Genomic DNA, 57,671 nt, shown 5'->3' on the forward strand with positions numbered 1-57,671 from the left:
GCCCTTGGCCTCCTTCCTGCCCTCCCTCGGCGTGGCCGAGCCGGTCTTGAGCGGGGTCTCGTCCGCGCATACGACCATGCACAAGGTGATCAGCGTGCGGATCGTGCGGTCGGTGGTGGCCAGGAGTTCGGCGGCCCGCTTGAGCAGGCCGTGCACGAAACCGGTCGAGGGCTCCGCCCCGGTCAGCGAGGCCAGGATCTGCCGGCAGCGTTCCACCGGTACGAAGTGCTGCACCATCAGATACACCGCGCACGCCTTCAGTTGCGGCCCGTACTCCACTTGTCCCGCACCCGCACCCCCGGGCCGCCTCGCCACATGCGTCGTACCGCACGTGCAGGCAACCGCGTGCTGTTCGTACTGGGTCAAGGTCACGGTGACCAGCGGGATCTCGTGCTGCTGAAAGCGATCCACCACCCCCAGGTCCACTGCGCCGGCCAGATCCGCACCACACCCACAGGCCCCTTCGGGGAACCGGCCGACCACCGCATCGACCTCGGCGACGTCCCGCACCCGCAATGCGCTGCCCGGCGCGCCCTTCTGCTTGCCCTTCGCCCGGCCCGCGGCCCGGCGTTCCTTGCGCGAGGGCGCCTTTCCGCCGATCCCGCCGTCCTTGGAGGAGGGGAAGTTGGAGTTGTCACTGTTGCGGGACAGGAGATGCTCCACCATCGCAAGCTTCGCCGAGACCTCTTCGAACCGGTCCATCACATCCGCGAGTTGCGTCGACAGCGCCGTGATCTGGACATCCTGCCTGGCTATCGTCGCAGCCTGCCGGGCGATGACCGCGTCCTGCTCGATGATCCGGTCAGCCTGACGCCGCGTGAGATCGACCAGCTCATCGCGCGACATCGAATCGGGCTCGGACACACCAAGATCCAACCACACGCGACCGGCACGACCCCCCGACCACCCGTGTCACGCAGCGAGAGTGACCGTCACGCCCCGATTACCTGGTGAATGCTTACGCGGTGACGCCTCGCGGGCGTGAAAATCGGTACAGGGGCTGTCCGCCGACGCCGCTTGATGTTTGGGCTGTGAGCCCGCATAGGAGTCTGGTGAGGGAGCCGTCCGAGGGGCCGCACACTGTCGCCTTGAGCACGCCGATCAGCTTCTCCGCCACCCCTCAGGCTCCTCGGGCAGCCCCTGCCTGCACCGGCACGACAGGGGGCACCTCATGGAGGAATTGAGAGAAGACCACGACGACGGAACGGTCGCCAGGGTCGCGGCGATCGATATCGCCAAGGCATCCGGGATGGTCTGCCTGCGCGTCCCGCACGACATCATTGACGGCCGGCGGATCCAGCAGGTCTGGAACGTCGCCTCAACGACCAACGCGATCCTGGAACTCGGCGACAAGCTGGTCTGCCAAGGTGTCGAGCGGGTGGTGATGGAGGCCACGGGCTCGTACTGGCGTCCGTTCTTCTACCTCCTGGAGGCCCGCGGCCTGGACTGCTGGCTCGTGAACGCGCGGGATGTGAAGAACGTCCCCGGGCGCCCGAAGACCGACAAGCTGGATGCGGTCTGGCTGGCCAAGCTCGCCGAACGCGGCATGGTGAGGGCCTCGTTCGTCCCGCCCAAGCCCGTGAGGCAACTGCGGGACTTCACGCGCACCCGCACCGTGTTCGTCCAGGAACGCACCCGCCATAAGCACCGCGTCGACAAGGCTCTGCAGGACGCGCAGATCAAATTGTCCGGCGCTGTCTCGGACCTGTTCGGCATGTCCGGGCGGGCCATGCTCGACGCGATGGTCGCCGGTGAACGCAACCCCCGCGCCCTCGCCAACCTGGCCAAGGGCAGCCTGGTCAAGAAGAAGCCGGCCCTCATCGAGGCCCTGACCGGCCAGTTCGAGGATCATCACGCCCGGCTGTTGCACGTGCTGCTGGCCACCGTCGACCATCTCACCGCACAGGTCCAGGAACTCGACCGGCTCATCGCCCGCACGCTGGAGGAGGTCACCACCCGGTGCGACGGGCCGGGAGCGGGACCGTCCACCCGCGGCGTGAATGCCCGTGTCCTGGCCGAGAAGCTGGACGCGGCCCCGGGATCGGGCCGGCCACCGCGCAGATCATCATCGCCGAGATCGGCGCGGACATGAGCCGCTTCCCCACCCCTGAACACCTGGTGTCCTGGGCTAAGTTGTGCCCCCGCACGATCCAGTCCGGTGCGAAGAACACCACAGGGCCGGCCGGGCAGGGCAATCCCTGGCTCAAGGGGGCGCTTGGCGAGGCCGCCAACGCCGCCGCCCGCACCGACACCTTCCTCGGCGCCCGATACCGGCGCATCGTCAAACGCCGCGGCCACGCCAAGGCCCTGGTCGCCGTCGCCCGCTCGCTACTCGTCATCACCTGGCATCTGATTAACGACCCGGACGCCTCCTACCAGGAACTCGGCTCCGACTGGCATCAACGCCATCTCAATCCCGCACGCAAGACCCGCGACCTCGTCCGTCAGCTCCAGGCCCTCGGCCACCAGGTCACCCTCGAACCCGTATCCGTCTGACCGAACTCGCCCCGACATCCGGTCCGCAAGCGGCCCGGATGTTGCCGCCTGCCCTCCCAAACCTCGATTTTCCGATCAGCATCCCCTTCCGTGTACCGACCGAAGCGAGAACCCATGGCCGACAGCGACACGCCGCAGCCCACCGTCCTGCTCTGCAAGTGGAAGGAGGAGCTGGTCCGCACCTTCCTTGGACTTGGCTGCCGGCTGTACCTCGTACTGGACGACTTCGACCTCAAGAACAACAACCCGCCCGCCGATCTGCTCGACGCTGCTGAGGGGGTGTACCGGGTCCCGGAGTTCGACTCGCTGGACGCCGTGGCGACGGTGGCGGCGGACCTGAAGCTGCGCGGCGAGCGGATCGACCACATCGTCAGCCACGCGGAGTACAGCCAGTTCGGCGCGGGCTACCTGGACATCCTGCTGCGCAGGGGCGGGGCACACCCCTTCGGCCACGTCGCCCTGCGCGACAAGCGCCTGATGAAGGCGGCAGTACGGAAAGCGGGCATCCCCGCCGCAGCCTTCGTACCGCTCACCTCGGCCGGAGACCTGCGCGGCGCGGCCGAGGCGGCCCGCACCTTGCAGTTCCCCGCCGTACTGAAGCCGGCCACCGGGCTGGGCACCCTGAGCACGACCAAGGTTGCCCGGCCCGAGGACCTCCTTCCCGCCCTGCAACGCATCGACTACTCACCTAAGCTGAAGTCCCGTCAGCTCTCGGTCGAGGAATTCGTCGAGGGCCGCGAATACCACGTGGACGCGTTCTGGGTACGGGGAAATCCGGTATATCTCGCCGTCGGCGAGTACTGCCACAATCAGCTCAGCCTCGTGAGCGACACCGGCAAGGGCGGGCGCCTCCTGGACGGCAGCCGCATCGTCCTGCGCGACGAGGATCCCGCGCTGTACGAAGACATAGCGGAGCTTCACCACCGGGTCAACAAGGCGCTGTCCGTGACGGACGGGAACACCCACCTCGAAGTATTCCGGAAAGCGGACGGAAGCCTGGTCTTCTCGGAAATGGCCGGCCGTATCGGCGGCGGATGGCTGCCCCTGCTCCTCACCCAGTACCTCGGCCGCAGCGTATGGGAGGTGATAGCCCGTGGCACCCTGGGCGAGACCGGCGTCACACCCGCTCCCGCTCACACCTACCTGGGCGGATTCGCTCTGGCACCTGACGCCGGAGGGACCATTGCGGAGGTCCCCGGCGAAGCCGAGGCACTGGCGTGCCCGGGCGTGCTGAGCTGGAAGGCGTTCTGCAAGCCCGGCGACACCGTGCCCGACCACACGATCGACCGCCGGTCCGCCTTCATCGTCGTGGGTGCCGATTCGCTGTCCGACTACGAGAAGTACGTCGAGGAGGCGCACCGGCGCCTGACGATCAAGCTCGCCTGAACCCTGCCCCGCACTCGGCCGCAGACGCGACCTCGCTTTCACGCCATCCACGAATGCACGGAAAGGTACCCACTTGAAGGATCCACGCGGCATCCTGGTTCTCGGAAGCCCCCGCAGCGGCACCACCATGGTCGGCAATTACCTGAGCAGCTCGGACAACGTGTGCGACATGGGGGAGTACGGCGGGTTCCACTTTGTCCGCATCTGCGCGCCGCCCGAATTCGAAGGGGCACCCAGCCGCTACCTGGACGACTACCTCCAGGGACTGCGCACCCACGCCCGCACCTTCGCCGAGTCCACGGCCACCGCCCACGGCCACGCCTACTACCTGGACCACTGCCCGTGGAACCTGCTCGTCGGCGGCGACCTGGAGGACGACGCGGCCGGCGCACTGTTCGTCCTCATGCTCCGCCACCCCGTCGGCGTCGTGCAGAGCTTGGCCCGCTCCTACGCCAAGGGCTACACCTGGGCCGGTGCGGATGTCACCGCACGTGCCTCGCTGTGGTGCCAGTTCTACGAGAAAGCCCTCGAACTGCCGGAGGACCGTACCGTCGCCGTCAGCTACGACGCCCTGTGCGCCGCACCGCAGACGGCGCTGCGGGAGATGGAACGCCAGGTCACGGACAACGGGTTCTCCCTCGGCCCGCTCGACCCCTCCGTGCTGGCAGTCAGCCACGCCACCAAGGCATCCGACCACCGGCCCACCCTCGCGCACACCGACGAGCAGGGGAACGTGCGGTTCACCCCAATCGCTCCGGAGCCCGACGACGACCTGCGCGCGGCAACGGCTCCCGTAACAGAGACGCTTCAGCACAAGCTCGCTGCCCGTTTCGGATGCGACTGGCTCCGGTAGCCGCATGGCTGAGCCACGGACCGCCACCGGGAGCGGAGGCATGGTGACATCCCTTCCCCGCCTTTCGCGTCTGTCGAAGGCGGCCGGGGCGCGGGCGGGGGCATCCTTCTGGCGGCGGACCCCGCCGGGGCTGCACCCCGCTCTCGTCGTCCAGACCGTGAGCTATTCGGTCGGCCAGGGCCTGTACCTGGCCTGCGGCATCATCTACTTCACCCTGTACGGGGGGCTCGGCCCGGCCCAGGTGTCATTCGGGTTCTCCTGCGCCGGGCTGGCGTCCCTGTGCCTGTGGATGCCCTTCGGGGTGCTGTCCGACCGCCTCGGCGGGCGGGAGACGTGGATGCTCGGGGCCTTCGGCCAGGCGGTGCTCTTCGCCGCCCTGCCGTTCGTGCACGGCTTCGGGCCCTTCGTCGCGGTCATCACAGCGATCGGCCTCGCAAGCACCCTCGGCAGCTCTGGCCGGGTCCGCTACCTCGGCGACATCGCCTCCGCCCTGAACCGGGTGAAGGTCAACGCCTATCTGCGCTCCCTGTCGAATATCGGCTCCACCCTCGGTCTCGCCACGGGAGGCGTGATCGTCGGGCTGAAGTCCGAGCACCTGGTTGCCGGCGCCCTGTGGGCCAACGCCCTCACCTTCGCCGCCGACGTCGTCCTGCTCGCGGTGTACGGGCAGCGGGGCACACCGCGGGCGGAAAGGGCAGAACGCCCCAAGGGGCGGCGCGCCCTGAGCGACCGTCCTTTCGTGGTGCTCTCCTTGGTGACCGGCGTGTTCGCCGCGAGCGACATCGTGCTCACCCTGGTACTGCCACTGTGGATCCTGCAGCGGACGGACGCCCCACGGTTCGTGATCTCGGCCATGATGGCTGTCAACACCGGCATGGTGATCCTCCTCCAGGTCCGGGCCAGCGCGGGCGCGGACGACGTGCCCGGGGCCGCCCGCTCCCAGCGCCGGGCCGGGGTGTGCCTGGCGGCGGCGTGCGCGGTCTTCCTCGCCAGCGGGTACGCCCGGGGCGCTGGCACGGTGGCCCTCGTCGGGTGCGGCGTCGTCCTGCTCACGCTGGGGGAGTTGCTGTCCACCGCTTCCGGGTGGGGCCTGTCGTACGGCCTCAGCCCGGAGGCGCGCCGCGGCGAGTACCTTGCCCTGTTCCGGTGGGGCGACCAGCTGATGAACATCGCCGGCCCGCTGTGCCTGACCGCGCTGGCCCTCCACCGGGGAGGCTGGCTCGTTGCCGCTGCCGTGTTCGCGCTCGCCGGGCTGACGACGCCCCCGCTCGCCGACGCCGTCGTACGGTCCCGGACGGCGGACACACCGGCTGCGGCGGACCCAGCGGTCTCCGAAAAGTCCTGACTGAGGTACGAGGAGGTGTCCGCAGCTCAGGGTGTGCCGTCGTGGCGGCGGGAGAGAAGGCGGAGGCCGCTGTCGAGTTGTGGACCGTGAAGGCGACAGTGCCCGGCAGATAGCGGTCCTCCGACCACGCCAGCGGTGTGCCAGCCGGGTCGGTGGAACAGCGGCGCTCGCGCAGCAGCGGGCCGGCAGCCGAGCAGCCGCGCGTCATCAGGGTCGGCCGTCGTCACGTGATGGTGTGGTCGGCGTCGGCGAACACCACGCCGTGCTCCCTCAGCGGCTCGGTGTGCGAGACGGCGTACGGCGATGCGGGCCACCATGTCGCCGACCCACAGCGGCTACAGGGCGCTCGACCATCACCGGCCGACCGACAGGGTACGCAGCAGCTCTAGGTGACTGGTGTTAATCGTGTGAGCTGGCGTCGCTTCTTCGAGCTGTGCCAGGCTGCCGGGTGTTGGCCGCCGGGTGTGGGGAGAGGTTGAGCGATGGCAGTGGGCCGGACTCCGATGCAGCCGGGGTTGCTCTCCTCCACGGCGGGTTTTTGCGAGGGTCGGCTGGCGCCGAACTCGATCTACGCGGTGCTGCACCGCGAGTGCCGGGTGTTGTTCCCGGACGAGATGTTCGCTGATCTGTTCGCCGAGGACGGCCGCAGGTCGGTGCCGCCGATGATCGTGGCGGTGGTGATGGTCCTGCAGCGTCTGGAGGGCCTGTCCGACCGGGAGGCGGTCGAGCGGTTCGCGTTCGATGTGCGCTGGAAGTACGCGGCGGGCGGGCTGGACTTCGACCATCCGGGGTTCGTGCACACCGTGTTGGTGGACATGCGGGCGCGGCTGGCCGCTTCCGCGCGCCCGAACCGGATCTTCGAGCGGACGGTCGAGGTGGCCGCGCAGGCCGGGCTGGTGGGCCGCAGGCGGGTGCTGGACTCTGCGCCGGTCTATGACGCGGTGGCCACGCAGGACACCATCACTTTGATCCGTTCGGCGGTCCGCGGACTGCTGCGGGCGGCCCATCACGTGCTGCGAGCCGAGCTGCGGGCGCAGCTGACCAGCGGCGATGCCTACACCGACACGGCCAAGCCGGTTATCGACTGGACGGACGGCGGTGAGAGGGGGGCGCTGATCGATTCGCGGGCCCGGGACGGGTACGCGCTTTTGGCCGTGCTGGACGGCCGGGGTCTGGAGCCGGAGGTGGACCGGGCCGCGCGCCTGCTGGCCACCGTGCTCGGCCAGGACCTGGACCGGGATGGTGACGGGGTGTTCCGGATTGCCCGGAAGGTGGCCGCGGACCGGGTGATCTCCACCGTCGATCCCGAGGCCCGGCACGGGCACAAGACCGTGAACCGGTCCTTCGACGGCTACAAGGGCCATGTGGCCGAGGACCCCGACAGTGAGGTCATCACCGCGACCGCGGTCACGGCGGGCAACGCCGGCGACGCCGAGCCCGCTGCCGGGCTGCTGGCCGACGTCCTGAACGCGTCTGCCCCGGGCGAAGGGGCCGCGGGTGGGCGGGCCGAGGTCTACGGCGACGCCGCCTACGGGACCGGACCGTTGCCGGCCGGGCTGGACGGGGCCGGCGTCGAGGTGATGGTCAAGGTGCAGGCGGCCAACGCGCCCGGCGGACGGTTCTCCAAGGACGCCTTCACCGTCGGCCTGGGGGCGGGGCAGGTCACCTGCCCGAACCAGGTGACCGTCCCGATCCGCCCGAAGTCCGACGGCCGTGGGGCGGCCTGCTTCAAGGCCGCCTGCGCCGCCTGCCCGCTCGCGGCCCAGTGCACGACCGCCAGGGACGGACGCGTGATCACCATCGGCCCGCACGAGGAGCACCTGGCCCGCGGCCGGGCACGCAGTGCCGACCCGGCCTGGCTGGCCATCTACCGGGCCACCCGGCCCAAGGTCGAACGCAAGATCGCCCACCTCATGCGGCGGCGACACGGCGGACGCCGGGCCCGGGTTCGGGGGCGGGCCAAGATCGCCGCCGACTTCTCCCTGCTGGCCGCCGCCGCCAACATCGCGCGGCTCGGCGTGCTCGGAATCATGTCCACAGCCACTGGAAACTGGGCCATCACCACCGGCTGACCGGCCGGCAAGGCCCAGAGCACACGAACGACCACACCCGGACGCACCAAGCCCCTCAACAGCCCCCAGTGCCAGGCCAGGCCCGCCCGGAGCACCGCCCCGGCGACACGGCCTCTGGCGCCCCAGCGGTGACACCGCAGGCCCAGGAAGCCCGCTTAACACCAGTCACCTAGTGTCATGAGTCGGGAATTCGGTTCAGATATGCGGCGAGGCGTTCGAGGATCTCGTCCGCGGTCTTCGTCCACACGAATGGTTTCGGGTCTTCGTTCCAGGTCTTGATCCAGGTGCGGATGTCCTTCTCCAGGGCCTGGACGTTCTTGTGGACGCCTCGCCGTATCTGCTTGTCGGTGAGCAGGCCGAACCACCGCTCGCCCTGGTTGAGCCAGGAGCTGCTGGTGGGGGTGAAGTGCACGTGGAGGCGTGGGCGCGCAGCCAGCCACCGCTGAATGGCAGGCGTCTTGTGCGTCGAGGCGTTGTCGCAGATCAGATGCACGTCCAGTGCGTCGGGCACCTCCTGGTCGATCCGCACGAGGAACTTCTTGAACTCCACGGCACGATGCCGGCGATGGATCTGGCCGATCACCTCGCCGGTAGCGGTGTTCAGCGCGGCGAACAGGGTGGTGACACCGCCGCGCACATAGTCATGAGTGCGGCGCTCGGGCATCCCCGGCATCATCGGCAGCACCGGCGCCGACCGGTCCAGCGCCTGTATCTGCGTCTTCTCATCGACACACAGCACCAGCGCATGCTCGGGCGGAGCGAGATACAGCCCGACCACGTCACGGACTTTCTCGATGAACTGTGGATCCTTCGAAAGCTTGAAGGTGTCCACCAGGCGCGGTTTGAGGCCGAAGGTCCGCCAGATCCGTGAGACTGCCGACTGCGACAGGCCCACCTCCTTGGCCATCGACCGCGTCGACCAGTGCGTGGCGTCCTTCGGTGTGGCCTCCAGTGTCCTGACGACCACGTCCTCGACCTGGTCGTCGGTGATCTTCCGGGGCCCGCCCGGACGCGGTTCGTCGGCCAAGCCCTCCAGTCGGTCCCGCACGAAACGGGCTCGCCACCGGCTCACCGTGTGCGCCTCGATGCCCAGTCGGTCCGCAACGTCCTTGTTCGTAGCACCCGTTGCGCTTTCCAACACGATCCGGCACCGCAGGGCCAGCGCCTGAGAGGAAGTCCGGCGCCTGGCCCAGCGGGCCAACGTCTCACGCTCGTCATCGCTCAGCACCAGCTCGGCCTTCGGTCGTCCCGTCCTCGCCATCCGACCAGCGTGCCGAACCGGCGCCGACTTACGCAGCGAATTCCCGACTCATGACACTAGTAGAAACCGACGACCACCCGTGACGACACACGACCGGAACGTCACCACCACCCGAAGGACGAACCAGGACGAATCCTCAACCCCGACCGATCAGCCCAGACCGGCGCGCACGTGAATGATCGAGGCTGGGCCGAAGAGAACAATGGTGCTGGTGCCGCGGGTGTGAACCCGGTTGACTCAACGAAAAGAGCAACGACCTCCGGCCGCAAGCACGCTCGGGACCTGCACGGTGACCGTGACCGCGACCGACACGAAGGGAGTCAGCGGCTCGGCCACGTTCGTGTGGACAGTCGTGCAGTAAGCACCACGCCCCGCGTGCGCCGCGCAGCCCACGGCTGCGCGGCGTTCACGTTCGCCTTCGCCTGCCCGTGGCCTGCTCCGCACCCCGTCGCCGCGGCGCCGCCCGCACGGTCCGCCGCGAGGACGGCTGCCTCGGGTCCCAACACCGCCGCCGCGGCGCTGCAGCTCAGGCAGGGCGAGGCGCGGGACCGCCGGCGCCTCATCACCGTCACTCCGGACCATCGCCCCGGTTGTTGCCCACGGACCAAAGGTAATTGACTCGCGTGACGCCTATGCTGGACCCCATGGCGAACTCTGAGTCGGGGCCGTCGCCCGAGGTCGCCAGGGTCGCTGCCGACCACGACCTCGGGCCGTTGCGTGACAGCTACGCCGTCAAGCGGGTCACCTTCTTCACCAGTCGGTACCGCGGCGACCGGATCCACTGCTTCGAGTCGGGCTTCGTACGCCATGACGTCGGTTCCGCTCCGGTGGGATTCCGCTGGGACCGGATCGCGCGCGCCTACCAGAACCTCACCCATCACTACACGGACCTTCGCCGCTACATCAAGACGTCCTTCTCCTTCCGTATGGTCCGCGACGACGGCACCTCGACGGAGTTTGTCGGGTCCTACCGTGATCCGGCGCTGTGGAAGGGCGCGGATCCCCGGGACGAGGGCCTGCGCCTGGCCGCCTTCGGCCGGCAGGCCTGCGAACAGGTCTCGCGTGCGCTGCTTCCCGGCGCGGTCGCGGCACTGGCCCGTGGCGTGGACCTGGACTTCGCGGGCATGGTGATCAACACGGTCGGCGTGCGACGTGACGACAGCCTGGTCCCCTGGTCCTCCATAGCGGAGGTACGAGTGGACGACGGGCAGGTCACGATAAAGAAGGCCGGCACCCGGCGATCACTGGCCAGCAAGTCCGTCAGCGGCATTCCCAATTTCCCGCTGTTCCTCACGCTCGTCGACCAACTGCGCCATGGGGGGCTGCCCACGGTGTGAGCCGGCTGCCCACGGCGTGAGCGGCCTCGCGTCGGGTTCGTCAGTGTCTGCGCGCGCCGCGGTGGCACTGCGGGGGTGAGGTGCCCGCGGCTGGCGAGCGCCGGTGAGACACGCTGCTAACGCCCGTGGTGGGCGAAGGCCGCCCAGATGCGCGGGGAGTCGAAGGGCCGGCTGGGGGTGTCCACGGCGATGTCCCGGAGGGCGGCGGGGACCGTCCGCTGTGGGTCGAGCATCCACAGCTGCGCTGCCCGCAACGCGTCCGCGGGGGAACCGGCGGCGGCGGGGTTCTCTGCGTGGCCGTGGCCGGTGAGGTAGTGGTGAAACATGTACATCAGGACCGAGGTGCGGCGGTCGTCCACCACCGACCAGCGCGAGCCCACCACCGAGGCGGCTCCGGTGCTGAGCAGCGCGGTGGACAAGGTCAGCGCCTCGTCGTGGGCGGACAGCGCCAGGTCGCTGACACAGTTGGCCAGGACGACGAGGCCGCCGGGGGCGTACGGATCACGTGCCGCGGTGAGCAGTTCTGCGATGGCGAGCCGGTGCCCGCGGCTGAGGTCGAGCCGCGACTGGGCGGTTGTAGCGGCGGGCGTCGCGTGGCAGTTGATGTGGCAGACGGCGACGCCGGGGGCGTTGAATGCCGACCGTCCCGGCAGCAGCGGCAGCACCGCCTCGGCGGTGGCGGGCACCGGTGCCGGTCCGGTCCACGGGCCGTCGCGCTCGGCGAGCCACCCCAGGGAACCGGCCACCGTGGCGCGCGGGTAGAACGCCGACCGGATCAGCCGTGCCTCCTCGTGCATGACCGACGAGCCGTCCGGGTCGACGACGAACGCCTGACGGCCGTCCCACGGCAGCCGTTGCCGCCCGGCGGCCTCCATGAACTGCCGGGCCGTGGCGCACTGGGACAGCACGGCCAGCCGCCCCGCATAGTCGGGTCCCGCCGGACCGGCCACCCGGGCGGCCTGCCACGGTACGACGCCGAGCAGCCCGACCGGCGCAAGCACCAGACGCGGCAGCCTGCCGGGCCGCCGCTCCCGCGCCCAGCGCAGCACCTTGGTCATCGCGACCTCACCGGCCCACGAACAGACGGTTTCCAGCGCCGTGCCCCAGCGTTCCTGCGCCTCCTGCGCCCGTTGCTCGGCCCGGTCCCGGATGCCCTGCTGGAGCGGGGGGTCGCGTGGCCCGGGGGGAGCCGGTACGCCCAGGGCCGCTGCCTGGAACGTGCCGAGCGCGTCGGCATACTCGGCCAGTGGCCGACCGGCCGCCGCGTTGAGCGCGCGCAGCGGCAGTGACTCGACCGCGCCGGTGGCGGTGACGATCAGGGCGTGCCCGGGTCCGTCCTCGCCGGGCACCAGATACACGAGCGCGTCCGCGCCGACCCTCCGCAGCGCCCGGCCGACCTCGGCCTGGGTCGGCGCCGAAAGCACCCGTGCCTCGGCCGGACCGCCTTGCAGCGCCTCCAGCACCCGGCGGCGCAACCCGTCCGGCGCGGCGGCCTCCGGCCCGGCCCCTGGCGCGGAAGCGGTCCCGGACCCGGCCTCCCCGGTGGCCGACCCCTGAGCGAACGCCGCGAGCATGGCCTCCCATTCAGCCGCGAGATCCGCCTGCCCGGCCTCGTGCAGGAGCGCCGGTACGGTCGCGGCGACGGTGGCCGCGTTGAGGACCAGGCCCCGGCCGAGTTCGAGGGCATCGAGCGCGGCGGCCGTCTCCCCGTCCTCCATGCACCAGCGGACCAGCCGCAGCATGTCGGGGCCCGCGGCCTGGGCGGCGGCCAGCGCCCGCGCGGTGCCGGTCTGGAGCAGTACGGCTCGCCCGTGTGCGGCCAGCACCGACTTGGCGGTCTCACGCGACCAGCGGCGCTGAGTGCTGTCCCCCCGCCCGTGGGCGCGGTGCGCCTGCGCCTGCGCACGGCCGAGGACGATCGAGAAAGCGTCCCCGGGAGGGGAGTCCAGCGTCATCCTGGCCTCCCGTAGGACATCCACGGCACGTGTCAGATCCTCCCGCCGTCCGGCCCGCGCGAACCTGGCCAGCAGCAGTCGGCCGAGCCCGTACAGGCACCGCGAGCGGCCGCCGTGGAAGCCCCGTTCGGCGTCGGGAAGGGCGCCGGACAGCAGTTGGATGCCCAGGTCCAGGCGTTCCGGCGCCCCTGCTTGGTGGGCGGACAGGAGGACGGCGGCGCGCAGCAGCAGCCCGGGCCGGTGTGCGCTCAGCGGCGAGCACTCGGCGGCGGCCCCGACCACGTCCCCGAGCGCGGCGTCCAGCGCGGTCCGGTCACCGGCCGCCAGCGCGAGGTCGAGGCCCACCAGGCCTACTTCGCTGCGCGCGGCGGGCCTTCGGGGGTGGCCCTCCGGCAACCGGCGGAGTACCTCGCGCAGCCGGTCGCCGATCCGGCGGGTCTCCGCGGCACGGGCACCCGCGCCGCCGTACTGATGCGCCCGAGTCGCCATCAGCGCGGCGGTGGCCGCCGCTGCCGCGACCCCGGCCTGGAAGTCCCCGGCGGCCAGCGGCGGTACGTCCAACAGCACAGCGCCCAGCCGCGGCTGCCCGGCTGCCTCCGCGCGACGGCGCAGCAGCGCCACGAGCCCGGGGTGCTCGCTGCGGTCGGCGACGCGGCTCAGCAGGAAGGCGTAGGTGTCGCGCGCCGCGTCCAGGTCCATGCGGTCGCCGAGGAGGGTGTGCCGGTCCAGCAGCATCCCGGCACGCAGCGCGGTGAGCGCGGTGCCGAGGGGTTCCACGGAGCCCGCCGTGTTGATCGCCTCGTTCGCCGCGGCTATGGCCCGCGTCAGGTCCTCCGTCTCCCGCTCGTGGATCCAACGGTCGTACCGGGCGAGGGCGGTCACCCCGACGGCGACGGCCCGCCCGCTGCGATCAACGGCTTCGTCGGCAGCGGCCCGGGCTTCCTCAGCAATCTCCAGCACCCTGCCGACCGGTTCGCTGAACGGGTATGGAGAGCCGTCACCCGGCAGCACGGCGGCGATTCGCAGGATCTCCGAAGTCTCCGAGTCGCCGGGGTCGGCGATACCGGTGAGGTCAGGGATGCAGGCGAAATCCGTGGCGCTGGTCGTCCCCGTTCTGCCGGTACCGGCCGGCCGCCGCGTCGGCAGGGGGTGGTGGCTCGTGGGATCGGGCGGGGGCGCGGTGGTCGACGGCATACGGGGTGCACCACTGTCCGTACTGCCCGAGGCCCGGCCCGCCGCGGTGCCGAACAGCGCCTTCAGCATTCCGGCCGCCCCGGCGCCCCGCCGCCGCAACCCGGCCACGAGGTGATACAGCTCGCTCCCCGCAGGCACCATCGAGGAAGCCTCGTCGACGAGCCGGGCGACCTGGGCCCGCTCTTCCGGGCCGGCCGCGCCCCGGTCGACCAGTTCGGTGCCGAACCCGGCGGCGAACAGGCTCAGCAAGACTCGCAGAATCGGTTCGTCGACCCCGGCGCGCAGCAGTTTGTCCAGCCGGCCCCACCAAGCGCGGCAGTACCCCTCGGTGAGAGGCTCCCCGCGGATGAACTCGACCATCACCTGGAGGAGAACGTACGCGGGGTCGGGGCCCTTTCCGCGGGCGAGCGCGGCCTCCAGAAGCTGCTCCAGCAGGTGAAGACCGTCCTCGATGCTCGGGTGCCGGCTGACATCGGGCATCGTCAGGGCGGCGAGCCGCCTGGAACCGGTGGGCGGGGTGAACGGGGAGCCGTCCCAGACGGAAAACGCAAGGGCGTGGATGACGAAGAACTCGTACTCCTCCATCGACTGGTCGGAGCCGGCAGGCACCCGCCCGAGGACCACCCGGGTCCAGCGCACCGCCTCCCGCAGGACGGCCGGATCACCGTGCGGGAGGACGAGCATGTGGTCGATCAGCAGGCACACGCTGAGCGCCTGTGCGCCCGCCATGTACAACTCGTCCTGGTAGTGATGGAATCCGACACCCATGCGCAGCAGTTCGATGGCCCGTGCCGAGTCCTCGCGGGCGCCGGGTGCCAGCCTCGCCAGGGCGAGTCCGGGGTCGGGGACCATGGCCGACATCAGGTGTTCCCACTGCCGGTACAGGTGCGGTCCGGCCCTGCGCTGCACACGCTGGGCCAGGGCTACACCGATCTTCAGGCAGATCAGTCCGCGCACCTCGTCGTCGGCAGGAATGGTCTCGACGAGTTCCTTGCCGTACAGCACGAGGCGGTCGAGGCGGTCGTCCTCGTCGCCGGTGCGCAGCCAGGCGCTGAGCAGTTCGACCAGGACGTTGAGGCAGTTGACCCGTTCCTCGTGGCGGTCGGACGCCGACTCGCCGGGCGGGGTCGGTCCGCGCAGCTCCGCCTCGATCCGCTCGAAGTGGTCTGCCGCCTCCTGGAGGTCCGTCTGCGGGTCGGGGGTTCCCTTCCGGGCCCCGTGAGCATGCACCGCCGCCGCCTCCGTTCCCGCGCCGCCCGCCTCGGCGCGGTCGATGAGCAGCAGGGCGAGATCCATGCGCGCACCACGAGCGTCGCCGGGCGATGTCCCGGGGTGCGCTATCTGCCGCCGGTAGATGTCTTCGAGGGCCGACTCGTACTCCCTACGCCCGTCGTGACCGCACCTGTCGCGCGCCAGCATCGCGCACAGCTCCAGCGCCATGGCACCGTCCTCACCCGGGTCGTCGGCCAGCGCCAGCACGGGCGCGATCAGCCGGCCGAGGTCCTCCGGCGGCGGTGACGCGGGGTCACAGCGCTCGTCGTGGTCGAAGAAGAGCAGCATCGCCAGGTTGAAGGTCACGGACGGTTCGGGACCCTCCTCGGTCGCGCCGCCCATCCGGTACGCCTTGTGGAGGTGGCGCAGCGCGGCGGCGCGGTCCGCCAGCCGCTCCGGCGAATCGGCATCGGGGGCCCTGGAGCGCCCGGCCAGCGCCAGCCCCAGGGTCGCGTGCAGGAGGTGCGGATCGGCCAGCTCGGCTGCGTACGGGCCGGACAGCGCCTCGGCGAGCAGCGTCACGACCCGGTCCCGGTCCTGCGTCCGGGCCTCGGCGGGCGCCGCCGCCGTCCACCGCTCCCACAGGACAACGGCCAGCTCGCAGCGGGACTGCGCCACGTTGTGACCGGTCCACTCCTGCGGGTCGTCGGTCGCGGTGGCCGGATCGGTGCTGCCCGCGGGCAGGCTCCAGTGCGGCGCGGCTGCCAGCGCGATCCCGAAGAACCGTATCGCGGCGTCCAACGTACCCTCGCCGCAGACCAGTTGGATCGCGCGGGCGGACAGCAGCGCCGCCCAGCGGTGGAAGGCGCTGCCGGGCACCGTGGCGATCAGTACGCCGTCCAGCAGAACCAGTGCCTCGGCGGCGTCGGTGACGATCGCCGACCCGGCCGCGTCGCCGTCCGCCGACCGGAGGATGAGTCGCTGGGCCAGTTCCAGTGCGGCGATGACCTGCTCCGGCGAGCCGGCGGCCGAGTGCGCGGCGAGCCGGCGTAACGGCTCGAAGTCGTCGCCCGGATCGTTCACGGACACGGTCACCGGGCGGCACCGGCCGCTGTGGCTCGCCGCAACACGGTTCTGCGAATCGCGACGGGCATTCGGCACCTCCGGAAACGTGGCGGGCCCGATCGGAGAGCGAGATTAACCCACCACGGGGCTTTTGACGAGTGCTCCCGCCGACTGAACTTCTCTCGCGTGCGAGGCGTGTCCGTGACGCGGAAGCCGGACCGGGCCCAGCGTGCGTGGATTTCACTGAAGCTGAGTTCTTCTCGACCGAGGCCGGTACGATCTGGCGTCAGGTCCCGAATTCGCCGAGGCCGGGGAGGAGCACATGGACGCGAACGATCTGTCGGTCCTGGCCGCTCTCGTAAGGAATTTCGATGCGATCCGGCGTCTTTTGGGTGAGGCCGACCGCATGGAACTGGACCGGCTGCTGGCGATGTTCGCCAGTGCCTCCGGCGAGCAGGAGGCCGACGCCGTCGGCGAGGCTGTCGCCCTGCACCTGAGCGGCAAGTTGTCGAGCGCCGACCGGGACAGGCTCCGGCTGAGCCCGGCCACGGCGGAGCTCGATCGCAGCGCGCTGCGGGAGTTGGCGGCACGCTTCGGCTACCAGGGACCGGTCGCGGGCGTGCCGGCGGCGGGGCGGCCGGTCCCCGCGCAGCCGCCACGACCAGCCGCCGGGGCCACACCCTGGGAGCGGATCCGCGCACGGCTGCTGTCCGAGGCGTCGCTTTCGCAGGAGCAGGTGGAACTGCTCCTCGGCCAGGATCCGTGGCACCGGTATCTCATCCGGCTGACCGACAGGGCGGGCGAAGTGCGGCTGCCCACTTTCCAGTTCGGCGATGACGGGATACCGCTGCCGGTCGTGCTCTCCATCAACGAGGAGCTGCGGGCGGACTTGGATCCATGGGGCGTCGCGGACTGGTGGCTCGGGCGGAACCACTGGCTGGACACACCGCCCGCGTACGCGCTGGGCCGGGTACCGGACGACGAACTGATCGCCGTGGCACGAGCGGTGGGCGAGGGGTACTGATGGGAAGAGGCCAGCGGCTGCCGGAGAAGACCTTCCGGACGCCGGAGTCGGTGGAGTGGCAGCCGGGCACCCGTCTCTTCCGGGTCCACCAGCGAAAGTACTCCGCGACGGCGTTCAACCCGACCCTGTGCGACCCGCACTTCGGCGGCTCGCGGTTCGACGCCACCGAGAACGATCCCTACGCGTACCTCTACGCAGCGCCGCGGGTGGAGACCGCTTTGGCCGAGACGGTGCTGCGCGACCTGCCGTTCGACGTCGAGGGCAATCCGCGGGTACTGCCGTACAAGGCGCTGGCGGGCCGGTGCGTGACGGAACTCGAACTCCTCACCGCGGTCAGGCTGTTGTCGCTGATGGACGAGCCCGCGCGGGTCGCCGTCCGGCAGGATGCTTGGCTGGTGCACGCCGAGGCACCGGAGTACCCCTTCACACGCCGGTGGGGCCACTGGATACGGTCGCAGGCCGAATGGGCCCAGGGCCTGGTCTGGCCGTCCAAGCGGGACGGGCCGTGGCCCGCGCTGGTCCTGTTCGCCGACCGCCTCGGATGCTCCTGGCCTGGGCAGGACGAGGGGGAATCGCGGGAAGGCGGGCAGCCCGAGCCCGCACCGCGGTCCGCCGTCCTGCGCCGACTGCCCAAACCGTCGATCGACCTCGACGACCAGGCCGGTCTGCACTGGCTGGAGCAGACGCTGTACCGCTACGACGTGCACGTGGGTGCGCCGCCCAGCTGAGCCACCCGCATACGGACCGCGCCGCAACCGCCGGATCCGGATGCCGGCCGGGTGAGAGCCGGGTACGCGTCGGGCAAGTCCCGGGTACGGGAGAATTCCGGGCTCCCGACGACTTTTCGCCAATGGCATCATCGGATTCGGCACACCTGGCGCAGAGGGGGGAGTCCATCGGCACGCCGCCGGAGCGCCGGATCCGCAGCATGCATTCGACTTCGCCTTCCGGCACATTCTTCCGGACGCTTTTTCCGACCCATACGGCAGCACTGCGCGCTCTCGCCACAGGCGACACTGACGGTTCATTCACACACCCGCATCACCCGCGGCGCACAATTCCCTCAGTTTCCGTTCCGCGTATCCCAGCACAAGCCCCGGAGGTACCCATGTCAGCATTCACAGAGGGCGAAAAGTTCGCGATCTTCCCGGTGATCCTGGTCGTCGACGTGTCGCTGTCGATGAGCGGGCAGCCGCTGGCCGAGATCAACAAGGCGCTGCCGGCGATGCAGCAGGCGATCATCGACGACCCGACAACCGGCGAAGTGGCGCGGGTGGCGGTGGTCACGTTCTCCGACTCGGCCACCTGCGTGCTGCCGCTGTGCGACATTGCGCAGGCCCAACTGCCGTTCCTCACGGTCCAGGGCGGCACCAACTTCACCGAGGGACTGCGGATGGCCCGCGAGACGATCATCAGCGGCATCCAGGCGTACCCCAGGGGCACCAGCTACCACCAGCCAGTCGTCTTTTTCATCAGCGACGGCGAGCACAACGCCTACCAGCACTGGGGCGACGAGTTCGCCAGGCTGACCGACAAGCAGGACAAGTACGGGGCGCAGGTAGTGAGTTTCGGCTTCGGCGATGCGAACCGGGACGTCATAGCGCAGGTGTCCACCGGCAACGCGTTCTTCTCCCGGGACGTCGACCCGGCCGTGGCGGTCCGGGAGATCCTGCACACAATCCTGCGGAGCATCCGGATGACGTCCGGCACCATCCAGTCGGGCGCCTCGGCCGGCCTGGTGGTGCCGACTGACGCGGACCACTTCACGCGACTGCCCGTCAGGCAGTCCTGATGTCGCCGTTCGGCTTGTCGTGGACGCGGACGCGCACGCCGGGTACCGCCGCGACGGAGTCCGCCGATGCCGCGCCGGCCGCCGCCGGACCGCCGGATCCCGGCACTGCCCCGCGCGACGGCGGTTCACCGGTTCCGGGATCGCCGTCGCCTGCCGAGGCCAGACCGGCCCTGCCACCGGACGTCGGCAGCGTATTCGCCGAACTGCCCACCGCCGCCCCGCGCGTGGGCCACGTCCCGGGACAGGTCGTGCCACGGCTGGCACCGCTGGCCACCGGGCTGCCGAGTGTGCGGGTGGACGCCGGCCTGCTGGGCGGGCGTTGGCTGGCAGGGGCGAGCACGACCGGCCTCGGGCACCTCAAGGAGGGGACGACCGGTCAGGACGTCTACCGCTATGCCCTCGCGGACGACGGGTCCGCCCTGGTGCTCGCGGTCTGCGACGGCCTCGGCTCGCGGCCCACCACATCCCAGATCGGCTCGGCGTTTTTGGCCGCCTACGCCTGCGAGGCACTGGCCGCCGTCAGCGCCGAGCAGTTGGCCGCCGGGGCGGAGGCCGCGCTGCGCGAGGCGCTGGTGGGCGCCAACTTCCGCGCATTGCAGTACCGCAACGATGCCGAGCCCGACCTGAGCGACCGCGACCTGGCCTGCACCGTACTGCTGTGCCTGCTGCCGCTCACCGGCCCCGGCACCGCCGACGACCCGGCCGCCCACTTCCTGCGGGTCGGCGACGGCAACGCCTTCACGCTCAGCGGCGACGCATACGCCGAGGTGTTCGAGCGCGGCGACGGTCCGGCCAACGTCGTCCTCGCCTCGCTGCCTCATCCGGCGCCGGAGTCCCTGATCGAGTACACCGAGTTCCCGCTGACCGGAGTGGACGCGGTCGTTCTGGCCACCGACGGGCTGGCCACCGACGTCTTCGACTCCTCGGCCGTCCGCCGTTGGCTTGCGTCCAACTGGGAGCGGCCCTGTGGCCCGGCCCGGATGCTGGACGCGCTGCGTTACCGCCGTCAGGGCTCGCACGACGACCGTACGGCGCTGGTCGCCTGGTCCACCGGGCAGTCCGCGGCAGCGGCCGGCGCGGCAGCCGGCAGGGTCCGTGGCCCGGTACCGTCCGCCCCGGACGTGACCCCCGCGGAGTCGGGGACGCAGGCCGTGGCCGACCCGGATCCGGGAGCCGGCGGATGAAACAACTGACCGGTACGACGGGACTGCGCTATGCGGTCTCGGACGACTTGCTCGGCTCGGGCGGTGAGGCGAAGCTGTACCGCTGCACCGACGCGCGCGGCAATGCCCGCGTCTACAAGAAGTACGAGAAGCCGGGCGGACGGGAGACAGCCGCCCGGCTGGGCAAACTCCAGCGGATCGGTCTGGACATCGTGCAGTCCGCTGAGCGGTCCCGGACGTTCGCCGACTCCCCCAGTTCGTCGATCAACTGGCCGATCGACCTGGTGCAGGACACACGGGGGCGGGTCGACGGGGTGATCCTGCCGCTGATCCCCGCCCAATTCATGCAGCCGTCGCGCCCGGCCAGGACGCTGGACTTCCTCACCCTGGCGCGGTCCGTCCCACCGCCCCCGGATGCCAAGGTGCGTGTCGGCGTACTGATCCGGCTGTGCAACATCATCGGTTACCTGCAGTCGCAGCACCTGGTGCACGGCGACGTGTCCGCGAAGAACATCGTGTGGAGCGCCGACCCGCCGCAGGTGTACCTGATCGACTGCGACGGTCTCCAGCCCTTCCACCCGGCCCCCACGAAGGGCGTGGTCACCATCGGCTGGGAGGATCCGCGCACGGTCCGCAAGGAGATCCCGGCGCACGACCAGTACAGCGACCGCTACGCGCTGGCCCTCGCCCTGTACCGAGGGCTGTTCCTCAACCCGGGAAGGCTGGCGTACCGGAATGACGGTAGCTGGCCGAAGCCGGCGGCCTTCCCGCCCGGCCTCGACCCAGGGCTGCGCCGGCTCTTCGGACGGGCACTGGACGACCCGCGCGCCACCGACACCAGACCCACTGCCAACGAGTGGGTCGCGGCTTTGACCAGTGCGTTCATCAGCGGCAGCGGCTACCGGCAGCGAGCGCTCGCCGTGCTGGACGCGCACGCGCAGGAGCACCGCGACGCGTACGCGAGGTCGGCGCGGCAAACAGTAACTCTCACCGGGGGACCGGCCGCGGCCATCGCGCCGAATCCCGTCCCTTCACCGGGCGCCGCGGCGCCCACCCGCGGGCGCGTCCGCACCCCGCAGACCCTGGTCGTGCCGCAGGGCACGCGGCCGGCGCCGACGACAGCGCCGCGCGCGCCCCAGAAGTTCCACCCGCTGCCGCAGCCCCCTCCGAAGCGCAAGCGCAACGTGGCGGCCTGGGTGCTGGTGCCGCTGGTCCTGCTGGCCGCCGGAGGCACGGGCACCGTGTGGTTTGAGCACCACCAGCGGCAGACCTCCACGCGGCAAGAGGCGCCCCCGTCGGCACCGCCGTCGGTGACAGCCTGCCCCACGACGGTGACCTCCCACCTGCCTGCCGACCGGCGGCAGGGAGCGATCCTCCTGCACCACTACCTCACCCGGCTGCACGACATCACCTTGTGCACGACCAGCGACGGCGCCATCTACTACCACGGCGAGGTACGCGACAAGCCGCAGCTCGGCAGCATCACGGTGCTCGCCGAGCGCACCGCCACCGGCTACGTCGCGCGGAACCAGGGCTACACGTACACGATCCACGGTTCGCAGGTCACCGTGGGCCTGCCCGACCGCAAGAGCGCCAGCTACGCGCTCGTCCCGGCGGGTTGAGCGCGTACGGTGTCGAGCCGGCCCGTGCGGTCAGCGGGCCGGAGCGGCGATCCCCGGGCCGGGTTCCAGTCCAGGACCCGGGCCCGGCTCCAGCCCCGGGACCAGCCCCAGGTCGGAACGCAGGCTGGTGCGCAGCTCGGTGAGGCGTGTCCAGCACCGCCGGATCTCCGCCTCGGCGGCCTCGACGGCCGTGCCGTCCGGATCCGGTGTGAGCCGCATCAGTGAGCCGTAGAGCGCCCCGAGTGTCCGGTTGGCTGTCCGCAGGGCTTCAAGGACGGGTGCGGGCACGGTCATCTGCGCCTGCGCGTAGGTGTTCCGGTACGCGGCCCGCACGGTGTGCAGCACATTGGCCGCTTCGCCCGGGTCGGCGCCGCGCCGCAGCACGTGGCAGTAGTCGGACAGCGCGGTCAGATACTGCCGGGCCGCAGCATTCAGCTCCGCGTACTGTGCGGTACGCACCTCGCGTAGGCGGTGGCGCTCGCGTTCCGCCGACCGCAGGTCGCTGTGGTCCCGGTCCGCACGGTGCGTCCGCTCGGCCTGGCGGTACGTCAGCAGCGCCGACGCCAGGGTCCCGATGATTCCGACCGAGCCCACCACCAGGGCCGCCGTACCCTCTCCCATGGCCTTGTCCCCTCGTCACGGGGGCCGTGCGTCCCCCTTGAGTCTTTTGCCCGGGACGGCGGTACGGCACCGGGTACCGTCCGGGCCGGTCGGGGACGGCATCCGGGCAGCGACCGGGTGCAGGTGCGGACAGCGATGCTGTGCGAAGCGGGAGCCGGCGCGGTCAGCGGCCCGGCGACGGCCCGTACCCGGCCAGGACATCAACGACCAGGCCGGCGTTCTCCCAGCGGCGCGTGACCAGGTGGACATCCCAGGACGGGTTTTCGGCAAGCGCCGGGCCCAACGCGGCGAGCATTCTGCGGAGGCTGTCCTCCGGCGCCAGCCCGCCACGGCCGGCCCCGAGCAACGGCAGGCACAGCGAGCGCAACGGCGGTTCGAACGCGTTCTGTTCGGCCGCCGCACACGTGAAGACCCGGGTCACGGCAGTCTCCACCGCTCCGGGCGGGACCTCGTATCCTTCGCCGGCGCGCGGGGTGACGACCGCCGCGTGGTAGATCCGGCGGACCGAGCGGGCGGCGAGGGCGCCGGACGTGGTGGCCACCACCGTGCCGGGAGCGACCGGCAGGCCCGGTGAGGCGAATCTGACCAGCCAGTTGTGGAGTTCCGCCGCCACCAGGTCCTCAAGGATCCCGCCCGCCGCGTCCCGCCGGGCCCCCGCCCGGCGCAGACTGCCGGAGGTCGTGGGACGGAAGGTGCGGGACATCTCCAGGTAGGTGTTCTCCGATGCCACCAACACGTCGATGCCGCTGAGCAGTTCGATGGAGGTGGTGTGCACGGTGAGCGGGACGGTGCCGTGCGCGAAGCCGACCCGCACGGTCTGCGGTGACAAAGGCGGGCGGCTCGACGGCTGCTGCGTGGCCGTGGCCCGGTGGGCCCGGCACAGGCTGAGAACGGCCTCCGCCGTCTGCTCGACGACCAGCTTTTCCTGATGTTTGCGAAAGTGCTCGGTGCCGACGCCGAAGCACCTGGCGGCCTCCCGCCGCCGGTCCTGCGCGTACCAGTCCTTGGTGCCGTGCCCCACACCGAAGGTGAACTCGGCCGCGCGGCGCAGCGCTTCCCCGCTCAGTTCACCGACTGCCGCGCCCAGCAGCTTCTCCACCGCTTCCGGAGGCACCTCGTGGTCCGAGGCGAATCCGCAGGCGACCGCCGCCGAGCGGAGCGCCGGCAACTGCAGCCTGCGCAGCCGTAACAGACCGTTGACCCGTACCGAGTTCAGCTCCGAGACGAGATCCGGGAGCGCGGCGGCGCCGGACTCGGCACCGGGAACGAGGCTCATCACCCCAGCATGCCACTGCGGCGTGGCGGCATCCCGGCCTTCAGGGCACTGTCGAGGCGGAACTCGCGGACTCCGGGTGGTGCGCCTCCGGTTTGCCCTGCTGCGATCCAGGCGGGCGGTCGGGCATCGTTCGCGTGGCCTTCCGGTGCTGGGGGCGGTCTCGGGACCGGCTCTTGGCGGCCTCACACGTGGTACGCCCGCGCGCCGTGAACACCGCCACCGTTGTGAGGCCAGTGGTGTCGACGAGGGTCCGGCGGACGCCCGCGTGGTGAGGAGCAGGCCGTTACGGACCGCGTCTTCCCGCCGCTCGGAACGGTGCCCGCCCCGTCGACGGGGGTGGTGCAGATGGGCTGTCGGTGCGTCAACTGTCAATGGTGAGACCTTTGTTGACCGAGTGACGCATGGATGTCATGATGCAGCGGGTCGAGCGAGAAAAGATATGATCTTTATTGATCGGTTCCCAGCAGAGTCGCCGTCGAAGCAGCGCAACAGGCGCACGGTTGAACGGCCTCTGCGTCGCCGTGGAGCACGTCCACCGACCAGGTTCCGCGGCCACGCCTGCTCGTCCCTGCCGCGTGCATCGCCGAACGGAGGTCGACGCTGTTGTCCGTCGACGAGATGACCAAGCTGCCGGGTGTGGAGCGGATTCGCACCCAGGACCCGAACAACCACCTGCACTGTCGAAAGACCCAGCTCCTGGCGTACGTCGGCGGCCTGACACCGTGGTCCGACCTGCTGATGTACGGGGCGCTGGGCTCCACCTCGGCCATCCACCGCCACTGCTACCTGGGCGGCCGGGACCGCTGGGCGTTCGAGACCCCGTACGTGACCGACGACGACCTGCGCCTGCTGGGGTTCGAGGTGCTGCCGGCCGGAGCCGCGGACGACCTGGCCCGGTTGGAGTCGGGCCTCCCCCGGTTGGAGTCGGGCCTCACCCAGTACCTGGCCGCCGGACAGCCCGTGCTCTTCTACGCGCCCCGGCACCATTTCCCGTACTGGATGGACTTCATGCGCCGCGTCGGCACGCTCCCCGAGGAGTACGGGCTGCTGCACTCGTTCCTCGTCTGCGGGGCGAGCAGCACTCAGGTACTGCTGGTCGACAACGTCGCCGACGACCACGAGTACTTCGCACTGACACGGCAGCTGTAGTTCTTGATCGGTGAGGTATCGCTGCTGGTCAGGTCGTCGCAGCGGCGGTGATGTTGTTCCATCTTTGGTGGGCCTGGGCGGCTTGGTGTTGGTGGTGGCGGCGCCAGGCGGACCAGTGCAGGAGGTGGTCGCGGTCGCGTCGGGGGTGGGGCAGGGCAGTGATCCGTAGCAGGCGGAGCAGTTCGCGGCCGCTGGCTGGGGCGAGTTCGCCGCCGGTGGTGGCCATGGTGGCAGTGCGGGCGCGGGCGATCGCGAGGACGGCTGCGGCGAGCATGCTGATCAGGGTCCAGCGCATCCAGGAGTTCCAGCAGGTGGTCTGGCCCTGGTCGAGGCCGCAGACGCCCTTTGTCAGCTGGAAGTCTTCCTCAGTCCGCCACCCGTAAAGCACCCGAAGGCGGTTCGAGTTCCTGTGGGTTGGCGATACTCCAGGTAGAGGCCCTGCTGCGGCTGGGCGAGTTGGTGACGCGGCTGCGGGGCCGTGTGGATATGGCGGGGGGTGACGACCGGTGTCCGGGCCTGACGGACCTCCCCCTTGAGCTTGGTGTGGACGGCGCTTCCCGCGGACAGGCGGGCGTTGGCCGTGCGGATGCTGGCGGCGTGGGCGAGCCGGGCGGCGAGTTCCGAACGCCGGGAGAGGAGCGGGAAGAGTGAGCGGCTCCTTCCTTCTTCCGTGGGGCCAGTCGCAGGACAAGATCCGGGCTGAGCACCGGGACCGCACCGCCCTGGTCTACGTGCGGCAGTCCAGTCGGCAGCAGGTGATCGAGCACTCGGAGTCGACGCGCCTGCAGTACCGGTTGGTGGAGCGGGCGGTCGCGCTGGGATGGGCCCGCTCGCGGGTCGAGCTGATCGACGACGACCTCGGGCAGTCCGCGGCCACGGCCGACACGCGGCCAGGCTTCGCGAAGCTGGTCACCGAGGTGACCATGGGCCGGGTCGGCCTGGTGCTGGGAATCGAGATGTCCCGGCTTGCCCGCACCGGCCGCGACTGGCACCAGCTGATCGAGCTGTGCTCGCTCTCTGGCGCCCTGCTGGCCGACCTCGACGGCGTCTACGACCCGTCCTACTACAACGACAGACTGCTGCTCGGCCTGAAGGGCACCATGCCGGAGGCCGAGCTCTACCTCATCCGCCAGCGTATGGAGGGCGGGAAGCGTGCGAAGGCAGAACGAGGTGAGCTCGCCCTGCGCCCGCCGATCGGCTACTGGCGCCGGCCCTCAGGCGAGACCGTCCTGGAACCCGACGAGCAGGCCCGCACCGTGGTCCGGCTGATCTTCGACACCTTCGCCCGCGTCGGCACCATCAACGGCGTCCTGCGCCACCTCGTCGCGCACGGCGTCCAGATGCCGGTCCGTTCCGCGTCCGGCCTCGACAAGGGCGACCTGACCTGGCGCCGCCCCACCCGCGAGACTCTGCAGATCATGCTGCACAACCCGGTCTATGCCGGGTACTACGCCTATGGGCGCAGGCAGACCGAGACGCGCCGCAAGAAGCCGGGACGGCCCTCGACCGGGCGGGTGGTGACTGCGATGGACCAGTGGCACGTACTGCTGCCCGACCGGCTGCCCGCCTACATCACCGCCGAGCAGTACCACGCGAACCTGGCCCGGCTGGACGCCAACCGGCAGACCTCGACGCATTCCGGGACGCCGCGGGGCGGAGCGGCCCTGCTCGCCGGGCTGCTGCGCTGCGGCAAGTGCGGCCACCGCATGGCCTCGCACTACCACCACCACGCGGCCCATCCGGTCACGCACAACTACTCGTGCGCCTTCTTCCCCGTCAACTACGGAACCGGCGAACGCTGCCAGACCGTCGCCGGGCCCGTCCTGGACCGCCACATCACGGCCCAGCTCATGGAAGCCGTCGCCCCCGCTGCTTTGGAGGTCTCCCTCAAAGCCGCCGAGCAGGCCGAGGCCGAGCGCGCCGTCCTCGACACCCTGTGGCGCCAGCGCCTGGAGCGGACCCGCATCACCGCTGACCGCGCCCGACGCCAGTACCAGCTCGCGGAACCCGAGAACCGCCTCGTCGTACGCCAGCTGGAGAAGGACTGGGAGGAGGCACTTGCCGATCAGGCCCGACTGGAGGACGAGTACGCCCGCTTCACCGAGGCACGTCCCGCCCGGCTCGACGACACCGAACGGCACGTCATCCGGCGCCTGGCCGCAGATCTGCCCGGCTTGTGGTCGGACCCGCGTGTCACCCAGGCCGAGCGCAAGGAACTCCTGCGCATCCTGGTCGAGGCCGTCACCGTGTCCGTCGTCGGCGACAGCGAACTGGTCGACGTCACCATCACCTGGGCCGGCGGTCATCAGACCCACAGCCAAGCCGTCCGCCCCGTCCAGCGCTACGACCAGCTCTCATACTTCCCCCGGATGCTCGAACGCCTCGATGAACTCGCCCGCCAGGGCCTGAACGTCGGACAGATCGCCCGCCAACTCAACGCCGAAGCCTTCCGCCCACCCAAGCGGACCAGCCGCTTCACCACCGAACTGGTCGGAAAGCTCCTTGCCCGGCACGCGATCCGCACTCCCGGCCGCCGCCGCAGCCCAGCCCCCGAGCCTGGCCCGGACCAGTGGACCGTCCGAACCCTCGCAGACGAACTCGCCATGCCCACCGACACCGTCTTCACCTGGATCTACCGCGGCTGGCTCACCGCCGCGAAGCCCCCTGGCGCCCGCTCTTGGATCATCAGCGCCGACGCCGACGAACTGCGCAGACTCCGCGAACTGCGCTCGCTCCCCCGCGGCCACCACGCACGCCAGCGATGGCAGGCACCCGTCCGCCCCCAACAACCCGACAAGGAGGCCCCATGAAGAAACCACCGGACATGGGGTGCACTCCGAGTGGCGCACCTCCACCCGCCACCGGCAGCACACCACGCCCACAAGATCGGCCAGGGTGACCGGCGTGGCCGAGTGGCAGCGGTAGTAGGAGAGTTCGCGGGTGTAGCGGTGGCGGCGGACCAGGACGAGGGAGTGTCCGGGCTCGTTGCCGTCGGGGGTGTCGTCGGGGTGGATGTCGAGCATGGCCCAGTCGTAGTGGCGGTCGCCCTTGAGGCCGTGGCCGGTGCGCATCCGCATCCAGTTCGTCTTCGGGACGCGGGTGGCCAGGTCGGTAACGGTCAGGCGGCCGATCCGGGTGTCCACGCGGTGGTCGGCGCGGACCGCGAGGGCGTAGTCGAAGCCGAGGCCGCGGGCGGCCTGTCGCAGTTCGCGGCTGCCGTAGACCTCGTCGCCGGCCAGCCACCGGGCCGGTATGCCCAGATCGCGGGCGCGCTGGAGCATGACGGCGGCGAGCTGGGGCTTGGTGGCGAAGATGATCTCGTCGGGCACGTGGGTGAGCAGGCGGCGTTCTTCGTCGGCGGCCCATTGCCTGCCGAAGTACAGGATCCGGTCGATGGGGGCGTGTCCGTGCGGGGAGGCGTAGGTGAGGTGGACGGCGACCTGGCACAGGCCGATCCCGCCGAGTGCCCCGGAGTACTGGTGGGCGGCGCCGACGCAGTCGGTGGAGGACTTCTCGTCGCCGGTCTCGTCCACGATCAACACCGCTTGGGGATCCGCGAGCTCACTCGCGGTCCAGGTCGCGATGCGGTCCCGGGCCAGGTCGTGGTCGATGACGGCGCGGGACAGAAAGTGCTGCAGCCGGTGCGGACCGCGATGCCCGAGCGCCTCGGCCAGGGTCCAGCAGTTGCGGGTGTCCAGCTCCATCAGCATCGCCTCGCACATTTCCCGGGCCAGGCCGCGCGGCCCCGGTCGCTCAAAACAGTCCGCGATCTTGGAGGTCACCGCCCCCAGCGCCGTCACCCATGCCTGCTCGGCTATCGTGGCCTCCACGGCCACCTGGTTCTGACGAGTCTTCACAAACCGCCATGATCACGGTGGCCGTACCCATGCCCGCGGGCACCCCCGGCGTCGGCTGACCAGCAGCGATACCGCAGGGATCAAGAACTACAGCTGCCGGTGTGCCACGAACGCAGAGAGGATGCCCGTGATGTAGGAGATCGAGCACCTTGATGCGGTGCTGTGTGAGAGATGAGGGAAGGCCCCTCGGAGTCGCTCTGCGGGGGGAGGCTCCAAACCACCGCATGCTGCGTTGGCTGAAGACCGTCGTGGTGAGCGATGCGGAAAAGGCGCCCAGGAGGCGTCAGGTGGGGACCGCGAAGACGACCGTTGTTGAAGTGTCGAAATGTAGTCAGAAGGCGTCGAAACCCGGGCGATTCGGCAGTGTTCGGGGACAAGCCTGGCGGGAGCCCGCCGACTGGCCAGGCGGCGTCCGGCATGAAGACGGCGTGAGCGTGGTCTGCCGCTCTCGCACGGAATGTGGGAAGGCGCATCTGGCGTGGTCGCGTGCAGCAGCGCGGCCGACCGGGAGTGCCCGAGCCGGGAATACCCCGTAGGGACTTCGAGTACCGGGCCGGATGCGCTGGCGGACCGGCGCGTAGTAGCGGTGATGCCCCTGCAATGGGGGCGGAGCGAAGGGGCCGGGTCGTTCGTGGCTGTTGTTCGTTTGGTCAACCAGAGCTCTGGGAGGAGCCCGATGGACCAGCTGAAAGTATCTGGCAAGCCGTTCGACATCTCCAAGCAGGAGGTGTGGGACGCCTGGTTGAAGGTGAAGGGCAATCAGGGAGGGCCGGGGGTGGACGGGCAGTCGATCGAGGAGTTCGAGAAGGATCTGCGGGGAAACCTGTACAAGGTCTGGAACCGGATGTCCTCGGGGACCTACTTCCCGCCTCCGGTCAAGGCGGTGGAGATCCCGAAAGCGCATGGTGCTGCTGGTGTCCGTGTGCTCGGAGTGCCCACTGTCGCCGATCGGGTGGCGCAGACGGTGGTAGCCGCGCATCTGGAGAGACGGGTGGAGCCGGTGTTCCATCCTGACTCCTACGGCTACCGCCCGAACCGCTCGGCGCTGGACGCGGTCGAGGTCTGCCGACGACGTTGCTGGGAGTACAACTGGGTGATCGATCTCGACATCCGGAAGTTCTTCGACAGCGTGCGGTGGGACTTGGTCGTCAAGGCCGTCGAGGCGCACACCGATGCCCGCTGGGTCGTGCTGTATGTGAAGCGGTGGCTGGCCGCTCCGCTGCACCTGCCTGACGGGACCTTGCAGGCGAGAGACCGGGGAACCCCACAGGGATCATCGGTCTCACCCGTCCTGGCGAACCTGTTCATGCATTATGCGTTCGATACGTGGCTGACCCGGGAGTTCCCCGCGGTCGCCTTCGAACGCTACGCGGACGACGCAGTGATCCACTGCGTCACCGAGGGGCAGGCCAGGCGTGTCCTGGCGGCCCTGCACGAGCGGATGGCCCAGGTCGGACTGGAGCTGCACGCGGACAAGACGAAGGTGGTGTACTGCAAGGACAGCAACCGGCGCGGGGACTTCACGCAGGTGGCGTTCACGTTCCTGGGGTTCACCTTCCGTCCGCGCAAGGCGCGCCGGAAGGACGGGGTGCAGTTCACCGGGTTCCAGCCGGCGGTCAGCAAGGAGGCCCTGAAGAAGATGGGCGCGACAGTGCGGTCCTGGCGGCTGCACCTGCGCGTCTCCAGCTCGGAAGCGGACCTCGCACGGTGGATCAACCCGATCGTGCGGGGGTGGATGGCCTATTACGGGTCCTTCTACCGCCAAGGGCTGGCGCCCTTGCTCCACCGCATCAACACCTACCTACTGCGGTGGATCATGAACAAGTACAAGAGACTGCGGAGCTGGAAGAAGGCCGTCCGCGCGATGCGCGACGCGATTGCTCGGCAGCCTCGGTACTTCGCGCACTGGACCTGGGTGAAACCGGCTGTCACGTGACGAGAACGACAAGAGCCGTATGACGGGAGACTGTCACGTACGGATCTGTGGGAGCCCGAGGGTGAGATCCCCTCGGGCTACCCGACTGACTGACCGTGGACTGGGACGTGCTGCGTGAGGGCTATGCCCGCGAGCCCGACCGCTGGTTCCTGGGCTGTGTGACGGTCCGCCAGGTGTCCGAGCCCGACCGGGACGGCTTCGAGGCCGCGTACCGCGAGTTCGCCGACGGCTTCCGCGACGGATTCGAGCTGTACGACGTCATCGCCGACAATCTCGTCCTGGAGCGCAGGTCGGCCGCCGCCTACCGTGCGCCCGGCATCAACAGCCTGGCGCTGCTGGCCGGTTCGCGGACGCTGTTCCGCCGGTTCCTCGAGCACACCGGGCACGGCGAGCCGGTGCGCACCGCGTACGACCGCATCGCGCGACTGGCCACCGGCCTGTCGGACCGGGCCACCGCCTTCCAGGCCGGGCTGCCCGGACCCCCGGCGGACCGCATCCGCCGGGGCCTGGCCCACCTGCGGCAGCTCGAACAGCAGGCCGCGCGCCTCCTCGTCGACGAGGTGGCCACCCTCCCCACGATCCTGCCGGCGCCGGCCGACGGCCGGTAGCAGCCGACCACCGGGACCACACACGTGCGAATCATGTATCTGTTCAGCGGCATGGCGGGGATACAGGGGCCGCCGCTGGCCGCACTGCGAGCGCTGTACGCGCGGCCGCAGAACGCCCCCTATTTCACCGCCGCGGCCGACGCGGTGGCCCGCGCGCTGGACCACGTGGGCGCGGACGCGTACCGCCGTGAACTGCCCGGCGGCATCCCGCTGGCCGCCTGGCTGCGAGGGACGGAACCGGACGCCGGCGCCCTGGACCACTCCATTGTGGACGGTCTGTGCGCACTCATCTACCAACTGTGCCTGCTGCAACCGCCGATCGGCGGCGCCGGCGCCGACCGGCCCGCACCGGTGGCTGCCATCGGCCACAGCCTGGGCCTGACCGGCGCGATGGTCGCCGGGATGCGCACGACCAGCCGCCGTGAGCACACGGCGCTGTCCCACGACCTGATCGCGATGACCGCCCTCACGCTGATCCACTGCCATCAACCGGCCCCGCCGTCCCCGGGCCCGGCCACACCGATGGCGGCTGTGACGGGCATGCCGACCGCGGAAGTACGGGACCTGGTCGCGGGCTCACCCGTGCACCTGGCGCTCGCCAACTCCGGCCGCTCACACGTGCTCGCCGGCCGCCCGGACGACCTCGCCGGACTGCGGGTGCGCCACGCGCGGCGGCTGGCCGAGCCCGGGGTGCGCTGGACGTACCTGCGCAGCACCGCCCCGTTCCACACACCGCTGCTGGAACCGGCGGTGCGCGCGGCACTGGCGGACCGGCACCTCATGACCTCCCCGCTGACCGGTGACCGGCTCGCCGTGCCGGTGTACGTCGCCGACCCGCCGGTCAACCTCCAGGACCGTGACGACCTGCTGCCGGACCTCCTCGCCTACTCGATCAGCCGCCCATTGGACTGGCCCGGCACGGTCCGCGCGGCCCTCGACGGCAGCCGGCCCGACCGGATCGTCGACTTCGGCCCGGGCCCGTCGGCCCGGGTCTTCACCCGGGAGACCCTGCGCGGCAGCGACAGCGGCCTGCGCTACCGCAGCGTCCCGGCGCCGACGGCCTGAGTGGGCGGTTTGTAAGGTGATGTCTGTTTCTGGCTGAGGTTGCGGCAAGGCCGCTGGTGGAGGTTCCGTCGGCTATTGCTTCCGGGTGAAGTTGCCGGTGTCGGCCTCGGTGAGGATCCCGAGTTTGACCAGGCGTTTGAGCTTGGCGCGGGTGCCTTCAACGTTCTTGGGCTCCAGCTCGTGGCCGAGGGCTGCGCAGACGTCCTTGGCCCGTAGCGGGCCGGTGGCGTGGTTGAAGGCGGTGAGGATGCGGGGGTAGTCCGGGTGGTCGGGCAGGTCCGGCGCGACGGCCGGGAGCCGGTCGGCAAGGCCGGTGAGGATCTTGCGGGTGATCGTGAGGTGCTCCAGGTGCGTCTCGGCCTCCCGCAGCCGGGTCTGCAGGTCGTCGATCTGTGCGCGGAGGTCGTCGGCCAGGGCTCGGGCGGCGTCTTCCTGGAGGTCCAAGGCGTCGAGCAGGGGCTGGATGTTCACGCTGCCGCCTCCTGCGCCGTGCGCCAGGTGGGGGCGTTCGCGCCGGTGAGGCGGCGGGTCATGACGTGGGTCATCGCCCAGTAGACGCGGGAGGCGGAGGAGGAGGGGCGGTGTTCGTAGTCGCGGACCAGACGCCGGTGCAGTATCAGGATTCCGTAGGTCTGCTCGACCCTCCAGCGCTTGGGCTGTGGCACGAACCCCTTGTCCTGCGGGTTGCGGGCGACGATTTCGACGTCGATGCCCAGGCCGGCGCCGTGCGCGACGACCTGGTTCTTGAAGCCCTGGTCGACCAGGGCTTTGCGGACGCTGTGGCCGGTGTGCTCGGCGACCCGGTTCAGCAGGACGATGCCCGCGGTGTTGTCGTGGGTGTTCGCGGTGACCGTGCCGCCGCGGCTGCCGGCCTCCGCAGACTCTACACAGCAGTCGGAGGACCTGGCGGAATTGCGGAGTTCGGCCTGGGGCTTGCAGCGTCCTTCTTCGACGCGGTGGGGCTGGCCGGGCGGCGCCCCAGGAACCTCACCAGGATGCCGACTTTTCCCGGGGATCTGCTGGATCCCGGGGCGACCCATGGTGACATCCTGCTCTACGTGGCCGCGCCCACCGCCGCCAAGGTGGAAGCGGGTGAGCGCGCGCTGAGAGCGGTCGTGCCGGACTGGGCACCACGCTGGCGCGCGCTGATGCGGCGCGACGACAACCACATGGCTTACGGCCGTCCGGCCAGCCGCAACGGCTTGGGCTACACAGAAGGCCTGGGCAACCCAGGCACCTCCGCTCAGCTCGCCGATGCCGCGCTGGTCGCCCCCGGCGACGGGGAACCCGGCTGGGCCGTGGGCGGCAGTTACCAAGTGGTGCGGCGGATCCGGCTGGCCATCGAACGCTGGAAAGACCACCGGCAGACCGACCGGGACCGGATCATCGGCCGCCGCCCCGACGGCACCTGGCTCGACGGCCGCTCGGCCGACGCCCGCCCGGACTTCACCGCCGACCCACTCGGCCGCACCACTCCGCTGGACGCCCACGTCCGACTGGCCAACCCTGCCGCCCAGCACGGCACCCCCGCGCCCCTCGTACGCCGCAGCTACTCCTCGGCCGCCCCCTCGGACGGCCACGGACTGGTCTTCATCTGCTACCAGCGCAGCCTCGCCAACGGCTTCACGGCGGTCCAGCACCGGCTGGCAGGTGAAGCCCTGGCCGACTACCTCCTGACCACCGGCGGCGGCTACTGGTTCACTCCGCGCCCGGACCCCTCCTGGCTGGGCCAGCTCTTCGCCTGATCACCGGGGCGCCACTGGCTGCTGCCCCTGGGGCAACGAGTGGCACGCGCCCCGAGATCACCGGCACCGTCTTCGAGGCCCCTGAACCGCCTCCCCGACAGCACTGCGCAACCCAGCAGCGAGCAGGGCGCGGCCGCCGGGGCCTCGGCCACGCTTCGCAGGTAGTTACCTGGATTAGCCGGGCGGATGCCAGCCAACGTCGAGGGCGCCGCCGGCATGTCGTGACAGCAGGCGGCGCGGCGTAGTGTCCAGGGGTTCGCGTTCCGGAAGGGGCTCTGCCGCGTGGTGGGGACGGATTCCGCGAGGGAGCCCGGAGCGAATATTTGGCTGAAATTGTGTGGCCGAGGTATGGCGGACCAGTTCTGGCGCGCGGAATCGAAGTGTTGATGCCGTGGCGTATCAGCCATGCAGTGTTCGTGAACGAAATTCCGTTTGCGCTCCGGACCTTAGCTGCTAGTCATTCCGGTTCGCTCTCTTCTTGACTGGACGTGGTACGTGGGTGCTCCGGGTGGCATGGCCGCTACCTGCGGAGACTCTTCCGCCGGAGGGATTTGCGGGTTATGTCGATTTCCCCGTGGTCCTGGTGAACGGATGGCGAATAAAAGTGTCTGTGATCGGTCCGGTGTTTGATCGGTGCATCGGCGGTCAATGATCCATCCGTTTGCCGTCGTCAATGGTGGGGGGATGGAATGCTCAGGCATGCCCGGCATGCGTTGTTAGTGATCTTGACGTTGGGGCTTTTGGCTGCTGGGGTGTCGCCGTCGTGGGCGGCGCCGGGCAGGGGAGGGGCGGCGCGGAAGGGGGGTGTGTCCCAGGCGGTCAGTACGCGCAGTGCGGCTGATCTGCCGAAACCGCCCAAGGCGATGACGTTGGCCCAGCGCCGTAGCCAGGTGGCTCGCGGTCAGGGCAAGTTCTCGCCGATGCGGGGCTATGTGCGGCCGCGGCCGGTGAAGGGCCGCCTGCATCCGCATGCCCGGCCCTCGGTGCGTGCCGGAAAGGGTCCCGCGGCTGTCGGGCAGCCGTACAGCGCGGGCACGGTGGCGCCGCGGAGTGCGGCGGCTGTGCCGGATCCGGCGTGGGTGTCGGCGTACGCGACGGCCTATCCGGGCTACCTGTCGATCGGCGGGAACCTGCAGTTCGGGTCGGGTACGGCGTCCTCGTACTCCGGTATGTGGCTGTACGTCGTCGATTCGTCGAACCACATCGTCATCCAGCAGGAGATCAAGAGGTCGACCGGTGACCCGACGGGCCGGTTCCTGGAGACGGGCGCCTGGTGTTACGGGTGGTGGGCGGCCAACTCCTATCCGGCCAACCAATGCTTCTGGTGGGCCTCGAACCAGCTGGGCGGGGCGCTGCAGGACGGGAAGCAGTACTACGCCTGGATCTTCATGGAGGGCACGGACGGCTCCACGAGCCCGAGCGGCACCACCTCCCCGCTGGTGACGGCGTTCTACACCCCGGACATCCCGGGATCCCAGGTCGGTATCTGCAGCTGCTACGGGCAGACGGACCGGGCCGACCCGGTGAACACCGCCACGGGCACCTACTTCGAGAAGGCCACGGACGCGAGCCTGGTCGGGGCGGGCAAGCCGCTCACGCTGGACCGCTACTACCGCTCGGACTCCTCGGCCACGGGCCTGCTGGGACGGGGCTGGTCGACGCCGTTCGACTCGAAGCTGACGCTCACCTCGACCGACGCGACGCTGCTGACCGCTGACGGTTCGAAGGTGTCCTTCCTGAAGCTGAATGACGGCACGTATGCCACGCATGTGGGCGCGTTCTTGAAGCTGACGGTGTCCGGGTCCACGTACACCGTGACCGGTCAGGACCATTCGGCGAGCGTCTTCGACAGCAGCGGCCGGCTCACCGGGCTGCGTGACGCGAGTGGTCACGGCCTGAGCCTGTCGTACGCCTCGGGGCATCTGGCTTCGATCACGGACGCGGCGGGCCGCAGCACCGCGTTCACGGTGGGTTCCGACGGACTGCTGACCAAGGTCACGCTGCCGGACGCCACCACGGTGGGATACGGCTACACCTCCGGCTTGCTGACGTCGGCCACGGACCCGGCGGGCAAGACCACGAGTTACGGGTACGACTCGGCGCAGCGGCTGACGACGGTCACCGACCCGACGGGCGCCAAGATCACCAATGTCTACGGTACGAACGGCCGGGTGTCGAGCCAGACCGACCCGAACGGCAAGAAGACGACTTTCACGTGGGACGGCAGCCGCACCTCGAACACCACCGACGCGGACGGCGGGGTGTGGTCGGACGTGTACTCCGGCAACGTGCTGCTGGACAGCATCGACCCGTACGGCAACGAGGTCAGTTACGACTACGACCAGGACCTGCACCCGATCGACATCACCGACCGGCTCGGCAACACCACCACGATGACGTACGACAATGCGGGGAACATGCTCACCCGCACCGCCCCGTCCTCGGTGGGCTACAGCGAGAGCTGGACGTACGACTCGGCCGGCAACGTCCACACTCACACCGACGGCCGCGGCAACACCACCACTTACACGTACAACGCCGCCAACCAGGTCGCCACCGTCACGGACCCGGCGGGTGGGAAGGTCACCTACACGTACACCCCGCTGGGCGCGCTCGACTCGGTGACCACCCCTCGCGGCAAGAAGACGACCTACGGGTACGACGCTGCAGGGAACAGGACGTCGGTCACCACGCCGCTGGGTGAGAAGACGACGTTCACCTATGACGCCGCCGGGCACGTCCTGACCAGGACCGATCCTCGCGGGAACGTCAGCGGGGCGGATCCGGCCGCGTACACCACCACCTATACCTATGATCCGCGCGGGCTGCTGTCGTCGGTGACCGACCCCCTCGGGCACGTCACCGGCTACGGCTACAACGATGCCGGACAGCTCACCACGGTCACCGACGCGGCAGGCCACACCACGACCTACACCTATGATCCGGCCGGGAACGTCAAGACCACGACGGACCCTGCGGGGAAGGTGACCACCGACACCTATGATTCGGCCGGCAACCTGGCCTCGGTCACCGACCCGCTCGGCAACACCACGACCTACACCTACGACAAGAACGGGCTGCTGCTCAGCACGGTCTCACCGCGTGGCAACGTCACCGGGGCCAACAAGGCTGCCTTCACGACCAGTTACGGCTACGACGCCAACGGCAACCGGACCACGGTGACCGATCCGTCCGGCGCCACCACGGTGACAGGCTACGACGCCTTGAACCGGGTCGTGTCGGTCACCGACCCGCTCGGCCACGTCACCAAGACCAGCTACGACGGCAACGACAACCTCGCCACCACCACCGATCCGCTGGGCAAGGTCACGAGGTACACCTACGACGCTGCCGACCGGCAGAAGACCCAGACAGACCCTCTGGGCAAGGTCACCGCCTACGGGTACGACGCGGACGGCAACCGCACCAGCACCACGTCACCGCTGGGGTTCATCACGTCGTGGACGTACGACTCCGATGGGCGGATGCTGACGCAGGTCGACCCGCGGGGCAACGTCAGCGGAGCGACGGCCTCGCAGTACACCACGACCTACGGGTATGACGCGGCCGGCAACCAGACCACTGTCACCGATCCGCTCGGCAAGGTGACCGTCACCGCCTACGACGCCGACAATCACCCTGTGTCGGTGACCGATCCGCTCGGGCACGTCACCAAGACCGACTACAACGAACTGGGCGCGGTCGCCACGGTGACCGGTCCGGACGGCGCGGCCACCACCTACACCTACAACGCCACCGGCACCCTGCACACGCGAACCGACCCCAACGGGCACACGACGACCTACGGGTACGACGACGCCGGCCGGCAAAAGAGCGTCACCGATCCGCTGGGCCGCGTGCAGGGCTTCGGGTACGACGCGGACGGCAACCCCACCACCGTCACCGACGCCCGCGGCATCACCGCCACCACCACCTTCGACGGACGCAACCTCCCGTCGGGAACGACCTACAGCGACAGCACCCCGGCCACCGGCTACACGTACTTCGCCGACGGCCACCCGAAAACTGTCACCGACGGGACAGGGACGCGGACGTTCGGCTACGACCTGGACGGGCGGCTGGCGTCGGTGACGCCGTCGGCGGGCAAGGGGGCCTTCGCCTACACCTACGACGCCGACGGGCGGATCGCCTCCCGCGCCCAGGACTACACGCCGGGGACGGCGCTGGACTGGTCGAGTGCGGTGCAGACCGCCTCGGCGGACCTGAACGGCGACGGCATCAGCGACGTCATCCGCACCGACGCCAAGAACGGCATCCGCACCTATCTCGGGCGCCCCGACGGCACCTTCACCACCGGCGCCACCCTGACCGGCAGCGGGACCGGCTTCAAGCAGATCCTGCCGATCGAGTACACCGGTGACGGCAAGACCGACCTGCTGGCCATCGACAAGTCCACCGGCCACCTCTTCCGCTACAACGGCGACGGAAAGGGCGGCTTCGCCGCACCCGTCGACATGGGCGGCGGCTGGGGCGTGATGACCCTGACCGCCGGGGACTTCAACGGCGACGGCACGCAGGACTTCCTGGCCATCAGCTCGTCCGCCAACGAAATGTACTTCTACCCCGGCAAGGGCGACGGCACCTTCGGCACCCGCACCGCCGTCGGTCCGGGCTGGGCCACGTACCGGCTGACCGCGCTGGACTACAACGGCGACGGCACACTCGACGTCCTGGCGATCAACTCCGCCGTCGGGCACCTGTACTTCTATCCCGGCAAGGGCGACGGGACCCTCGGTGCCCGCACCGACCTCGGGCAGGGTTGGGGCGCCTTCCAGCTCACACCCGGTGACTTCACCGGCGACGGCAAAGCCGACTTCGCCGCGGACGACACCTCCGGCCACCACCTGTACGTCTACCCGGGCACCGGATCCGGTACGTTCTCCGCCCGCATCCTGCAGGCCGACGACTGGACCAGTTACGGCATCCCCGTCACGGGCACCTTCGACGCCGGCACCACCTTGGACATCGCCGCACCGGACACCGCCGGCCATCTGCGGTGGTGGAGCGGCGACGGCGCAGGCCACCTGACCGGCGCCACCCTCGCCACCGGACCTGCCTCGGGGCAGAAGACCACCTACGGCTACGACGACGACTCCCGCCAGACCTCCCAGACCGGCCCCGCAGGAACCATCGCCTACGCCTACGACCCGGCTGGCAACCTCACCGCCACCACTCTCCCCGCCGCCAACGGGTACGTGGAAAAGCGGACATACGACACCGCGGGCCGCCTCGCCTCCATCGGCAGCACCAAAGGCACCACCACGCTCGCCAACTGGAAACTCACCCTCAACGACGACGGGCTGCCCAGCCGGGTCGACGCCACCCGCGCCGGCAAACCCGCCTCGTACCAGTACTACACCTACGATCCAGACGGACGGCTGCTGACCGACTGCACCTCCGCAACCGCCGCCGCCCAGTGCCCCGACACCACCACCGGCACCGCCTACACCTACGACGGCGCCGGCAACCGGAAGACCGCCACCACCGGCGGCACCACCACCACCTACAGCTACGACGACGCCGACCAGCTCACCACCGCCACCACCGGCACCACCACCCGCAGCTACAGCTACGACAAGGACGGCAACCAGACCGGCGACGGCACCAACACCTTCGCCTACAACGCCACCAACCACCTCACCTCGCTGACCACGCCGAGCGCGACCTTCACCTACGGCTACGACGCCGACGGCAACCGCGTCACCGCATCCAAGACCGGCACCGGGCTGCAGCGCACCACCGTCTGGGACCCCAACAACTCCCTGCCGCAAGCAGCCGCCGACTACAACGGCAGCGGCACCCTGACCGCCACCTACCAGTACAACCCGCTGGAGCAGATCCAGTCCCAGACCCTGCCCACCGGCGCCGCCTACTTCCAGCACCACGACCAACTCGGCTCCGTCACCGACCTCACCGATAACACCGGCACCCCCCAGACCAGCTGGACCTACACCGCCTACGGCCAGGCCACCGCCACCAACACAGCCACCAACCCACCGGCCAACCCCTTCACCTACACCGGCCAGTACACCGACCCCACCACCCCCGCCGCCGGCTACGACCTGCGCGCCCGCAACTACGACCCCACCACCGGCCGCTTCACCAGCACCGACCCCATAGGGCTCCGCCAAAACCAGCCCTACACCTCCGCCTACGCCTACGCCGGCGACGCACCCACCTACGCCACCGACCCCTCCGGCCAGGACTGGCTCAGCCCCATCACCAGCCGCATCAAAGCCATCGGCAGCGGCCTGAAGGAAGGCGCCGAACTCCCCTTCACCGTCATCGGAGACCTCGGCGACGCTGTCACCGGCCGCAACGGAGGCGCCGGAGGCTTCCTCGACAAGTACCTCCCCATCCGCCCCGCCTACCGCCTCTACCGCGCAGCCGACATGCTCCGCAAGCAAGGCTGCGACCAACTCGCCGACCAGTACGACGCCGCCGCCGACCAACTCACCCAGCAAATCCTCCTCGTCGGCCTCGGCGGCCTGGAAGGCTGGGAGAAGGATGCCGTGGCCCCCGGTACTCGCGGGCACGACATTCCAACGGTCGGCAAGGGAGTGGGGCCTGCCCGGATCAGGGAACCGGGTGGCCGTACAGATCAGCCAGTGATCGCGGGACATGGTGTCTACTTCCGGGGCACCGGAGACACAGAAGTGCCGAATGGCACGTGGGCCTACTTCTACGTTGAAGACGGGAAGAGGTTGAGTCAGGTCAAGGGTATCGCCATTGAAAAGGGTGAGAAGATCAAACCGACCGAGATATTTCGTCCCGGCAGTTCGATGCCTGACTATACTGTGCTTCCAGGCTCCGACTTGCGGATGATGGAGCGGTCGATCACGGTGAGCAAGCCCACGCGACTGAGTGAGATACTGAAGCCTGGTATGGGCCCTGTTCACATTGCAATCTGCCGGGAACACTGTGACCCACGCTGATAGAAAGGGGAAGGTGTGACGTACTACGCGGATCTGACTCCGTACACCTACGAGTCGTCAGAGCAGCCCGCCCTCAACGTGGGATGGCTGTCGGCCGACGAACCCTTCACAAAAGGTGTGGTTGCGGAGTGTGTGGTCGATGCACTCAAAGTGCTGTGTGCAAGGCGGGTCAACCAGATGAGAGGTCTGCATTTCTGTGAGTTCTGCGACGTGCTCATGCCTCACATCAAAGGCGGAGAAAAAGGAGAAGAGGAGATTCTTCTCGGCTCTGCAGAGATCCACGTCTGCGGTGACTCCGGGATTGTGTACGCAGCCCCAAATCTCATCGTGCACTACGTGATGGAGCACTCGTACTGCCCCCCCGCGGAGTTTTGTTCGGCTGTGGTAGAGGCCGTCGGTGTAGAGTGCGCCGACCAGTTGGTGCTACCCGAATGAGGTGTTAATTCGCAGCTCTGCGGTAATCGTGACTACCGCAAAAGCGGCGGCGCGGGCGCGACGGAAGCGGTGTAACCCGTTGGTCCGGCGCTGTGCTTCCTTTCGGAAACCCGGCTGGAAGCACAGCGCTTCCGCGGAGCAGGTCTGTTTGTTCAACGGCTTGTGCCGCAGAGGTGAACATGCGAACTGTTATCCCCTTGGGTGTGTTCGGCGATGGAGTATTGCACTCGGATGTCACCAGATGGCGCGCCTCGCTTGCAGCGCTCAGTGGCCGTATCCCGCCGGACGATCGTCCGAAGATTGCGCACTATCTGCGAACTGCGCCTGTCGTCCTGGCCTTCATGTCGTACACCGAAGACGTGATCAATTCCGCTTTCGGCGTTTCCGGAGGCTCTGGAGTGGCCAGTGATGGGGTGCATTACTGGCGCCGGGACGCTGCCGAGTACGTCGAGCATTACGGAACTGGTCTGCCGGATGATTTCTTGCGTCATGGACAAAGCGTGAGCTGGGAACCGCCCGTCCTCACGCAGCATGAAATTATGGAGATCGATGATTTCCTTGTAGCGAGGTACCGCCCCCATGGCGGGGGCTGAGGGAGGCGGGCGACGGGGGCTGACACGCGGCTTCGGCGTAGTCACGTGACGCCCGTTTTCATCATGCGAGCCCGAGGAGCGTGAGCGGTCGCGCGCCCCCCCCGCTCTCTCCCGCCGCTCCCAGGCTCAACACGCACGCCGCCTGGCATATCCGCCACGGCGTCGACACCGAGCAGGCCCTGACACTGCTCACTTCCGGTATCACCTCCCGGCGCATCGCCCACCTCCTCGGCCGCGACGCCGCCCGTCTCGGGCACCGGTCGGCCGGCCTGCGGCAGTGGACCGCCCGGCACCACATCGACGGCTGGACGCAGCAGTACCGGGCGAGCGACTACGAGGTACAAGACCTCCTCGACTACGTCCGCATTCCCTCCGACCCGATAAACCAGCTCCTCGACAACCGTGCCGCCACCACTGCGCTGACCCGGCTGGTGGCGGGAACACCCGACGGCCCGGTCAACGTCGCACGGCCCAGCGCGGCGCCACCCGACCATCCGCGCCACCCGGCACGGCCGCCGAGCGCCACCTCGACGTCCTCGCGATGCTCGACAGCGGCCTGGACCTCGACCACCGCCTCCACAACGGCCACCTCGTCACCACCCGGCGCACCCTGTAGCGCCGGCCCAAGCGCGGGACTGCGGCTCAACGCCGATATTCGAATGGGCGTCGAGGGCGGCGGCACATCCGGTGCCGACGCGTGATGGCCTGGCGGTAGATGTGGTCACGACATCGCCTGCAGCGAATACGTCGAGGATGCTGGTACGAGTGTCCGGGGCCTGGACGGTGATGTAGCCGTCGTAGTCGAGGTCGAGCTGGTCTGCGAACAACTTGGTGCGTGGGTCGTGGCCAATGGCAATGAACAGCCCGGTGGCGTCCAGCGCCGAGATTCCGCCGACAAGGCATCCCGGAGGGTGACGCCGGCGAGCGTGCCGCCGCAGCCCGGCCTGCGCCACCTGGCCGGGCATCACCGCACGCGGCATTACCGCTAAATCAGCGAATCCGCAACGGGGCGTCCCGTCGTCTCCTTCACCCACTCGGTGCAGCGCGGGGCGGCAGAGCGCTCGGCCAACAGGGCCAATCGGTCCTAGGTATTGCCCCGTTGCAGTGCTCTACATGCTAAGAGGTGAGCTAGGAAACGCTTGTGGGGATCCTACAATGTTCGCCCCGGCGTGAGGCTGTCAGCCAAGAGCAACGACCCCCGGGGCCTCTTACGTTTGCGGCATTCGTCGCAGGTCACAGGGTTGTTTGTGCGGAACGCGGCCAGCGGGTGAGTCGGGACCGCAGGGTGCCCACGGCAAAGAGGGAGGCGGTCGCCGCTCGACGACTGGCCGCTTGACCTGCGGCGCTGGCCATACCGAGTCCGCTCAGGACTGGTTTGTAGGGTTCTTGCGCCGAAAAGAGCAACGGTCAGAAGACCGTGTGCGTTTTGGCAGGTACAAGAAAGGCTCTGACCGGCATTTCTGCTGGTCAGAGCCCCATCCCGGAAGTGCCCCCGGCAGGATTCGAACCTGCGCACACGGCTCCGGAGGCCGTTGCTCTATCCCCTGAGCTACGGGGGCTGGTGTTGCCCCTGGTGGGGGCGACGGGAAGAACACTATCAGGTGCGCGGGGGTGGGCGTGTACGGGTTTCGGCGGGGTGGGGCGGGGCGGTAGGGGAACGGCTGGGGGAGAGGGCGGTGGCGGTGGGCAGGTGGTGCGGGGACGGAGGTGAGGTCACTCCTCGGAGGGGAGAAATGGGCAAAACGCGGACGCATCGCGAAGGGCGCGCCTAGGCTTTCCGGTGTGGCGGGCGCGTCGGGCCGGGTGCTTGTGGTCGATGACAACAAGGTGATCCGGCAACTGATCAGGGTCAACCTCGAGCTGGAGGGCTTCGAGGTCGTGACCGCGGCCGACGGTGCCGAGTGCCTGGAGATCGTCCACAGCGTGCGGCCCGACGTCGTGACGCTGGACGTGATGATGCCCAGGCTCGACGGAGTGCGGACCGCCGCGCGGCTGCGGGCCGACCCGCGCACCCGGGGCATAGCAATCGTGATGGTCAGCGCCGGCTCCGCGCCCGAGGGGCTCGGCGGCCCCCACGGAGCCGACGTCTACGTGGCCAAGCCCTTCGAGCCCGGCGACCTGGTGGCCACCGTCCGGGCCCTGGCCGACGGCTCCGGTCCCGGCCCCTTCGAAGGTCCCCGTCGCTTCGAGGACCCCCTCGCCCTCGAAGAAGAGGGCGAGGCGGCCGCCACCCCCGGCGCCCGCCCCGGGCCGCCCTGATCCGCCGGACGCGCCCTGATCCGCCGGGCCCGCCCCGGCCCCGCCCTCCCGCCGCCACCAAAGTGCCGTACCCCGCCCCCAAACCCGTTCGCGCTCGCACCCCCCTGCTCGCCTACCCTTTGGGGCGTGACCCCCGCCGAGCTGTCCCGTGCCGTGATGACGACGGTTCGCCGTGCCGTCGCCGCGGACGAGCTGCGGGTCGACGTGCCGGAGCGGATCGTGGTGCAGCGGCCGCCGCGGCCGGGATGCGGGGACTACGCCACCAACGTGGCCCTGCAGCTCGCCAAGGCGGCGGGCCGCACACCGCAGGAGGTGGCCCGCATCCTCGGGCGGCGGCTGGCGGAGGAGCCCGGGATCGCCCAGGTCGAGATCGCCGAACCGGGCTTCCTGAACATCACCCTCGACGCCAGGGCGTACGGTGACGTCGTACGCCAGGTGCGCGCGCAGCGCGAGCGGTACGGGTACGGTGACGGGCTCGCGGACGAGCCCCTGACGGCGACCGCCGACCCGGGCGACCCCCGGGGCCTGCTCGTCGCCGAGGTCGTCAACCGGCTCGCCCGGGCGGCCGGCGCGCCCCCCGCCGCCACCCCCGTGACCCTCGCTCCCGCCGCGCCGGCCGCGCACACCCCGCCCGCCGTCCTCGGGCCCGACGAGATCCGCTGGGCCCTGCTGCGACCGCCCGCCGAGGACCCGCCGCGCCTGACCGCCGACCTGCTGGTCCAGCGCGAGACCAACCCCCTCTTCCGGGTCCGCTACGCCCACGCCCGCACCCGCGCCCTCCTCCGCAACGCCCGCGACCTGGGCGTCGACCCGGACCCGGTCCCCGACCCCCTGCGGCCCGCCGGCCCGCCCCCCTGCACCGCCGACGGCGCCACCCACCACCCCGCGGAAACCGACCTGCTCGGCCTCATCGCCGACTTCCCGCGCGTGATCGAGACCGCCGCGCGCCGCCGCGCGCCCGACCGGGTCGCCCGCCACATGGAGCGGCTCGCGGACGCCTTCCTCCGGTTCCACGACGAGTGCCGGCCGCTGCCCAAGGGCGACGAGAAACCCTCGCCCGTCCACGCCGCCCGGATCCGCCTCACCGACGCCACGGGCATCGTGCTCGCCGACGGCCTGCGCCTGCTCGGCATCACGGCCCCCGACCATCTGTGACACGACCATCCGTGACACGACGATCCGTGACACGACGATCCGTGACCCGGCCGCCCGCGACCGCGCCAACCGGGGCCCGGACCGCGCCCCGCGACCCCGCCGCCCGCGACCCGGCCGGCGCCCCGCGACCCGGACCGCGCCGCACACCCAGGCGGCGCCCGGACCCGCCGGACCCGCCGGACCCGCCCCCAGCCCCACCGAGCCCTGACCAGCCTGATCAGAAGGACCCACAGAAGTGAGCCGCTCCGCACACCCCGCAGGCCCCCGTCACGCCGACGTCCTGCCCGAAGGCCACTACTCCGCGCCCCCCGCCGACCTGAACCGCCTCGACGGGCGGATCTGGCCGCGTACCGTTACCCGCAACGGCGACGGAGCGGTCGAAGCCGCCGGGCTGGACGTGCGCGACCTCGCCGAGGAGTTCGGCACGCCCGCGTTCGTCCTCGACGAAACGGACTTCCGGGCCCGGTGCCGGGCCTGGAAGGCGGCGTTCGGGCCGGACGCGGACGTGTTCTACGCGGGCAAGGCGTTCCTGTGCCGCGCCGTGGTGCGCTGGCTGTACGAGGAGGGCCTGAACCTGGACGTCTGCTCCGGCACCGAGCTGGCGGTCGCCCTGGACGCCGGGATGCCGGCCGAGCGGATCGCCTTCCACGGCAACAACAAGAGCGCCGCGGAGATCGAGCGGGCGGTGACCGCAAGGGTCGGCCGCATCGTGCTGGACTCGTTCCAGGAGATCGTGCGGGTCGCGGACACCGCGGCCAGGCATGGGGTGCGGCAGAAGGTGCAGATCCGGGTCACGGTCGGGGTCGAGGCGCACACCCACGAGTTCATCGCGACCGCCCACGAGGACCAGAAGTTCGGCATCGCGCTCGCCGACGGGCAGGCCGCGGAGGCGGTCCGCAGGGTGCTGATGCTGCACGAGAGCCTGGAGCTGGTCGGCATCCACAGCCACATCGGCTCGCAGATCTTCGACACGGCCGGCTTCGAGGTCGCCGCGCGCCGGGTGGTCTCGCTGCTCGCCGAGGTGAGGGACGAGCACGGCGTCGAGCTGCCCGAGATCGACCTCGGCGGCGGGCTCGGCATCGCGTACACCCCGAACGACGACCCGCGCGAGCCGCAGGAGATCGCCAAGTCGCTCGGTGAGATCGTCGCCCGCGAGTGCGAGGCGGCGCGGCTGGCCCCGCCGCGGCTGTCGGTGGAGCCGGGCCGGGCGATCGTCGGGCCGACCGCGTTCACGCTGTACGAGATCGGCACCGTCAAGCCGCTGGAGGGCCTGCGCACGTACGTCAGCGTGGACGGCGGCATGTCCGACAACATCAGGACGGCGCTGTACGAGGCGGAGTACAGCGTGGCGCTGGCCTCCCGTACGAGCCAGGCCGCGCCGATGCTCAGCCGGGTGGTCGGCAAGCACTGCGAGAGCGGCGACATCGTGGTCAAGGACGCCTTCCTGCCCGCCGACCTGGCGCCCGGCGACCTGCTGGCGGTGCCGGCCACCGGCGCGTACTGCCGCGCGATGGCCAGCAACTACAACCACGCGCTGCGGCCTCCGGTGATCGCCGTCGCGGACGGGCGGGCGCGGGTGATCGTCCGGCGGGAGACGGAAGAGGATTTGCTGCGGCTGGATGTCGGCTGACCAGAAACCACGCAAGATCACCGGATGGGCGGGAAATCTCACCGCCTGCCCGGCCGGTCTCGCGATCCGGACACGGCGTGGCTTCTCCCGTCCGGTGCGTGAGACTGGGCTCCACAAGCGATGCTCCACAAGCGATGCAGGAGAAACGAGGTCGGATGATGCGTACCCGTCCGCTGAAGGTGGCGCTGCTGGGCTGCGGCGTGGTCGGCTCCGAGGTCACGCGCATCATGACGACGCACGCGGACGACCTCGCGGCACGCATCGGCGCCCCCATCGAGCTGACCGGGATCGCGGTACGCCGGCCCAACCGGGTGCGCGAGGGCGTCCCCGCCGAGCTGCTCACCACGGACGCCATGGCGCTGGTCAAACGCGGCGACCTCGACGTCGTCGTCGAGGTCATCGGCGGCATCGAGCCGGTCCGCACCCTGATCGCCACCGCCTTCGAGCACGGCGCGTCCGTGGTCTCGGCGAACAAGGCGCTGCTGGCCGCGGACGGCGCGAGCCTGCACGCCAAGGCGGTCGAGCACGGCGTGGACCTGTACTACGAGGCCGCGGTCGCCGGTGCGATCCCGCTGATCAGGCCGCTGCGCGAGTCGCTGGCCGGCGACAAGGTCAACCGTGTGCTGGGCATCGTCAACGGCACCACCAACTTCATCCTCGACAAGATGGACAGCACCGGCGCCGGCTACAGCGAGGCCCTGGACGAGGCCACGGCGCTCGGCTACGCGGAGGCCGACCCGACCGCCGACGTCGAGGGCTTCGACGCGGCGGCCAAGGCGGCCATCCTGGCCGGCATCGCCTTCCACACCCGGGTCACCATCGACGACGTGCACCGCGAGGGCCTCACCGAGGTCACCGCCGCCGACATCGCCTCGGCACGGAAGATGGGCTGTACCGTCAAGATGCTGGCGATCTGCGAGCGCGCGCGCGACGGACGGTCCGTGACCGCCCGGGTGCACCCCGCGATGATCCCGCTCAGCCACCCGCTGGCCTCCGTGCGCGAGGCGTACAACGCCGTCTTCGTGGAGGCGGAGGCGGCCGGCCGGCTGATGTTCTACGGTCCCGGCGCGGGCGGCGCACCCACCGCCTCCGCCGTCCTCGGCGACCTGGTGGCCGCCTGCCGCAACAAGCTGGCGGGCACCACGGGGGCCGGCGAGTCCGCGTACACGCAACTGCCGGTGAGCCCGATGGGCGATGTGGTCACCCGCTACCACATCAGCCTCGACGTGGCGGACAAACCGGGCGTCCTGGCCCAGGTCGCCACGGTCTTCGCCGAGCACGACGTGTCGATCGACACGGTGCGGCAGCAAGGGAAGGACGGCGAGGCGTCGCTCGTCGTCGTCACCCACCGCGCGCCGGACGCCGCGCTCTCCGCGACGGTCGCCAGCCTGCGGACACTCGACACCGTACGCGGGGTCGCCAGCATCATGCGTGTGGAAGGGGAATAGACCGCCATGAACGTCCATCTCGACCGGCCCCAGGCGCCGGACGGCCGAATGTCCGGCGCCCACCAGTGGCGCGGCATCATCGAGGAGTACCGCGACCGGCTGCCGGTCGGCCCGGACACCCCGGTGGTCACGCTGCTGGAGGGTGGCACCCCGCTGGTCCCGGCCCAGTTGCTGTCCGAGCGCACGGGCTGCGACGTCTACCTGAAGGTCGAGGGGGCCAACCCCACCGGGTCCTTCAAGGACCGCGGCATGACCATGGCCATCTCCAAGGCCAAGGAGGCCGGGGCCCAGGCGGTCATCTGCGCCTCCACCGGCAACACCTCGGCCTCGGCGGCCGCGTACGCGGTACGGGCCGGCATGGTCTGCGCCGTGCTCGTCCCGCAGGGCAAGATCGCGCTCGGCAAGATGGGCCAGGCGCTGGTGCACGGCTCCCGCATCCTCCAGGTCGACGGCAACTTCGACGACTGCCTGGAACTGGCCCGCGGTCTGAGCGAGAAGTACCCCGTGGCGCTGGTCAATTCGGTGAACCCGGACCGCATCGAGGGCCAGAAGACCGCCTCCTTCGAGGTCGTCGACGCCCTCGGCGACGCGCCCGACATCCACGTCCTGCCGGTCGGCAACGCCGGCAACATCACCGCGTACTGGCGCGGCTACCAGGAGTACGCGGCCGACGGCCCGGCCGGCCGCACCCCGCGCATGTGGGGCTTCCAGGCGTCCGGCTCCGCTCCGATCGTCCGCGGCGAACCGGTACGGCAGCCGCAGACCATCGCCACCGCCATCCGGATCGGCAACCCGGCCTCCTGGCAGTACGCCCTCGCCGCCCGCGACGAGTCCGGCGGCCTCATCGAGGCGGTGACGGACCGTCAGATCCTGTCCGCCTACCGCCTGCTGGCCGCCCGTGAGGGCGTCTTCGTCGAGCCCGCCTCCGCCGCCTCGGTGGCCGGCCTCCTCAAGGCCGCGGAGGAGGGCCGCGTCGACCCCGGCCAGCGCATCGTCTGCACCGTCACCGGCAACGGCCTGAAGGACCCCGACTGGGCGGTGGCCGGCGCCCCCCGGCCCGTCACGGTCCCGGTCGACGCCCACGCGGCGGCGGAGAAACTGGGCCTGGTCTGACGGCCGGGGCCGGCGGGCCGGCACGGCCGGCGTGACGGGCACGGAACGGGACCGCCGGGTGCAGCCCCGGGCGCCGGCCGGCCCCGCCCGGCCGGCCGGGCACCCGGTCGGCCGGCCGCGGCCCCGTCACCCGGCCCCGCGGATCCCCGGACAGGGGCGCACAGCCGCGGAGCGACACGCATCGCGCGCGGTGCGTGCGCCCTATGTCCGTGGAGAACCCCTCTTCGATAAGATTGCAGCAGCGGCACCTCAACGTGCCCGATCGGCGGACGCCACCTCGCATTTCCGCCCCTCCTCAGCCCGCCGCCCGGCAATGGAGCCGCTTGGGCGCCGCAGGCGAACCGCACCGCCGTACAAGGAGATTCGTCGAACGATGGCCGGTCCCGCATTCCGCGCCGCTGCGACACGCGTGCGCGTCCCCGCGACCAGCGCCAATCTGGGCCCCGGCTTCGACGCCTTCGGCCTGGCCCTGGGGCTGTACGACGACGTGGTCGTACGGGTCGCGGACTCGGGCCTGCACATCGACATCGCGGGCGAGGGCGCCGACACGCTGCCCCGCGACGAGAAACACCTGGTCGTCCGTTCCCTGCGGACGGCGTTCGACCTGCTCGGCGGCCAGCCGCGCGGCCTTGAGGTGGTGTGCGCCAACCGCATTCCGCACGGCCGCGGCCTCGGCTCCTCCTCGGCCGCCATCTGCGCCGGCATCCTGGCCGCCAGGGCCGTCACCATAGGCGGGCCCGCCGTTCTGGACGACACCGCGCTGCTGGAGCTGGCCACCGAGATCGAGGGCCACCCCGACAACGTGGCGGCCTGTCTGCTCGGCGGCTTCACCCTCGCCTGGACCGAGGCCGGCGGGGCCCGCGCGGTCCGGATGGACCCGGCGCGGTCGCTGGTTCCGGTGGTCTTCGTGCCGGCCACCCCGCTGCTCACCGAGACCGCCCGCGGGCTGCTGCCGCGTACCGTTCCCCATGTGGACGCCGCGGCCAACGCAGGCCGGGCCGCGCTGCTGGTGGAGGCGCTCACCAGGCGCCCCGAGCTGCTGCTGCCCGCCACCGAGGACCGGTTGCACCAGGAGTACCGGGCGCCCGCCATGCCCGAGTCGCTGGCCCTGGTGAACCGGTTGCGCGCGGAAGGCGTCCCCGCTGTCGTGTCGGGAGCCGGGCCGACCGTGCTCGCGCTCACCGACGAGGGGGCCGCCGACAAGGTGTCCCGCTTCGCGAGCGAGGACTGGGCGGCCAACCGCCTGGCCCTGGACACGGCCGGGGCCAGTGTCCTGCCGCTCGCGGGAGGGCAGTGACACGATTGCCGGCCGTAGAGAGGGGGAATGTTTGTTGGATCCGGTAGTGTTAATCTCAAGCCAGCATTCGCCGCCCAGTCGATATCCAGATGGGCGCGATGCGCTGTGTCCCTTCCGTGGGACCGCTTTTCTTCCGGGAGCCTCCCACACCGCATAGGCAGCCTGCCTGACAGGGACAGACAGCCTGCTGTTGCAGTGCTTCGAGCACGCTCCGGAGACGGTACGAGTTCACTCCGTACCGAAGCACGTATGTATTTCTGCCGCCATCAGGCGGACCACCGCCCCGGATCTGGACAGCGAGAATGCCCAGGCCCGGACAGCACGACCGGTCGCCGAGCCAGACAGGCCGACGTCCGCTCCAGGGAAGGACCCTTCGTGAGCGACACCACCGATCTGATGGGCGTGCGCGCAGACAACACTGTCGCCCCGTCCGATGCCGCCGCGCCCGCCACCGGTGCAGCCACTGCCGGCGCCACCAGGCGCCGCCGCTCCGGCACCGGCCTGGACGGCATGGTCCTGGCCGAACTCCAGCAGCTCGCCTCGGGCCTCGGCATCAAGGGCACGGCGCGCATGCGCAAGAGCACGCTGATCGAGACCATCAAGGAGCGGCAGGCCGCGGGCGGCTCGGCCGCCGCGCAGAGCCCGGCCTCCGCCGACGGTGCCGCGGCGGACAAGCCCAAGCGCCGTGCCACGTCGCGGGCGCGCCTGGAGCAGGCCGCCGCCCAGTCCGACAGCGCCGCGCAGGCCGCGACCGCCACGGCCACCGCGCCGCCGGAGCTCAAGCAGATCGAGATCCCCGGCCAGCCCGCCGGGGAGCAGGCCAAGGCCGCCGCGGCCCCCGCCAAGGCCGACCGGGCCGCTGAGGCCGCCGCCGACACCGCCGAGGGGCGTGCCGCGGAGAAGGCCGACAAGGGCGGCGACAGGGGCGCGGGCGACAAGCAGCAGGCCGGTGCGGGTCAGGGCGACGACCGCCAGGACCGCTCCCGCCGGGACCGCCGTGAGCGCCAGCGCGACCGCGACCGCGACCGCCGCCGGGGCGAGGACGGCGACGGCGGCCGGGGCGGCCGGCAGAGCGGCCAGGGCGGCCAGGGCCAGCAGCAGGGCGGCCAGGGCGGTGGCCAGGGCGGCCAGCAGCAGGACGACGACGAGTTCGGCGAGGGCCGGGGCCGGCGCCGCGGCCGCTACCGCGACCGCAGGGGCCGCGGCCGCCGCGAGGACTTCGGCGGAGGCGGCGAGCCGCAGGTCGCCGAGGACGACGTCCTCATCCCGGTGGCCGGCATCCTCGACATCCTCGACAACTACGCCTTCATCCGCACCTCCGGCTACCTGCCCGGCCCCAACGACGTGTACGTCTCGCTCGCCCAGGTCCGCAAGAACGGCCTGCGCAAGGGCGACCACGTCACCGGCGCGGTCCGCCAGCCCAAGGACGGCGAGCGGCGCGAGAAGTTCAACGCGCTGGTGCGGCTGGACTCCGCCAACGGCATGGGCCCCGACTCCGGCCGCGGCCGTCCGGAGTTCAACAAGCTCACCCCGCTGTACCCGCAGGACCGGCTCCGGCTGGAGACCGACCCGAGCGTGCTGACCACGCGGATCATCGACCTGGTCTCGCCGATCGGCAAGGGCCAGCGCGGCCTGATCGTGGCCCCGCCGAAGACCGGCAAGACCATGATCATGCAGGCGATCGCCAACGCCATCACCACCAACAGCCCCGAGTGCCACCTGATGGTCGTGCTGGTGGACGAGCGGCCCGAAGAAGTCACCGACATGCAGCGGTCGGTGAAGGGCGAGGTCATCTCCTCGACCTTCGACCGCCCGGCCGAGGACCACACCACGGTCGCCGAGCTCGCCATCGAGCGGGCCAAGCGCCTGGTGGAGCTGGGCCACGACGTGGTCGTGCTGCTGGACTCCATCACCCGCCTGGGCCGCGCGTACAACCTCGCGGCGCCCGCCTCCGGCCGCATCCTGTCCGGTGGTGTCGACTCGACCGCGCTCTACCCGCCGAAGCGGTTCTTCGGCGCCGCGCGCAACATCGAGGACGGCGGCTCGCTGACCATCCTGGCCACCGCGCTGGTCGAGACCGGCTCGCGGATGGACGAGGTGATCTTCGAGGAGTTCAAGGGCACCGGCAACATGGAGCTCAAGCTGGACCGCAAGCTCTCCGACAAGCGGATCTTCCCGGCGGTGGACGTGGACGCGTCCAGCACCCGCAAGGAGGAGATCCTGCTCGGCGGCGAGGAGCTGTCCATCGTCTGGAAGCTGCGCCGGGTGCTGCACGCGCTCGACCAGCAGCAGGCGATCGAGCTGCTGCTGGACAAGATGAAGCAGACGAAGTCCAACGCGGAGTTCCTGATGCAGATCGCCAAGACCACGCCGGGTTCGATGGACTGAGCCCGCTCGCGTGACGCGACCCGAACCTGCCCACCGGCCCCCCCGGTGGGCAGGTTCATTTCTATGTCGTATGATCGGCCAGCCGCAGGTGGGGGGGAACTCATCTTCGGACCTTGCCCTGCGCCCGTGGTCAACCCGCCCGCGCCCGGGCGGGTCTCTTTTTGTCTTCAACCTGTTTTCCTGCGTGCACCCCGCCGCCTTCGCGCGCGAGCGCCGGCGGCCCTGGAGACAACGACAGGAGTTCTGGGTGATCCCTGCTCATGACATCGCCCGGCGGGCGAGACGCGGCGCGCTCGCGTTTTCCGCCGCGGCACTGGCCGCCGGTACCGCCGGCGCCCTGATGACCGTTCCGGCGCACGCGGACAGCCCGTCCGCGCCGAGCCGGTCGGCCTACACCCTCGCCGCTTCGCACGACACCTCGACGTCCTCGGACAGCGCGGCGCGACTGCGCAAGGTCGTCGACGAAGCGCGCGTGCTGAAGAGCCGGAAGGCGACCCGCGGCACCTTCTCCGCGACGCCCGGCGGCAAGAGCACCACCGGCACCACGAGCACCACCGGGTCCAGCGGACCCACGGCCACCCCGCAGATCATCGGCGGCACCGACGCCACGATCAGCGAGGCGCCCTGGATGGCCCAGCTTTACTACCTGGACGACCAGGGCACGGCGGACACCTCCGACGACACCATCATCTTCTGCGGCGGCACCGTGGTGTCACCCTCGAAGATCCTCACGGCCGGCCACTGCGCGAGCGGCATGGACTGGGCGAGCAACGGCTTCGTCGTCACGGGCACCGACCAGTTCTGGCTGGACGCCGTCGGCGATCCGGCGGGATCCGTGATCAGCGGCGTGACGCGGCAGTGGGTCAACCCGTCGTACAACGCCACCACCACGGACAACGACGTCGCGGTGCTCACGCTCGTCGAGCCCGTGACGACCAAGACGCTGTCCATGACCTCGGCGAACGACACCACCTCGTACACCGCGGGCAAGACGGCGACGGTCTACGGCTGGGGCCGTAACAGCTCCACCACGCAGGACCAGCCGCTGCAGCTGCAGAAGGCGACGCTGCCGATCGACACCGACTCGACCTGCACGTCGTACTGGGGCTCGTTGTTCAAGCCCGGCCACATGGTCTGCGTGGGCGACGCGGCGACCGGCTCCGACGCCGGCACCGTCAGCCCGTGCAACGGCGACTCCGGCGGTCCGCTCGTCGAGGGCGGCAGGATCGTCGGCATCGTGTCGTGGGGCGTGGAGGACTGCGTCGCCCAGGGCGCGCGCAGCGTCTTCACGAAGGTCAGCACGTACGTCCCGACCGTGAACCCGCGGCTGGACGACGCGAGCTGGAACGAGGACGGCCTCGGCGACCTGATCGCCCGCACCCCCACGGGTTCGGGTTACATCTACTACTCCACGGGCAGCGGTCTGGCCTCGCGCGAGTACCTCGGCGACCTGAGCGGGCTGAACCTGGTCCGCCAGACCGACCTCAACCGGGACTCGTACGAGGACGCCGTGGTCCGCACCACGGACGGCAAGCTGTACTTCCTCGACGCCTACTCCGGGGACTCCGTCCTGGTCGGCGGCGGCTGGGGCGTCATGCGCTCCATCACGCTGCCCGGCGACCTCACCGGCGACGGCCTGCCCGACCTGTTCGCCACGGACAGCAGCGGTGCGGCGTACGTCTACCCGGGCAACGGCAAGGGCACGTTCGGCTCGCGCGTCAAGATCGGCACGGGCTGGCAGACCTACGGCGCGGTCATCTACGGCAAGGGCGACCTGACCAACGACGGTCACCCCGACATCGTGGCCCGCGACGGCTCCGGCAACCTGTGGCTGTACAAGGGCACGGGCAAGGCCTCGGCCCCCTGGGCGGCCCGGGTCAAGATCGGCGGCGGCTGGGGCACCTACACGGCCTTCGCGGCCGTCGGCGACCTCACCGGCGACGGCAAGGCGGACCTGATCGGCCGGGACTCGGCGGGCAAGCTGTGGCTCTACAAGGGCACCGGCTCGTCCACCGCTCCCTACGCCGCGCGGGTCCTGATCGGCACCGGCGGCTGGAACGCCTACAACCTGTTCGGCTGACCCGCTCGATCCCGGCCGTAAGGCCACCGGCGCCCGCGTACCCCTCCACCAGGGGATACGCGGGCGCCTTCGCGTATCGGCCGGGTGGCCGCGGGGTCGCCCGAATGGCGGCGCCGGGTCCGCGGGCGCACAGTGGGACGTCAGACGCGTCTTCACGCCGCGAGCCGGGACCGACGGGCGCGGGCCGGCGCCCGCCGGCCGAGGACAGGACCACGCCTGAGGACGGCGGCCGGGGGTAGCCGACACAGGACGAGGACGCGTCGAGCGAGACCGAGGTGCCGCCATGCCCGAGGACCAGTCGCCGGGCGCCGGCGCCAGCCCCATAGGGGGCGGCGCGGCCCGGGCACGCCGCCGCCGCACGCTGAAGGCGCTGGCGTGGTCGGCGTCCGTCCTGGTGCTCCTCGGCGCGGGCGGGGCCGGCTACGTGTACTACCGGCTGAACTCCAACATCCACAGCGTGGACATCGACTCCGCGCTGCGGCGCGGCCACCGGCCCGCCAGGCTCGACAACGGCGCCATGGACATCCTCGTCCTCGGCTCGGACTCCCGCTCCGGCGCCAACCGCGCCTACGGCCGCGACAGCGGCACCGCCCGCTCCGACACCGCCATGGTCGTCCACCTCAACCGGGGCCACACCGAGGCCACCGTGGTCAGCATCCCGCGCGACACCCTGGTCCACCGCCCCGCCTGCGCGAAGCCGGGCGGCGGCACGGCCCCTGCCGCGGACGGCGTCATGTTCAACAGCGCCTACGAGACCGGCGGCCCGGCCTGCGCGGTCAAGACGACCGAGGCGCTCACCGGGCTGCGCATGGACCACTACATCGAGGTGGACTTCACCGGCTTCAAACACCTGATCGACGCCCTCGGCGGGGTGCCGCTGACCACCACCGCGGCCATCCACGACCAGCAGAGCCACCTGAACCTGGCGGCCGGCACCCACACCCTCGACGGCGCGCAGGCGCTCGGCCTGGTCCGCACCCGGCACGGCGTCGCCGACGGCAGCGACCTCGGGCGCATCCGGCTCCAGCAGGCGTTCCTGCGGGCCCTGCTCGACCGGATCGGCGGGATCGGGCTGCTGACCAGCCCCGGCAAGCTGTTCTCGATCGCCGACACCGCCACCGGCGCGGTCACCACCGACACCGGGCTCGGCTCGGTGAACAAGCTGATGAACCTGGCGCAGAGCGTCCGCTCCATCGACTCGCGGCACGTACGGACGGTGACGCTGCCAGTGCGGTTCGCGCCCAGCGACCCCAACCGCGTCCAGCCCATCCCCTCGCGGGCGGCCATGGTGTGGGGGGCCCTGCGGGCCGACCGTCCCGTCCCGGCATCGGCCACCAAGGGCTCGGTCGCCGAGGAGACCGAGGCCGCCAAGGTCGTCAGGCACCCTTGAGCAGGACGGCAGGCACCCCTGAGGAGGGCAGCGGGCCCCCTTGAGGAGGACCGGCGGGCACCCCTGAGCAGGACCAGCGGACAACACGCTGACCTGCGCGGACGCCCCGGGAATGATTCCGCGGGACCACCGGTTTTGGAGGATGCGGTCGGTCCTGGCAGACTTGACCGCTGGTCCCGGTTCACGCGACGCAAACCCGCGGCGCGACCCGGTGCCCTCCCGGACCTAGGAGCATCCTTGAAGCGCGACATTCACCCCGAGTACGTCGAGACGCAGGTCACCTGCACCTGCGGCGCGTCGTTCACCACCCGCAGCACCGAGGCCAGCGGCCAGATCCGCGCGGACGTGTGCTCCGAGTGCCACCCGTTCTACACGGGCAAGCAGAAGATCCTCGACACCGGCGGCCGCGTGGCCCGCTTCGAGGCCCGCTTCGGCAAGGCGAAGACGGCCGGGTCCGCCAAGAAGTAGCGACCCGCAAGCGCCGGTCCCCGGTCGCCCGGCACAGGGCGACCCGGACCGGCGCTTTGTCGTCCGGCCCCCACTTCTTTCTTCCCAGGGATCCATCATGTTCGAGGCGGTCGAGGAACTGATCGGCGAGCACGCCGACCTCGAAAAGCGGCTTGCCGACCCGGCGGTGCACGCCGACCAGGCCAACGCCCGCAGGCTGAGCAAGCGTTACGCCGAGCTCACGCCGATCGTCGCCGCGTACCGCTCGTGGCGGCGGACCGGCGAGGACATCGACACCGCGCGCGAACTCGCCCTGGCCGACCCGGACTTCGCCGCCGAGGTCAAGGACCTGGAGCGGCAGCGCGAGGAGCTCACCGAGCGGCTGCGGCTGCTGCTGGTGCCGCGCGACCCCAGCGACGACAAAGACGTCATCCTGGAGGTCAAGG

General features: G+C 70.5%; 40 protein-coding genes, 1 tRNA gene and 3 pseudogenes (1 of these 44 running past the window's edge). 33 read left to right on the plus strand and 11 right to left on the minus strand.

Going from position 1 to position 57,671, the window contains the following annotated elements; all coding sequences use genetic code 11:
* The coding region (locus K7G61_RS30440) for a transposase (protein WP_225850278.1) at positions 1-864 on the minus strand (864 nt) is incomplete at its 3' end.
* A 307-nt stretch (positions 865-1,171) separates the two neighbouring features.
* Between K7G61_RS30440 and K7G61_RS30445 the strand changes: the two genes are divergently transcribed.
* The 6 genes from K7G61_RS30445 to K7G61_RS30470 all read left to right on the plus strand — a co-directional run bounded on the left by K7G61_RS30445 (position 1,172) and on the right by K7G61_RS30470 (position 8,152).
* Positions 1,172-2,092: an IS110 family transposase gene (locus tag K7G61_RS30445; RefSeq protein ID WP_225850279.1), complete on the plus strand. Its 921-nt coding sequence runs from the start codon at positions 1,172-1,174 to the stop codon at positions 2,090-2,092.
* Positions 2,089-2,496: a transposase gene (locus tag K7G61_RS30450; protein ID WP_225850280.1), complete on the plus strand. Its 408-nt coding sequence runs from the start codon at positions 2,089-2,091 to the stop codon at positions 2,494-2,496. The genes K7G61_RS30445 and K7G61_RS30450 overlap by 4 nt, the downstream gene beginning before the upstream one ends.
* A gap of 114 nt (positions 2,497-2,610) precedes the next feature.
* Positions 2,611-3,882 carry an ATP-grasp domain-containing protein gene (locus K7G61_RS30455; protein WP_225850281.1) on the plus strand — a complete coding sequence of 424 codons (1,272 nt, stop codon included), beginning with the start codon at positions 2,611-2,613 and terminating at the stop codon, positions 3,880-3,882.
* Positions 3,883-3,955: 73 nt separating this feature from the next.
* On the plus strand, positions 3,956-4,735 hold the full coding sequence (locus K7G61_RS30460; protein WP_225850282.1) for a sulfotransferase: 780 nt from the start codon (positions 3,956-3,958) through the stop codon (positions 4,733-4,735).
* Positions 4,736-4,775: 40 nt separating this feature from the next.
* Complete coding sequence (locus K7G61_RS30465; protein WP_225850283.1) at positions 4,776-6,080, plus strand: MFS transporter; 1,305 nt, start codon at positions 4,776-4,778, stop codon at positions 6,078-6,080.
* Between the two features lie 482 nt (positions 6,081-6,562).
* Positions 6,563-8,152 carry an IS1182 family transposase gene (locus tag K7G61_RS30470; protein WP_225850284.1) on the plus strand — a complete coding sequence of 530 codons (1,590 nt, stop codon included), beginning with the start codon at positions 6,563-6,565 and terminating at the stop codon, positions 8,150-8,152.
* Positions 8,153-8,327: 175 nt separating this feature from the next.
* Here K7G61_RS30470 and K7G61_RS30475 read toward each other — a convergent pair whose 3' ends face one another.
* Complete coding sequence (locus K7G61_RS30475; protein WP_225850285.1) at positions 8,328-9,413, minus strand: IS630 family transposase; 1,086 nt, start codon at positions 9,411-9,413, stop codon at positions 8,328-8,330.
* Positions 9,414-9,645: 232 nt separating this feature from the next.
* Between K7G61_RS30475 and K7G61_RS37415 the strand changes: the two genes are divergently transcribed.
* Complete coding sequence (locus K7G61_RS37415; protein ID WP_225850286.1) at positions 9,646-9,774, plus strand: putative Ig domain-containing protein; 129 nt, start codon at positions 9,646-9,648, stop codon at positions 9,772-9,774.
* A 283-nt stretch (positions 9,775-10,057) separates the two neighbouring features.
* Positions 10,058-10,750, plus strand: coding sequence for a DUF6585 family protein (locus K7G61_RS30485; protein ID WP_225850287.1), 693 nt, complete (start codon positions 10,058-10,060; stop codon positions 10,748-10,750).
* A gap of 116 nt (positions 10,751-10,866) precedes the next feature.
* Here K7G61_RS30485 and K7G61_RS37105 read toward each other — a convergent pair whose 3' ends face one another.
* On the minus strand, positions 10,867-16,206 hold the full coding sequence (locus tag K7G61_RS37105) for a CHAT domain-containing protein (protein WP_308190749.1): 5,340 nt from the start codon (positions 16,204-16,206) through the stop codon (positions 10,867-10,869).
* A 292-nt stretch (positions 16,207-16,498) separates the two neighbouring features.
* On the opposite strand from K7G61_RS37105, the gene K7G61_RS30495 reads away from it, so the two are divergent.
* The 5 genes from K7G61_RS30495 to K7G61_RS30515 all read left to right on the plus strand — a co-directional run bounded on the left by K7G61_RS30495 (position 16,499) and on the right by K7G61_RS30515 (position 21,777).
* Positions 16,499-17,200 carry a DUF3168 domain-containing protein gene (locus K7G61_RS30495; RefSeq protein ID WP_225850288.1) on the plus strand — a complete coding sequence of 234 codons (702 nt, stop codon included), beginning with the start codon at positions 16,499-16,501 and terminating at the stop codon, positions 17,198-17,200.
* Positions 17,200-17,928, plus strand: a complete 729-nt coding sequence (locus K7G61_RS30500) for an RES family NAD+ phosphorylase (RefSeq protein ID WP_225850289.1) — start codon at positions 17,200-17,202, stop codon at positions 17,926-17,928. Before K7G61_RS30495 ends, K7G61_RS30500 begins: the two co-directional genes overlap by 1 nt.
* Before the next feature lie 380 nt (positions 17,929-18,308).
* Positions 18,309-18,992 (plus strand): VWA domain-containing protein, encoded by a 684-nt coding sequence (locus tag K7G61_RS30505; RefSeq protein ID WP_225850290.1) that lies wholly within the window; start codon positions 18,309-18,311, stop codon positions 18,990-18,992.
* 248 nt (positions 18,993-19,240) lie between these two features.
* A complete protein-coding gene (locus tag K7G61_RS30510) occupies positions 19,241-20,176 on the plus strand; it encodes a protein phosphatase 2C domain-containing protein (protein WP_225850291.1) in 936 nt (311 codons plus the stop codon).
* On the plus strand, positions 20,173-21,777 hold the full coding sequence (locus K7G61_RS30515) for a hypothetical protein (protein ID WP_225850292.1): 1,605 nt from the start codon (positions 20,173-20,175) through the stop codon (positions 21,775-21,777). Before K7G61_RS30510 ends, K7G61_RS30515 begins: the two co-directional genes overlap by 4 nt.
* Positions 21,778-21,807: 30 nt before the next feature.
* On the opposite strand, the gene K7G61_RS30520 is transcribed toward K7G61_RS30515, so the two are convergent.
* Both K7G61_RS30520 and K7G61_RS30525 read right to left on the minus strand, forming a co-directional pair.
* Entirely contained in the window at positions 21,808-22,398 is a 591-nt protein-coding gene (locus K7G61_RS30520; RefSeq protein WP_225850293.1) for a hypothetical protein, read from the minus strand.
* A gap of 163 nt (positions 22,399-22,561) precedes the next feature.
* Positions 22,562-23,674: a hypothetical protein gene (locus tag K7G61_RS30525; protein ID WP_225850294.1), complete on the minus strand. Its 1,113-nt coding sequence runs from the start codon at positions 23,672-23,674 to the stop codon at positions 22,562-22,564.
* Positions 23,675-24,277: 603 nt separating this feature from the next.
* Between K7G61_RS30525 and K7G61_RS30530 the strand changes: the two genes are divergently transcribed.
* Positions 24,278-24,823 carry a hypothetical protein gene (locus K7G61_RS30530; RefSeq protein ID WP_225850295.1) on the plus strand — a complete coding sequence of 182 codons (546 nt, stop codon included), beginning with the start codon at positions 24,278-24,280 and terminating at the stop codon, positions 24,821-24,823.
* 28 nt (positions 24,824-24,851) lie between these two features.
* Here the strand turns inward: K7G61_RS30530 and K7G61_RS30535 are convergent, their stop codons facing one another.
* Positions 24,852-25,211, minus strand: coding sequence for a hypothetical protein (locus tag K7G61_RS30535; protein WP_225850296.1), 360 nt, complete (start codon positions 25,209-25,211; stop codon positions 24,852-24,854).
* Between the two features lie 259 nt (positions 25,212-25,470).
* On the opposite strand from K7G61_RS30535, the gene K7G61_RS30540 reads away from it, so the two are divergent.
* Positions 25,471-27,633, plus strand: a complete 2,163-nt coding sequence (locus K7G61_RS30540) for a recombinase family protein (RefSeq protein WP_225850297.1) — start codon at positions 25,471-25,473, stop codon at positions 27,631-27,633.
* A gap of 84 nt (positions 27,634-27,717) precedes the next feature.
* On the opposite strand, the pseudogene K7G61_RS30545 reads toward K7G61_RS30540, so the two are convergent.
* Positions 27,718-28,545 (minus strand): annotated as a pseudogene (locus tag K7G61_RS30545) (IS701 family transposase); the annotation flags it as partial.
* An 811-nt stretch (positions 28,546-29,356) separates the two neighbouring features.
* Here K7G61_RS30545 and ltrA point away from each other — a divergent pair.
* The 3 genes from ltrA (at position 29,357) to K7G61_RS30560 (ending at position 32,289) form a co-directional block, all read left to right on the plus strand.
* Positions 29,357-30,616, plus strand: a complete 1,260-nt coding sequence (gene ltrA / locus K7G61_RS30550) for a group II intron reverse transcriptase/maturase (protein ID WP_225850298.1) — start codon at positions 29,357-29,359, stop codon at positions 30,614-30,616.
* 95 nt (positions 30,617-30,711) lie between these two features.
* Positions 30,712-31,224 (plus strand): hypothetical protein, encoded by a 513-nt coding sequence (locus tag K7G61_RS30555; protein ID WP_225850299.1) that lies wholly within the window; start codon positions 30,712-30,714, stop codon positions 31,222-31,224.
* 33 nt (positions 31,225-31,257) lie between these two features.
* Complete coding sequence (locus K7G61_RS30560; protein ID WP_225850300.1) at positions 31,258-32,289, plus strand: hypothetical protein; 1,032 nt, start codon at positions 31,258-31,260, stop codon at positions 32,287-32,289.
* A gap of 72 nt (positions 32,290-32,361) precedes the next feature.
* Here the strand turns inward: K7G61_RS30560 and K7G61_RS30565 are convergent, their stop codons facing one another.
* Together K7G61_RS30565 and K7G61_RS30570 are read right to left on the minus strand one after the other, a co-directional pair.
* On the minus strand, positions 32,362-32,760 hold the full coding sequence (locus tag K7G61_RS30565; RefSeq protein WP_225850301.1) for a hypothetical protein: 399 nt from the start codon (positions 32,758-32,760) through the stop codon (positions 32,362-32,364).
* A pseudogene (locus K7G61_RS30570) lies at positions 32,757-33,140 on the minus strand (IS5/IS1182 family transposase); the annotation flags it as partial. The gene K7G61_RS30565 and the pseudogene K7G61_RS30570, both read right to left, overlap by 4 nt.
* A gap of 105 nt (positions 33,141-33,245) precedes the next feature.
* On the opposite strand from K7G61_RS30570, the gene K7G61_RS30575 reads away from it, so the two are divergent.
* From K7G61_RS30575 to K7G61_RS30600, 4 genes are all read left to right on the plus strand, one after another.
* Positions 33,246-34,034, plus strand: a complete 789-nt coding sequence (locus K7G61_RS30575) for a Dyp-type peroxidase (RefSeq protein WP_308190750.1) — start codon at positions 33,246-33,248, stop codon at positions 34,032-34,034.
* Positions 34,035-35,095: 1,061 nt separating this feature from the next.
* Positions 35,096-40,990 (plus strand): FG-GAP-like repeat-containing protein, encoded by a 5,895-nt coding sequence (locus tag K7G61_RS36675; RefSeq protein WP_308190751.1) that lies wholly within the window; start codon positions 35,096-35,098, stop codon positions 40,988-40,990.
* Between the two features lie 15 nt (positions 40,991-41,005).
* Positions 41,006-41,425: a hypothetical protein gene (locus tag K7G61_RS30595; RefSeq protein ID WP_225850303.1), complete on the plus strand. Its 420-nt coding sequence runs from the start codon at positions 41,006-41,008 to the stop codon at positions 41,423-41,425.
* Between the two features lie 203 nt (positions 41,426-41,628).
* Positions 41,629-42,018, plus strand: coding sequence for a hypothetical protein (locus K7G61_RS30600; protein ID WP_225850304.1), 390 nt, complete (start codon positions 41,629-41,631; stop codon positions 42,016-42,018).
* 593 nt (positions 42,019-42,611) lie between these two features.
* Here the strand turns inward: K7G61_RS30600 and K7G61_RS30610 are convergent.
* Both K7G61_RS30610 and K7G61_RS30615 read right to left on the minus strand, forming a co-directional pair.
* A pseudogene (locus tag K7G61_RS30610) lies at positions 42,612-42,911 on the minus strand (FAD-dependent oxidoreductase); the annotation flags it as partial.
* A 594-nt stretch (positions 42,912-43,505) separates the two neighbouring features.
* Positions 43,506-43,577 (minus strand) — tRNA-Arg (locus K7G61_RS30615).
* 223 nt (positions 43,578-43,800) lie between these two features.
* On the opposite strand from K7G61_RS30615, the gene K7G61_RS30620 reads away from it, so the two are divergent.
* From K7G61_RS30620 to prfA, 11 genes are all read left to right on the plus strand, one after another.
* Positions 43,801-44,277 (plus strand): response regulator transcription factor, encoded by a 477-nt coding sequence (locus K7G61_RS30620; RefSeq protein WP_225850305.1) that lies wholly within the window; start codon positions 43,801-43,803, stop codon positions 44,275-44,277.
* 126 nt (positions 44,278-44,403) lie between these two features.
* A complete protein-coding gene (nrtL, locus tag K7G61_RS30625) occupies positions 44,404-45,432 on the plus strand; it encodes an ArgS-related anticodon-binding protein NrtL (protein ID WP_225850306.1) in 1,029 nt (342 codons plus the stop codon).
* Positions 45,433-45,667: 235 nt separating this feature from the next.
* Positions 45,668-47,062, plus strand: coding sequence for a diaminopimelate decarboxylase (gene lysA / locus K7G61_RS30630; RefSeq protein WP_225850307.1), 1,395 nt, complete (start codon positions 45,668-45,670; stop codon positions 47,060-47,062).
* Between the two features lie 155 nt (positions 47,063-47,217).
* On the plus strand, positions 47,218-48,510 hold the full coding sequence (locus K7G61_RS30635; RefSeq protein ID WP_225850308.1) for a homoserine dehydrogenase: 1,293 nt from the start codon (positions 47,218-47,220) through the stop codon (positions 48,508-48,510).
* 48 nt (positions 48,511-48,558) lie between these two features.
* The gene (gene thrC, locus K7G61_RS30640) at positions 48,559-49,623 is read left to right on the plus strand and encodes a threonine synthase (protein ID WP_225850335.1); all 1,065 of its coding nucleotides are present in this window, start codon (positions 48,559-48,561) and stop codon (positions 49,621-49,623) included.
* A 373-nt stretch (positions 49,624-49,996) separates the two neighbouring features.
* Positions 49,997-50,920 carry a homoserine kinase gene (gene thrB, locus K7G61_RS30645; RefSeq protein ID WP_225850309.1) on the plus strand — a complete coding sequence of 308 codons (924 nt, stop codon included), beginning with the start codon at positions 49,997-49,999 and terminating at the stop codon, positions 50,918-50,920.
* 375 nt (positions 50,921-51,295) lie between these two features.
* On the plus strand, positions 51,296-53,308 hold the full coding sequence (rho, locus tag K7G61_RS30650; protein ID WP_225850310.1) for a transcription termination factor Rho: 2,013 nt from the start codon (positions 51,296-51,298) through the stop codon (positions 53,306-53,308).
* A gap of 247 nt (positions 53,309-53,555) precedes the next feature.
* The gene (locus K7G61_RS30655; protein ID WP_225850311.1) at positions 53,556-55,388 is read left to right on the plus strand and encodes a trypsin-like serine protease; all 1,833 of its coding nucleotides are present in this window, start codon (positions 53,556-53,558) and stop codon (positions 55,386-55,388) included.
* A 283-nt stretch (positions 55,389-55,671) separates the two neighbouring features.
* Positions 55,672-56,778, plus strand: a complete 1,107-nt coding sequence (locus K7G61_RS30660) for an LCP family protein (RefSeq protein ID WP_225850312.1) — start codon at positions 55,672-55,674, stop codon at positions 56,776-56,778.
* A 237-nt stretch (positions 56,779-57,015) separates the two neighbouring features.
* Positions 57,016-57,246, plus strand: a complete 231-nt coding sequence (rpmE, locus tag K7G61_RS30665) for a 50S ribosomal protein L31 (protein WP_225850313.1) — start codon at positions 57,016-57,018, stop codon at positions 57,244-57,246.
* Positions 57,247-57,343: 97 nt separating this feature from the next.
* A protein-coding gene (gene prfA / locus K7G61_RS30670; protein WP_225850314.1) for a peptide chain release factor 1 crosses the window boundary here: on the plus strand, positions 57,344-57,671 show its 5' end (the start). 752 nt of this gene lie beyond the right edge of the window; only the first 328 of its 1,080 coding nucleotides appear in the window; its start codon is at positions 57,344-57,346; its stop codon lies off the right edge, out of view.

It is taken from the genome of Streptomyces sp. HPF1205 (genome assembly GCF_020400825.1).
Lineage (GTDB): Bacteria > Actinomycetota > Actinomycetes > Streptomycetales > Streptomycetaceae > Actinacidiphila.

What these genes read in the sequence shown, in the direction of transcription:
- K7G61_RS30495 (WP_225850288.1), top strand. Translation starts at nt 16,499, where the DNA reads ATGGACGCGAACGATCTGTCGGTCCTGGCCGCTCTCGTAAGGAATTTC.
- K7G61_RS30465 (WP_225850283.1), top strand. Translation starts at nt 4,776, where the DNA reads ATGGTGACATCCCTTCCCCGCCTTTCGCGTCTGTCGAAGGCGGCCGGG.
- K7G61_RS30515 (WP_225850292.1), top strand. Translation starts at nt 20,173, where the DNA reads ATGAAACAACTGACCGGTACGACGGGACTGCGCTATGCGGTCTCGGAC.
- K7G61_RS30445 (WP_225850279.1), top strand. Translation starts at nt 1,172, where the DNA reads ATGGAGGAATTGAGAGAAGACCACGACGACGGAACGGTCGCCAGGGTC.
- K7G61_RS30520 (WP_225850293.1), bottom strand. Translation starts at nt 22,398, where the DNA reads ATGGGAGAGGGTACGGCGGCCCTGGTGGTGGGCTCGGTCGGAATCATC.
- K7G61_RS30470 (WP_225850284.1), top strand. Translation starts at nt 6,563, where the DNA reads ATGGCAGTGGGCCGGACTCCGATGCAGCCGGGGTTGCTCTCCTCCACG.
- K7G61_RS30660 (WP_225850312.1), top strand. Translation starts at nt 55,672, where the DNA reads ATGCCCGAGGACCAGTCGCCGGGCGCCGGCGCCAGCCCCATAGGGGGC.
- thrC (WP_225850335.1), top strand. Translation starts at nt 48,559, where the DNA reads ATGTCCGGCGCCCACCAGTGGCGCGGCATCATCGAGGAGTACCGCGAC.
- ltrA (WP_225850298.1), top strand. Translation starts at nt 29,357, where the DNA reads ATGGACCAGCTGAAAGTATCTGGCAAGCCGTTCGACATCTCCAAGCAG.
- K7G61_RS30635 (WP_225850308.1), top strand. Translation starts at nt 47,218, where the DNA reads ATGATGCGTACCCGTCCGCTGAAGGTGGCGCTGCTGGGCTGCGGCGTG.
- K7G61_RS30525 (WP_225850294.1), bottom strand. Translation starts at nt 23,674, where the DNA reads ATGAGCCTCGTTCCCGGTGCCGAGTCCGGCGCCGCCGCGCTCCCGGAT.
- K7G61_RS30475 (WP_225850285.1), bottom strand. Translation starts at nt 9,413, where the DNA reads ATGGCGAGGACGGGACGACCGAAGGCCGAGCTGGTGCTGAGCGATGAC.
- K7G61_RS30485 (WP_225850287.1), top strand. Translation starts at nt 10,058, where the DNA reads ATGGCGAACTCTGAGTCGGGGCCGTCGCCCGAGGTCGCCAGGGTCGCT.
- K7G61_RS30560 (WP_225850300.1), top strand. Translation starts at nt 31,258, where the DNA reads ATGTATCTGTTCAGCGGCATGGCGGGGATACAGGGGCCGCCGCTGGCC.
- K7G61_RS30450 (WP_225850280.1), top strand. Translation starts at nt 2,089, where the DNA reads ATGAGCCGCTTCCCCACCCCTGAACACCTGGTGTCCTGGGCTAAGTTG.
- thrB (WP_225850309.1), top strand. Translation starts at nt 49,997, where the DNA reads ATGGCCGGTCCCGCATTCCGCGCCGCTGCGACACGCGTGCGCGTCCCC.
- K7G61_RS30505 (WP_225850290.1), top strand. Translation starts at nt 18,309, where the DNA reads ATGTCAGCATTCACAGAGGGCGAAAAGTTCGCGATCTTCCCGGTGATC.
- K7G61_RS30455 (WP_225850281.1), top strand. Translation starts at nt 2,611, where the DNA reads ATGGCCGACAGCGACACGCCGCAGCCCACCGTCCTGCTCTGCAAGTGG.
- K7G61_RS30500 (WP_225850289.1), top strand. Translation starts at nt 17,200, where the DNA reads ATGGGAAGAGGCCAGCGGCTGCCGGAGAAGACCTTCCGGACGCCGGAG.